The 57,671-nt window shown below is 68.6% G+C and carries 53 protein-coding genes (2 of these 53 only partly in view); 26 read left to right on the top strand and 27 right to left on the bottom strand.

The genetic code is table 11. The annotated features are described in order from the left end of the window. A protein-coding gene (locus C8D87_RS46045; RefSeq protein WP_170166520.1) for a DUF3592 domain-containing protein crosses the window boundary here: on the top strand, nt 1-209 show its 3' portion. Its footprint begins 208 nt before the window's first position; only the last 209 of its 417 coding nucleotides appear in the window; its start codon lies beyond the left edge, outside the window; its stop codon occupies nt 207-209. 1 nt (nt 210) lies between these two features. Here C8D87_RS46045 and C8D87_RS21320 read toward each other — a convergent pair whose 3' ends face one another. Both C8D87_RS21320 and C8D87_RS21315 read right to left on the bottom strand, forming a co-directional pair. Further along, nucleotides 211-1,071, bottom strand: coding sequence for a poly(ethylene terephthalate) hydrolase family protein (locus C8D87_RS21320; RefSeq protein ID WP_233442221.1), 861 nt, complete (start codon nt 1,069-1,071; stop codon nt 211-213). Nucleotides 1,072-1,115: 44 nt separating this feature from the next. After that, nucleotides 1,116-2,363 (bottom strand): ATP-grasp domain-containing protein, encoded by a 1,248-nt coding sequence (locus tag C8D87_RS21315; RefSeq protein ID WP_112228057.1) that lies wholly within the window; start codon nt 2,361-2,363, stop codon nt 1,116-1,118. 474 nt (nt 2,364-2,837) lie between these two features. Here C8D87_RS21315 and C8D87_RS21310 point away from each other — a divergent pair, with 474 nt between their 5' ends. Further along, nucleotides 2,838-5,141: a beta-L-arabinofuranosidase domain-containing protein gene (locus C8D87_RS21310; RefSeq protein WP_112228271.1), complete on the top strand. Its 2,304-nt coding sequence runs from the start codon at nt 2,838-2,840 to the stop codon at nt 5,139-5,141. Between the two features lie 61 nt (nt 5,142-5,202). Here C8D87_RS21310 and C8D87_RS46040 read toward each other — a convergent pair whose 3' ends face one another. Beyond that, nucleotides 5,203-5,346, bottom strand: a complete 144-nt coding sequence (locus C8D87_RS46040; protein WP_170166519.1) for a hypothetical protein — start codon at nt 5,344-5,346, stop codon at nt 5,203-5,205. Nucleotides 5,347-5,482: 136 nt separating this feature from the next. Continuing rightward, entirely contained in the window at nt 5,483-6,166 is a 684-nt protein-coding gene (locus C8D87_RS21305) for a TetR/AcrR family transcriptional regulator C-terminal domain-containing protein (RefSeq protein ID WP_170155054.1), read from the bottom strand. 94 nt (nt 6,167-6,260) lie between these two features. Between C8D87_RS21305 and C8D87_RS21300 the strand changes: the two genes are divergently transcribed. The 3 genes from C8D87_RS21300 to C8D87_RS47010 all read left to right on the top strand — a co-directional run bounded on the left by C8D87_RS21300 (nt 6,261) and on the right by C8D87_RS47010 (nt 8,053). Next, nucleotides 6,261-6,956 (top strand): DUF4386 domain-containing protein, encoded by a 696-nt coding sequence (locus tag C8D87_RS21300; protein WP_112228056.1) that lies wholly within the window; start codon nt 6,261-6,263, stop codon nt 6,954-6,956. A gap of 125 nt (nt 6,957-7,081) precedes the next feature. Beyond that, complete coding sequence (locus tag C8D87_RS21295) at nt 7,082-7,528, top strand: hypothetical protein (RefSeq protein WP_109638435.1); 447 nt, start codon at nt 7,082-7,084, stop codon at nt 7,526-7,528. A 339-nt stretch (nt 7,529-7,867) separates the two neighbouring features. Beyond that, complete coding sequence (locus C8D87_RS47010) at nt 7,868-8,053, top strand: hypothetical protein (protein ID WP_215732411.1); 186 nt, start codon at nt 7,868-7,870, stop codon at nt 8,051-8,053. 25 nt (nt 8,054-8,078) lie between these two features. Here the strand turns inward: C8D87_RS47010 and C8D87_RS21285 are convergent, their stop codons facing one another. Continuing rightward, nucleotides 8,079-9,455, bottom strand: coding sequence for an amino acid permease (locus C8D87_RS21285; RefSeq protein ID WP_109638434.1), 1,377 nt, complete (start codon nt 9,453-9,455; stop codon nt 8,079-8,081). A gap of 120 nt (nt 9,456-9,575) precedes the next feature. Next, the gene (locus C8D87_RS47005) at nt 9,576-10,388 is read right to left on the bottom strand and encodes a helix-turn-helix transcriptional regulator (protein WP_215732410.1); all 813 of its coding nucleotides are present in this window, start codon (nt 10,386-10,388) and stop codon (nt 9,576-9,578) included. Between the two features lie 114 nt (nt 10,389-10,502). Here C8D87_RS47005 and C8D87_RS21275 point away from each other — a divergent pair, with 114 nt between their 5' ends. Beyond that, nucleotides 10,503-11,063 carry a hypothetical protein gene (locus C8D87_RS21275; RefSeq protein ID WP_112228055.1) on the top strand — a complete coding sequence of 187 codons (561 nt, stop codon included), beginning with the start codon at nt 10,503-10,505 and terminating at the stop codon, nt 11,061-11,063. A 349-nt stretch (nt 11,064-11,412) separates the two neighbouring features. Beyond that, nucleotides 11,413-12,198 (top strand): ANTAR domain-containing response regulator, encoded by a 786-nt coding sequence (locus C8D87_RS21270; protein WP_112228054.1) that lies wholly within the window; start codon nt 11,413-11,415, stop codon nt 12,196-12,198. 49 nt (nt 12,199-12,247) lie between these two features. On the opposite strand, the gene ppk2 is transcribed toward C8D87_RS21270, so the two are convergent. Continuing rightward, nucleotides 12,248-13,207, bottom strand: coding sequence for a polyphosphate kinase 2 (gene ppk2, locus C8D87_RS21265; protein ID WP_233442220.1), 960 nt, complete (start codon nt 13,205-13,207; stop codon nt 12,248-12,250). A gap of 22 nt (nt 13,208-13,229) precedes the next feature. Then, a complete protein-coding gene (locus C8D87_RS21260) occupies nt 13,230-14,372 on the bottom strand; it encodes a carboxylate-amine ligase (protein WP_109638430.1) in 1,143 nt (380 codons plus the stop codon). Between the two features lie 244 nt (nt 14,373-14,616). Here C8D87_RS21260 and C8D87_RS21255 point away from each other — a divergent pair, with 244 nt between their 5' ends. From C8D87_RS21255 to C8D87_RS21240, 4 genes are all read left to right on the top strand, one after another. Continuing rightward, on the top strand, nt 14,617-15,378 hold the full coding sequence (locus C8D87_RS21255; RefSeq protein WP_109638429.1) for an alpha/beta fold hydrolase: 762 nt from the start codon (nt 14,617-14,619) through the stop codon (nt 15,376-15,378). Further along, a complete protein-coding gene (locus C8D87_RS21250) occupies nt 15,368-16,984 on the top strand; it encodes a RecQ family ATP-dependent DNA helicase (protein ID WP_112228052.1) in 1,617 nt (538 codons plus the stop codon). Before C8D87_RS21255 ends, C8D87_RS21250 begins: the two co-directional genes overlap by 11 nt. Before the next feature lie 82 nt (nt 16,985-17,066). Next, the gene (locus tag C8D87_RS21245; protein WP_109638427.1) at nt 17,067-17,966 is read left to right on the top strand and encodes an SDR family oxidoreductase; all 900 of its coding nucleotides are present in this window, start codon (nt 17,067-17,069) and stop codon (nt 17,964-17,966) included. A gap of 634 nt (nt 17,967-18,600) precedes the next feature. Further along, the gene (locus C8D87_RS21240) at nt 18,601-18,978 is read left to right on the top strand and encodes a helix-turn-helix domain-containing protein (protein ID WP_109638426.1); all 378 of its coding nucleotides are present in this window, start codon (nt 18,601-18,603) and stop codon (nt 18,976-18,978) included. Nucleotides 18,979-19,010: 32 nt separating this feature from the next. Here C8D87_RS21240 and C8D87_RS48635 read toward each other — a convergent pair whose 3' ends face one another. From C8D87_RS48635 to C8D87_RS21205, 8 genes are all read right to left on the bottom strand, one after another. Then, on the bottom strand, nt 19,011-19,145 hold the full coding sequence (locus tag C8D87_RS48635) for a hypothetical protein (protein ID WP_267899875.1): 135 nt from the start codon (nt 19,143-19,145) through the stop codon (nt 19,011-19,013). Nucleotides 19,146-19,414: 269 nt separating this feature from the next. Then, on the bottom strand, nt 19,415-20,227 hold the full coding sequence (locus C8D87_RS21235) for a carbohydrate ABC transporter permease (protein ID WP_211337457.1): 813 nt from the start codon (nt 20,225-20,227) through the stop codon (nt 19,415-19,417). Next, nucleotides 20,224-21,120: a carbohydrate ABC transporter permease gene (locus C8D87_RS21230; protein WP_109638425.1), complete on the bottom strand. Its 897-nt coding sequence runs from the start codon at nt 21,118-21,120 to the stop codon at nt 20,224-20,226. The genes C8D87_RS21235 and C8D87_RS21230 overlap by 4 nt, the downstream gene beginning before the upstream one ends. Then, nucleotides 21,117-22,412, bottom strand: coding sequence for an ABC transporter substrate-binding protein (locus C8D87_RS21225; protein ID WP_109638424.1), 1,296 nt, complete (start codon nt 22,410-22,412; stop codon nt 21,117-21,119). The genes C8D87_RS21230 and C8D87_RS21225 overlap by 4 nt, the downstream gene beginning before the upstream one ends. Before the next feature lie 111 nt (nt 22,413-22,523). Next, entirely contained in the window at nt 22,524-26,957 is a 4,434-nt protein-coding gene (locus C8D87_RS21220; protein ID WP_112228051.1) for a glycoside hydrolase family 3 protein, read from the bottom strand. A gap of 49 nt (nt 26,958-27,006) precedes the next feature. Further along, entirely contained in the window at nt 27,007-28,176 is a 1,170-nt protein-coding gene (locus C8D87_RS21215) for a family 16 glycosylhydrolase (protein ID WP_170155053.1), read from the bottom strand. Nucleotides 28,177-28,306: 130 nt separating this feature from the next. Continuing rightward, a complete protein-coding gene (locus C8D87_RS21210; RefSeq protein WP_170166518.1) occupies nt 28,307-29,602 on the bottom strand; it encodes an SGNH/GDSL hydrolase family protein in 1,296 nt (431 codons plus the stop codon). A 26-nt stretch (nt 29,603-29,628) separates the two neighbouring features. Further along, nucleotides 29,629-30,111 (bottom strand): hypothetical protein, encoded by a 483-nt coding sequence (locus tag C8D87_RS21205; RefSeq protein ID WP_109638420.1) that lies wholly within the window; start codon nt 30,109-30,111, stop codon nt 29,629-29,631. A gap of 1,161 nt (nt 30,112-31,272) precedes the next feature. On the opposite strand from C8D87_RS21205, the gene C8D87_RS46035 reads away from it, so the two are divergent. From C8D87_RS46035 to C8D87_RS21185, 4 genes are read left to right on the top strand one after another with little or no spacing between them, the layout of a single operon-like run. Then, nucleotides 31,273-31,419: a hypothetical protein gene (locus tag C8D87_RS46035; protein ID WP_170155051.1), complete on the top strand. Its 147-nt coding sequence runs from the start codon at nt 31,273-31,275 to the stop codon at nt 31,417-31,419. Then, nucleotides 31,416-31,628: a sigma factor-like helix-turn-helix DNA-binding protein gene (locus tag C8D87_RS21195; protein WP_109638419.1), complete on the top strand. Its 213-nt coding sequence runs from the start codon at nt 31,416-31,418 to the stop codon at nt 31,626-31,628. The genes C8D87_RS46035 and C8D87_RS21195 overlap by 4 nt, the downstream gene beginning before the upstream one ends. Nucleotides 31,629-31,671: 43 nt before the next feature. Further along, entirely contained in the window at nt 31,672-32,403 is a 732-nt protein-coding gene (locus tag C8D87_RS21190; RefSeq protein WP_170166517.1) for a GAF and ANTAR domain-containing protein, read from the top strand. Nucleotides 32,404-32,444: 41 nt separating this feature from the next. Beyond that, nucleotides 32,445-33,200, top strand: coding sequence for a GAF and ANTAR domain-containing protein (locus C8D87_RS21185; RefSeq protein ID WP_112228269.1), 756 nt, complete (start codon nt 32,445-32,447; stop codon nt 33,198-33,200). Here C8D87_RS21185 and C8D87_RS21180 read toward each other — a convergent pair. Further along, nucleotides 33,189-33,662, bottom strand: a complete 474-nt coding sequence (locus C8D87_RS21180) for a DUF5994 family protein (RefSeq protein ID WP_146771812.1) — start codon at nt 33,660-33,662, stop codon at nt 33,189-33,191. The two genes, C8D87_RS21185 and C8D87_RS21180, sit on opposite strands and share 12 nt — an antisense overlap. Nucleotides 33,663-34,088: 426 nt before the next feature. On the opposite strand from C8D87_RS21180, the gene C8D87_RS21175 reads away from it, so the two are divergent. Beyond that, nucleotides 34,089-34,472 (top strand): HPF/RaiA family ribosome-associated protein, encoded by a 384-nt coding sequence (locus C8D87_RS21175; RefSeq protein WP_109638415.1) that lies wholly within the window; start codon nt 34,089-34,091, stop codon nt 34,470-34,472. Between the two features lie 4 nt (nt 34,473-34,476). Further along, nucleotides 34,477-35,784 (top strand): GAF and ANTAR domain-containing protein, encoded by a 1,308-nt coding sequence (locus tag C8D87_RS47870; protein ID WP_233442219.1) that lies wholly within the window; start codon nt 34,477-34,479, stop codon nt 35,782-35,784. Here the strand turns inward: C8D87_RS47870 and C8D87_RS21165 are convergent. Next, entirely contained in the window at nt 35,731-36,189 is a 459-nt protein-coding gene (locus C8D87_RS21165; RefSeq protein ID WP_112228047.1) for an STAS domain-containing protein, read from the bottom strand. The genes C8D87_RS47870 and C8D87_RS21165 overlap by 54 nt on opposite strands. A 259-nt stretch (nt 36,190-36,448) precedes the next feature. Here C8D87_RS21165 and C8D87_RS21160 point away from each other — a divergent pair, with 259 nt between their 5' ends. Next, nucleotides 36,449-37,066, top strand: coding sequence for a hypothetical protein (locus C8D87_RS21160; protein WP_112228046.1), 618 nt, complete (start codon nt 36,449-36,451; stop codon nt 37,064-37,066). A gap of 73 nt (nt 37,067-37,139) precedes the next feature. Here the strand turns inward: C8D87_RS21160 and C8D87_RS21155 are convergent, their stop codons facing one another. Then, nucleotides 37,140-37,316 (bottom strand): CsbD family protein, encoded by a 177-nt coding sequence (locus tag C8D87_RS21155; protein ID WP_109638412.1) that lies wholly within the window; start codon nt 37,314-37,316, stop codon nt 37,140-37,142. A 276-nt stretch (nt 37,317-37,592) separates the two neighbouring features. Between C8D87_RS21155 and C8D87_RS21150 the strand changes: the two genes are divergently transcribed. The 3 genes from C8D87_RS21150 (at nt 37,593) to C8D87_RS48925 (ending at nt 40,682) form a co-directional block, all read left to right on the top strand. Beyond that, nucleotides 37,593-38,759 (top strand): AI-2E family transporter, encoded by a 1,167-nt coding sequence (locus C8D87_RS21150; protein ID WP_170166541.1) that lies wholly within the window; start codon nt 37,593-37,595, stop codon nt 38,757-38,759. Beyond that, nucleotides 38,756-39,796, top strand: coding sequence for a fatty acid desaturase family protein (locus C8D87_RS21145; RefSeq protein ID WP_109638410.1), 1,041 nt, complete (start codon nt 38,756-38,758; stop codon nt 39,794-39,796). The genes C8D87_RS21150 and C8D87_RS21145 overlap by 4 nt, the downstream gene beginning before the upstream one ends. Before the next feature lie 403 nt (nt 39,797-40,199). Then, nucleotides 40,200-40,682, top strand: coding sequence for an MFS transporter (locus tag C8D87_RS48925; RefSeq protein ID WP_325049696.1), 483 nt, complete (start codon nt 40,200-40,202; stop codon nt 40,680-40,682). Between the two features lie 6 nt (nt 40,683-40,688). Here the strand turns inward: C8D87_RS48925 and C8D87_RS21135 are convergent, their stop codons facing one another. From C8D87_RS21135 to C8D87_RS21105, 6 genes are all read right to left on the bottom strand, one after another. Next, the gene (locus C8D87_RS21135; protein ID WP_112228044.1) at nt 40,689-41,495 is read right to left on the bottom strand and encodes an SAM-dependent methyltransferase; all 807 of its coding nucleotides are present in this window, start codon (nt 41,493-41,495) and stop codon (nt 40,689-40,691) included. Between the two features lie 608 nt (nt 41,496-42,103). Then, complete coding sequence (locus C8D87_RS21125; RefSeq protein WP_112228043.1) at nt 42,104-44,254, bottom strand: xanthine dehydrogenase family protein molybdopterin-binding subunit; 2,151 nt, start codon at nt 44,252-44,254, stop codon at nt 42,104-42,106. Next, a complete protein-coding gene (locus C8D87_RS21120; RefSeq protein WP_112228042.1) occupies nt 44,251-45,219 on the bottom strand; it encodes an FAD binding domain-containing protein in 969 nt (322 codons plus the stop codon). Before C8D87_RS21120 ends, C8D87_RS21125 begins: the two co-directional genes overlap by 4 nt. Then, nucleotides 45,216-45,791 (bottom strand): (2Fe-2S)-binding protein, encoded by a 576-nt coding sequence (locus C8D87_RS21115; protein ID WP_112228041.1) that lies wholly within the window; start codon nt 45,789-45,791, stop codon nt 45,216-45,218. The genes C8D87_RS21120 and C8D87_RS21115 overlap by 4 nt, the downstream gene beginning before the upstream one ends. Nucleotides 45,792-45,812: 21 nt before the next feature. Beyond that, nucleotides 45,813-46,880, bottom strand: a complete 1,068-nt coding sequence (locus C8D87_RS21110; RefSeq protein WP_112228040.1) for a PQQ-dependent sugar dehydrogenase — start codon at nt 46,878-46,880, stop codon at nt 45,813-45,815. A 16-nt stretch (nt 46,881-46,896) separates the two neighbouring features. Next, entirely contained in the window at nt 46,897-47,736 is an 840-nt protein-coding gene (locus C8D87_RS21105; protein ID WP_109638682.1) for a helix-turn-helix transcriptional regulator, read from the bottom strand. Between the two features lie 182 nt (nt 47,737-47,918). Between C8D87_RS21105 and C8D87_RS21100 the strand changes: the two genes are divergently transcribed. Then, entirely contained in the window at nt 47,919-49,979 is a 2,061-nt protein-coding gene (locus C8D87_RS21100) for a HelD family protein (protein ID WP_233442218.1), read from the top strand. 91 nt (nt 49,980-50,070) lie between these two features. Beyond that, nucleotides 50,071-51,162 (top strand): pentapeptide repeat-containing protein, encoded by a 1,092-nt coding sequence (locus C8D87_RS21095; RefSeq protein ID WP_146771811.1) that lies wholly within the window; start codon nt 50,071-50,073, stop codon nt 51,160-51,162. A gap of 15 nt (nt 51,163-51,177) precedes the next feature. Here C8D87_RS21095 and C8D87_RS21090 read toward each other — a convergent pair whose 3' ends face one another. Continuing rightward, complete coding sequence (locus tag C8D87_RS21090; protein WP_233442238.1) at nt 51,178-51,636, bottom strand: inositol monophosphatase family protein; 459 nt, start codon at nt 51,634-51,636, stop codon at nt 51,178-51,180. A 483-nt stretch (nt 51,637-52,119) separates the two neighbouring features. On the opposite strand from C8D87_RS21090, the gene C8D87_RS21085 reads away from it, so the two are divergent. After that, the gene (locus C8D87_RS21085) at nt 52,120-54,921 is read left to right on the top strand and encodes an AfsR/SARP family transcriptional regulator (protein WP_112228036.1); all 2,802 of its coding nucleotides are present in this window, start codon (nt 52,120-52,122) and stop codon (nt 54,919-54,921) included. Here C8D87_RS21085 and C8D87_RS21080 read toward each other — a convergent pair. Further along, nucleotides 54,915-55,706 carry a reprolysin-like metallopeptidase gene (locus C8D87_RS21080; RefSeq protein WP_112228035.1) on the bottom strand — a complete coding sequence of 264 codons (792 nt, stop codon included), beginning with the start codon at nt 55,704-55,706 and terminating at the stop codon, nt 54,915-54,917. The two genes, C8D87_RS21085 and C8D87_RS21080, sit on opposite strands and share 7 nt — an antisense overlap. A 336-nt stretch (nt 55,707-56,042) precedes the next feature. Here C8D87_RS21080 and C8D87_RS49225 point away from each other — a divergent pair, with 336 nt between their 5' ends. Next, nucleotides 56,043-56,585 carry an alpha-L-fucosidase gene (locus C8D87_RS49225; RefSeq protein WP_215732409.1) on the top strand — a complete coding sequence of 181 codons (543 nt, stop codon included), beginning with the start codon at nt 56,043-56,045 and terminating at the stop codon, nt 56,583-56,585. 42 nt (nt 56,586-56,627) lie between these two features. Further along, nucleotides 56,628-57,671: the 5' portion of a hypothetical protein gene (locus tag C8D87_RS21070; protein ID WP_146771810.1), read on the top strand. It continues 225 nt past the right edge of the window; the window shows 1,044 of its 1,269 coding nt (coding positions 1-1,044); it begins with the start codon at nt 56,628-56,630; the stop codon falls past the right edge of the window.

The following is a 57,671-nucleotide window of genomic DNA, read 5'->3' as shown; positions in this document are numbered from 1 at the left end:
TGACGGTCCTGTCGGAGAACGGACCGGCCAGGCACCCCGGTGACCGCGTGACCGTCCGCTACGACCTGGAGAACGGCCGGGTCGTCGAGGCCGCCCTGGCCGACAACGACCAGGCGCACTGGGTGGCCGGCGGCATGCTGGGCTTCGTGATCCTCGGCGCGTTCTTCGCGAACCTCATCGCGTGGGCACCCAAACCGCGATCCGGGTGACTCACCGAACGCCCGGCACGGCCTGCGCCCTGGCGTTGCGTTCGAACCGGGACCATTCCGGTGCGGCACAAGAGGTGCAGTCCGGCCCGAAAAACACACCGCGAGCCTGTTCGTCGCCGAGCAGGTGGAACCGGAACCACGCGGTGACGGGCCCCCGGTAGCCGCCGCCGTGCCCGGTGGGCTCGGTGTGACCGGCTCCCGCGAGCTCCCCGTAGACGGCCGGCACGTGGCTCGTCTCCCGGTACCGCGGGTGAACCAGCAGCAGTGGCGATACGACCAGGTCCAGCTGACCGGCCAGGTAGAACGCCGGCCCGTGCAGCAGCCGGTGGTCGCCGAACGGCCCTGGCTGGATCGGCACGACGGTGTCCACCCTGGGATCGGCGCCCGTGACGATGGCGCCGGCACCGCCCTGGGAGTGGCCGGTGCCGCCGACCCGGTCGAGAGCGACCCTGCCGCGGAAGACGCCGCCGGGCCGGTGGTGCTCGGCGGTGACGTGGTCCAGCCCGGCGAGCATCTCCCTGCCGGACCCGGCGGCGCCCGTGTCGGCGGCGACCACGATGAAGCCGTGGGAGGCGAGATGCCGCAGAAGCCCGGCGTACGTCTCCGGCGTGGACCCGCTGCCGTTGCCCCACAACAAGACTGGATGCGTGCGGCAGCCCCCGAGCCGGGCCGGGTGGAAGAGCGTGTGCCCGGCCCCGCTCGGCGTCTCGGCCACCGCGAACGGACCGGGCGCTGCCCAGGCCTTTCCGACGGACGGGCAGCCGGGCGAGGCGGAGGTGTCCACTTCGGACAGAGCCAGCAACAGAGCCACCGCCGCGCCCAGCGCGAGAGCACGGGCTACCAGGCCCTTCCAGTGGTCCACGATCTTCGCACCCCTCCTCGCGGAACTGCTCGTACACTGCGAGGTTAGCGGGCTGCGCTACCCCTTACAGGCGAACGCAGTAGGCCGTTCAGGGGTGATCGTGCTCCGTCCTGAGCGAACCAGGTCAGCTCACAAGCGCGTGCAACGTCCTCGGCGAGTTGTGCCGGATCCCGGTGCCACAGCAGCACCGACGCGCCGATCACCCCGCTCTCGCCCTGGTTTCCCTCCCGGCCGGCTTTGCGGACGTGGACCTCGTGCTCACTTGTAAGACCGCTCAGATCAGGGCCCGGTTCGTGAAACCTCTTGCCCGGCATGACCGGCGGCCACAGCCAAGCTGCTTGAAGGTCCTGCTGAACCGGCTCCGGCACCGGCGATCCCGCCTGCATCCTGAGGCTCACGACCTCCAGGTTCACCCCGGCGTGCAGCCGTGCCAGCTCCGGCACCAGCGCGCCCGGTGCCCGGCCGGCGACCTCCAGCACCACCAGCTCACCGTCCGGGTTCACGGCGAACTCGGTGTGCACGACGAAACTCCCCCGGCTGCCCAACGCGCGCACGACACGCTCGTTCAGCTCGTGCGCGGCAGCGGTGAACGGCGACTCCTGTTCGGTGACACCGCCGAGGATGCGCCCGGCGTCGAGTCCTAGCAGCGGCCCCAGGTACCGGCCCACCAGCACCGGGGTGATCTCACCGTCCCGCACGACCGCGTTGACGTGGTGCAGGGTGCCGTCGACGAACTCGTCGGCCTGCCACCCGGTCTCACCGTCGTGCGCGGCCAGCCAGTCGTGCACGTCCTGCGGGGTGCGCAGGATCGTGATGCCGCGCGAGTTGGCCTCCTGCCGCGGTTTCGCGACCGCGGGCAGCCCGATCTCCTCGACCAGCACCTCGGCCGCCTGCGTGGTGACAACGGGTTCGAATGCGTGAAACCGCGGCACCCGCACGCCACCGGCCGCGAGCAGTCGTTTCATCAAGACCTTGTCCCGATACGCGGCCGGCTGTTCGGGATGCCGGGCCGCGAGGCCCAGTTCCGCCCGCAGCCGCGCGCACTCCGCCAGGCAGTACTCGTCGTTCGTCACGACCTCGACCGGCCCCTCGAACCCGAGGAGGTGCTCCAGCCACTTCCCCCTGTCCAGCACGGTGATCTCGGGCGCGGGACCGGTGACGTCCTCACGCAGCACCGCGTCCGCCGGGCCGTCGGTCAGCACGACGACGTCGAACTCCCCGGAAGGAAACGCCACGGCCGGCGCGACGGTGAACGGCTGCTTCGACTGCAGCGCAACGATCTTCGTTCTCATCAGTGCCCCCCGCGCTTCTCGCCGATCCACTGGAGTCAAGACTCCCGAACCGCGGAGCTGCCAGGGCACGCTCGTGACTGGTGCCACGGTCGGATCGGCGCACGCGAGTGGTTATGTTAGCGTTAACAAGTATTGTTCTCATGCGGCACCGCCACCCGCGCAAAACCCACTCCGAACAGCAATCCGACTTCCGCTCAACTTTTCACAGTGCCGTTAGCGCTAACATAGGGCGTTGACCGCCTTGCGGAGACGTGACTACATTCCGTCGCAGGGCCGCCACCACGCGGAACCCGCCCCGGACTGCCCGGGCCATCCCCCGGACCGTCCGTCAACGACGACGTCAGGGGTCTCGATGCGGTCATCCCGGCTCTGCCCAGATTCCCGGCGCCGAGGGCGAAGTCACGCCCCCACCTCCTCCGGATGCGCAACACCTCACTGAACCGCACCGTTTCGCCGAGCAACTGGAGCATCCTCATGTCCTCATCGTTGAGTCGACGCAGGCTCTTCCAAGCCGCGGGTGTGGCGGCCGTCGCGCCGTCGCTGGCGGCAGGTTCGGCGCAGGCGGCCACGGTGCCCCCCGCACGCGGCGACGCGGGGGTGTCGGCCTACGCGTTCGACCTGTCCGAGGTCCGGCTGACGCAGGGCCGGTGGCTGGACAACCAGAACAGAACGCTGTCCTACCTGCGGTTCGTCGACGTCGATCGGCTGCTCTACAACTTCCGCGCCAACCATCGCCTGTCCACCAACGGCGCCGCACCGCTGGGCGGCTGGGAGGCGCCGGACTTCCCGTTCCGCACGCACAGCCAGGGGCACTTCCTCACGGCCTGGGCGCAGGCGTGGGCGGTCCTGGGCGACACGACGTGCCGTGACAAGGCGAACCGCATGGTGGCCGAGCTGGCCAAGTGCCAGGCGAACAACGCGGCGGCCGGGTTCAACACCGGTTACCTGTCGGGCTTTCCGGAGTCGGACTTCGACGCGATGGAAGCCGGTTCACCCAAGTCCGTGTCGTACTACTCCCTGCACAAGACCCTCGCCGGGCTGCTGGACGCGTGGCGCTACCTGGGCAACAACCAGGCGCGGGACGTGTTGCTGCGCCTCGCCGGATGGGTGGACCGGCGCACGGCCCGCCTGTCCTACAGCGTGATGCAGAGGGTTCTGGGCACGGAGTTCGGCGGCATGAACGCGGTGCTCGCCGACCTGTACCAGCAGACGGGCGACTCCCGCTGGCTGACGGCGGCCCAGCGGTTCGACCACGCCGCGGTGTTCGACCCGCTCGCCGCCAACCAGGACCGGCTGAACGGCCTGCACGCCAACACCCAGGTGCCGAAGTGGATCGGCGCCGCCCGCGAGTACAAGGCGACCGGCACCACCCACTACCGCGACATCGCCCTCAACGCCTGGAACATCACCGTCGGCGCCCACACCTACGTCATCGGCGGCAACAGCCAGGCCGAGCACTTCCGCGCGCCCAACGCCATCGCGGCCTACCTCAACACCGACGCGTGCGAAGCCTGCAACACCTACAACATGCTCAGGCTGACCCGCGAGCTGTGGCTGACCGACCCCGGCAGGGCGGCCTACTTCGACTACTACGAGCGCGCCCTGATCAACCACCTGATCGGCCAGCAGAACCCGGCCGACCCGCACGGCCACATCTGCTACTTCACCGGCCTCAACCCCGGCCACCGCCGCGGCAACACCGGCCCGGCGTGGGGCGGCGGCAACTGGAGCACGGACTACGGCACGTTCTGGTGCTGCCAGGGCACCGGCCTGGAAACCAACACGAAGCTCGCCGACTCCATCTACTTCTTCAACGGCACCACGCTCACCGTGAACCTGTACGCGCCCTCGGTGCTGACGTGGTCGTCCCGCAACATCACGGTCACCCAGACCACGACCTACCCGGCGAGCGACACCACGACGCTGACCGTCACCGGCAACGCGGGCGGAAGCTGGACGATGCGGTTCCGCATCCCCGCCTGGACCTCGGGCGCGGTCATCAGCGTCAACGGCGTCGCGCAGAACGTGACCACCACCCCCGGCACCTACGCCTCCCTGACGCGGTCGTGGACGTCCGGCGACGTGGTGACCCTGCGCCTCCCGATGCGCGTGATCGTCCAGCCCTCCAACGACAACGCCAACGTCGTGGCGCTGACCTACGGCCCGGCCGTGCTGGCGGGCAACTACGGCAACACCACCCTGCCGGCGTTGCCCTCGCTGGACGTCAACTCCGTCACCCGCACCAGCACCTCGTCACTCGCGTTCACCGCGAAGGCGAACGGCACGCAGGTGAACCTCGGCCCCTTCCACGACGCGCACGGCTTCAACTACACCGTCTACTGGAGCACCACCAGCGGCGGCACGACCCACCGGCTCGTCAACGCCGGCACCGGCCTGGTGCTGGGCATCCAGAACATGTCCACCGCGGACGGCGGCCTCGCCGTGCAGTGGCACGACAGCGGCACAGCCGACCACAACTGGCAGCTGATCACCGACGGCTCCGACGTGAGGTTCCGCAACGCCAACAGCGGCAAGGTGCTCGGCGTGGAGAACATGTCCACCGCCGACAACGCCCGCGTGCTGCAATGGTCCGACAACGGCACCGCCGACCACAGGTGGACCCTGATCGCCAACGGCGACGGCACCTACAAGATCCGCAACGCCAACAGCGGCAAGCTGCTCGGCATCCTCAACGGCTCCACCGCCGCGGGCGCGCAGGTCGTGCAGGACTCCGACAACGGCAGCGCGGACAACCGCTGGCGCCTGATCGCCAACTGACCACAGTGGACAGCGGGCGAGAGGACACCCTCTCGCCCGCACGCACACGGGTGACGCACCCTCAGTGACCGCCGACCACCTTGACCACGATGACGACACCACCGATCAGCAGGTTGACGAGTCCGCTGAGGACCGACATGAGCACGCTCGCCTTCATGTGCCGCCCCGCCGTGCAGCCCCAGACGAACATCGTCGCGGTGTCCACGGCGACCGACCCGTACAACGCGGCGGTGAGCGAGAAGGACCCGAACGCGGAGGCTGGCGGAGTTCGACCCGGACACGGTCTCGCTGGACCAGGTGCGAGGCGTGCTCCGGGACGGACCGGCAGTGCCCTGAACGCTTCAGGCGCGGAGGCGTTCGAGCCCGTCGAGGAGCAGGTCGAGGGTGAACTCGAACTCGACCTGGCCGTCGCACCACCCCAGCGTGGGATCGGCGCTGTCGTGCATCTCGGCCGCCATCATGGCCGCGAGATGCGGCATCTGCTGCGCGAGCGCGGCAAGCTCCGCCTCTGAGGCGCCGTCCTCCGCCCCGCCGTCGGCCGCTCCGGGGCTGAAGATCTCCTGCACGAACCCGAGCGGCATGCTGCCGAACGCGTGCAGCGCGCGGTGCGCGAGCCGGTACGAGAACCCGGCGTCGATCATGACGCCCAGAATGCCGTCGTAGTACGCGAACACGCGCGGCGGAATCGTCCGGCGCGTGCTCAGCAGCCCCGGCATCCACGGATGGCGCAGCATGACCTGGCGCGCCGCGAGGAACTGCCGCCGAATTCGCGCACGCCAGTCGTCGCCGTTCGCCGGGGAGCCGGCGGTCGCGGCGTCGATCTCCGCGAGCACCGTCTCGACGACGCCGTCGAGCAGGGCTTCCTTGGCGGGCAGGTGGTAGTAGAGCGACATCGCCTCGACCCCGAGGTCGGCCGCGAGGCGGCGCATCGTCAGCGCCTGGATTCCTTCGGAGTCCACCAGGGCGACGGCCGCCGCCAGCACTCGCTCGCGGCTGAGCGGCGTCCGTGATGCCTTGGCTGTCACCTGTCTCCTCACTCTTGCCCCCACCTTACATCGTAAGTTACCTTACGACGTAAGGTGCCTTACGTCGTAAGGTTCGGCCCTCGAAGGAGCCAAGATGCACGCGCTTGTCCGCACCGCCCGCACGACAGGCCTGCTCTACCTCGGCCTGGCCTTCGCCGGCGCCCTCGGTTTCCTGCTCATCCGGTCACAGCTCTTCGTGGCGAACGACCCCGCCGCGACGCTCGCCAACCTCGTCGAGCACAAGACGCTCGCCCGTGCCGATGTCGCGTTCGAACTGCTCGTCGTCCTCACGCAGGCGCTCGCCGCCGTGTGGTTCTACCGGCTGTTCCGCACCGCGGACTCGTTCGCCGCCGCCGGCATCGCCGCCTTCGGCCTCGTCAACGCGGTCGCGATTCTCGCCAGCGCGGCGATGCTCGGCACCGCGCTCCAGGTCGCGCAGACGCCGGCGGGCGACGCGGCCGCCACCGTCCAGCTGCTCTACCTGATCAGCGCGAACCTGTGGGGCGTCGGGGCGTTGTTCTTCGGCCTGTGGCTGATCCCGATGGGCTGGTGCGTGCTCCGGTCCGGATGGATGCCGCGCGCGCTCGGCTGGGTGCTCATCGCCGGCGGCGTCGCCTACGTGCTCAACGCGTTCGTGCGCTACCTCGTCCCCGGCGCGGACGCCTTCGTCGACGCGCTCGCCCTCCCCGCGACCGTGGGAGAGTTCTGGATGATCGGCTACCTGCTCGTGCGCGGCGTGGGCGGTCGCGCCCGCGAGGAAACGCCGGCAGCTGCGCCGGCCGCGGTCTGACCGGTCGACGTCCGGGGCGTCGCGGCCCCGGACGTCAGCTCGTTGCGGCCGAGCAACCACACCGCCGTGTCGTAGCGGCAAGGTGCGCCGGTCCGGGAGCGCTTGGCAATACGATCTGACTCATCATGTGCGAGCGCGCGGACGATCCCACGGCCAAAGGCGACGGCTCCATCAACGACCCACTGCTCTCCACCCCCGTGGCCAGACTGCTGGCACTGGCGATGGGCACCGGCATCCGCGTGTTCGACGTGCCCGCGGCACACAGCGTCGGACTCGCGGGCCTGGTCGGTGTCAGCTCCGGCGACGACGGCGAGCCGCAGTGCTCGATCGGACTCACCGACGACCTCGACGACGACCTGCGCGCCGACGTGCTGGCGTTCGGCCTGGCGGTGCTCGTCGGCACGCCCGAGATCCTCGACGAGAGCCCGGACGGCGTCCTCGGCATCAGCAGGCAGCGACTCCCGCAGGCCGGCAACGGCCCCGGCAACCTGGCCTGGCACATGTTGCAGACGTGCGGCCGCGAGTCACCGTCGACGACGTTCCGGCTGATGGTCATCCAGTCCGACGAGTAGGCCAGTCGCAGGAGGACCGGCCAGTCGAGGGCGACGTCGGCGAGGATGGCGGAACATCTGCTGAGCGCGCTGGCGGACGACCTCGCCCACAGGTGAGAAAGCCGGCTGTCAACGGCACCGGGGTGTACTGCCGGTCGCGACCGGCGGCCTGACCAGTACCGCACAAGACTTCCGACGCTTGCTCACCGATCCGGTGTTCCCCGGCGCCGTACTCGTCACGGGCTTCGTCAACGCCGCCCTGTTCGCCTGCCTCAGCGGCGCGACCTATGTCCTGCAAGGCATCTACGGACTCCCGCCGCAGGGCTACTCCTACGCGTTCGGGCTGAACTCGCTGGGTTCATGGTCTTCGGGTTCGCCGCCACCACCCCGCCCGCGACCTCGCTGGCCCTCGCGCACTACCCCGGCATCGCCGGCACCGCCTCCGCGCTGCCCGGGACGGCGAGGTTCGCGTTCGGTGGTCCAGCCGCGCCCCTGGTCGGCCTCGCGCTCGCGTCCACGGTGCTCGCCACGGCCGCCTTTTGGTGACCGCGCGGCACCGGGACGCCGGCCGTCACCTTGTTTCCGCTACTTCCGCAGCCCGTGGTGCGCCACGCCGACCGCGTACGACGCCGACCGCCACCACGACCGCCGCGACCAGCAGACTCAGCAGCAGCTGGGAACGGGCATCGGCGTCGAACAGCATGCCCACCAGCAGGGCCACCATGCCGACGATCGCCGCCCACGTCAGGTACGGGTAGCCCCACATGCGCAAGGTGAGCTGCTCGGGGGTCCGCTCTTCCAGGTGCTTCCGCATCCGCAGCTGGGACACCGCGATGGCCAGCCACACGAACACCGCCACCGCACCGGAAGAGTTGACCAGGAAGAGGAACACCGTGTCCGGCGAGAGGTAGTTCAGCGCCACCGTGGCGAATCCGACGACGGTGGAGGCCAGCACCGCGGCCGTCGGCACTCCTCGCCGGGAGACCCTGCCCATCACCGCGGGAGCCTCACCGCGCCGGGAGAGCGAGAAGACCATCCGGGAAGCGGTGAACAGACCTGAGTTCAGGCAGGACAGCACCGACGTGAGCACCACGACGTCCATGACCACCGCGGCCGCGGGCAGACCGAGCGTGTCCAGCACCGCTACGTAAGGACTCTTGGCGACATCGGCGTCATCCCACGGCAGCAGAGTGACGACGACGGCGATCGAACCGATGTAGAAGACGAGGATGCGCCACACCACCGATTTCACCGCGGCGCGCACCGCCTGCACGGGGTTGGCCGACTCCCCCGCGGCGACGGTGGCGATCTCCGCGCCGAAGAACGAGAAGACCACGACGAGCATCGCGGCGAAGACCGGACCCGTGCCCTGGGGGAAGAAGCCGCCGTGGCCGGTGAGGTTGGTGAGGCCCGGAGAGTCGAAGCCCGGCAGCAGGCCTCCGATCGCCAGCACTCCCACCGCGAGGAACACGGTGATCGCCGCGACCTTGATGCCGGCGAACCAGAACTCGAACTCGCCGAACGACCGGACCGAGTACAGGTTCGTCAGCGTCAGCACGATCGTCAGCAGGAGCGCCCACGTCCACTGCGGCACGGCCGGGACCCAGCGGTGCACGATCGCGGCCCCGGCGGTGGCCTCGATGCCGACCACGACGACCCAGAACCACCAGTACAGCCACCCGATCGCGAAGCCGGCCCACGGGCCGATCGCGCGTTCGGCGTAGGCGGAGAAGCTGCCGGTGTCGGGATTGGCCGAGGACATCTCGCCCAGCATCCGCATCACGAGCACGACGAGCAGACCGGCCGCGGCGTACGAGAGGAGCACGCCAGGCCCTGCCTTGCCGATCGCCGCACCACTGCCGACGAACAACCCGGCGCCGATGACCCCGGCAATTGCGATCATGCTGAGGTGCCGCTTGCGCAACGAGGGTTGCAGGTCCTGCGACATCGGCCCTCCTTCCCTCGACGAGAACGATCGACTGTTTCCGATCAGTCTGCGAGTGCCGCCCTGCGAGGGACAGTCGACAAATCGTCGAAGGTGCGCTGCCGCGTTGTCCAAATCCGACAGTCAGTCCGGCTGCGGTGACAACGATGTTTCCGGCACGTCAACGCTGGTCGAGTTGATCAGCACAGCGAGGCCGGCGCGGTTGGTGAGGCCGAGCTTGCGGTAGATCTGCTCGAGGTGCTTGTGCACGGTCCGCGGGCTGATGCCGAGGTTGCGGGCGATCTCCCGGTCGGTCGAGCCGTCGGCCACGTGCACGGCGACGTGCCGTTCCCGCGGTGTGAGCTCGGGCAGCCGGGCGAACGAGCGTGTGGCCTGTTCGGACACCAGCGTCGCGTGCCGGGCGGCCGCGACCAGCGCGGCCAGCCGCTCACGCCGGACCAGCGCCTGGGACAGGTGGGGCGCCAGCAGGTCGACGACCGCCCGGTCGCGCCGGGAGAAGCTGGGCCGGGAGCGGTTGAACACCACCACGCTGCCCCGGCGCCCGTTCAGCCGCACGACCCGCAGCAGCTGGTCGACCGTCCCCTCTGGACGGTAGAAGTCGGCGTAGAGCGGTAGCCGCAACAGGCTTCGCCGGTCCTCCAGGTCGGTCAGCGCGACCGAGGACGTGGGCGACAACCGGCCGGAGCGGTACGCCGTGAACGCGGGATGGTGTGCCACCGCGGCGACGAAACCGGGACGGCCCAGCAGGTTTCGTTCGGGGCGGGTGATGTGAACGCTCGTCAGCCGTCGTGCGACGTGGTCGCTGCCGATGATTCCCGCCGTGTCGCAGCCGACGAGGCGCCCCAGCCCGTCGAGGGTTGGAAGCGTGTCGTCGTCGTTCCACTCGTGCACCAGGTCGAGAGCGCGGCGCAGGTCGCGTGCGGTCAGATCTGCCACAGAACGAAAGAGCCCCAGCAGCACCCGCAGATACGACTACGCAGAAGTACGTATGGAGGCGAACACCCCGTGGTTGGTGGCATGGAAGCCCCAACCCAACCACGGGAGATTCGAATGATCGCAACGAAGCGGATCGCCGCGGTGGCCGGACTGACCGCCGCGGCCGTGCTGAGCCTCGCGAACACCGCGTCGGCGGCGCCGGCGCAGTACACCGAGACCAGTCTCAACCTCAACAGCAGCCTCGCCTCGAACCTGTCCGGGTTCGTGGTGGCGGCACCACCCAACGCGGCCGACAGCCTGCAGCGATGGCACGCGACGGAGCGCACCATCGCGTTGCCGGGCGGGGGAAGCGCGTCCGGGTGGCAGCTGAAGAACGTCGCCACCCAGAAGTGCATCTCCGACGCCGGCGCCAACGCACAGGTCAGGGAGGTCACCTGCGAGACGGCACCGGGTTCGGCCACCAAGCAGGTGTGGCAGACCACGGGCCTCAAGCACGTCAACGGCAAGCTCTACTGGTTCTGGGAGAACGCCACGACGCACCGCAAGCTCAAGAACAGCGGTGAGGTGACGGACGGGAAGTTCCCCACGTTCAAGGTGATCGCGTCCACGGACGCGCTCAGCCCGGGGTCGGCGCGGGAAGCGCTGCACCTGTGGAACGAGATCCGCGTGGCCTGACGGCAGGGGCACGGGCTCGCCCGTGCCCCTTGTCACACGACATGCCCACCTTCGGTGGTCCTGAAAGCCGCGATGAGCCCGTCAGCTGAATCAGTGGCATGGTGCTGGAGTCACTTGGATCGAATCGGGGTACAAGACCGATACCGTGCACGCGCGCGTTCTGCACGGCAGGCCACCTCGCGTGGCCGGACGGAACCGGTGCGGGCCTGTTGAGCAATCCAGCACCCGCACCGGTTCGGTTTCCCTCACCCGGAGTGGTGCAGCCATCGAAGCTCCGACGCCGTACCATTCGCTGCGAGCGTTGAGCCTCCAGCGCCGCGAACTCGCTCTCAGCGAAAGGCGATGCGGCATGGACGACCTGGTTACCACGCCTGTGCGGGCGGACGCGCAGTCCGCGGACGCGGACAGGCAAGACCCGGTGGAGCGGCTGGACGAGGCGACCGCGGCACTGGCGATGCTGAGGGACGGGTTCTCCGCCGAGGAGCCCCTCGACGAGGTCCTGCAGCGGCTCGCCGAAACCGCGACGAGAGCCATCCAGGACGCCGATGCCGTCACCATCACCGTCGGGCCTCAGCAACCGAGAACCGCCGCGGCCAGCGACAGCACACTCATCGAGATCGACGAGAAGCAGTACGGCGCCAACCGCGGTCCCTGCCTGGAGGCCGCCCGCACACTCCACGCCGTCCGCGCGGTCGTCGGTCAGAACAACGACACCTGGCCGGAGTTCGAGGCTGCTGCGGACGAACACGGCGTGCGCGCCTATCTGTCCGTACCGGTCGTGCTCCCGGCCTCGAACCACAACGACGCCATGCACGTGGGATCGCTCAACATCTACAGCTACACCGCGACGGCCTTCGATCCGTTCGATGAAAGCGTCATGCGGCTGTTCACCACCGCCGCCAGCGCGGCGATCGCCAACGCCCACCAGTGGCAACGGTCCCGCGAGCACATCAAGCAGCTCGAGACCGCACTGGTCTCGCGAGCGGTGATCGAACAGGCCAAGGGCGTGCTCATCGCGGTGCACTCCTGCACAGCGGACGAGGCCTTCACCATGCTCGTCCAACGCTCCCAGCACGAGAACGTCAAGCTCCGCGACGTCGCGCAGAACCTGCTCGACAGCGTCAGTCAGCGCTGAGCCGCCGCGAAAGTCGCAGAAACGTCGCGGCGTGCTGTCATGGGTGCGTTCAGGGATGCAGACCGGGGCCCGGCTCCGTGCCGGGAGCGATTGGAGTCGGACTGAGCGCGGTGTCGTCCTCGCCCTCTTCGAGGAGCGTGGCTGCGGCGCCGACGACGCGGACGTCCGGGGTGCCGACCACCTCGAGGTCCCTGTCGGCGTAGTCGAAGCGAGCCAGGACGCTGCGCATGGCCTCGATGCGAGCCCGTTTCTTGTCGTTGCTCTTGACCACTGTCCACGGTGCGATCTCGGTGTCCGTGACGCGCAGCATGGCGACCTTCGCCTCGGTGTAGTCGTCCCAGAGGTCCAGGGACTTGATGTCGTTGGGGCTGAGCTTCCACTGGCGCACCGGGTCGATCTGCCGGATGACGAACCGGGTCCGCTGTTCCTTGCGGGACACGGAGAACCAGAACTTCACCAGCAGCACTCCATCGTCGACGAGCATCCGTTCGAACACCGGCGCCTGCCGCATGAACAGCTCGTACTCCGCCTGGGTGCAGTACCCCATGACGTGCTCGACCACGGCGCGGTTGTACCAGGACCGGTCGAACAGCACGATCTCTCCCGCGGTCGGCAACTCGCGGACGTAGCGCTGGAAGTACCACTCGCCCCGTTCGCGCTCGCTCGGCTTGCCCAGGGCGACGGTCCGTGCGCCGCGTGGGTCGAGATGTTCGGTGAACCGCTTGATCGTGCCACCCTTGCCGGCGGCGTCACGGCCCTCGAAGAGGATGACGAGACGTTGCCCGGTCTCCCTGACCCAGTGCTGGAGCTTCAGCAGCTCGATCTGCAACAGCCGCTTGAGCCGTTCGTACTCGGGACGGGGCATCCGTTCGGTGAACGGGTAGTTCTCCCGCCAGGTGAGCACCTCCCGGCCGTTCGCGTCGCGCAGCACCGGTTCGTCGGCGTCCCGGAAGTCAGCGGTGTAGCCCTCGACCACGAGGTCGTGCGAGCCGACAGTCAGGTCGGTCACGAAAACCTCCGTACGTCTCACGTCAGCAAGCGGTGGTTCCACGGGCCTCGCTCCGGTCCGCGCTGTCGACGTCGAGCAGGCTCAGCAGCGGTTCGACCTGTCCTGCGCGGAACGCACGGCGCTGGCGGTCCGCGCCGCCTCCGTCACCGTCCAGCAAGCGCAAACCTCGTTGCACCGCAGTCAGATCACCGTTGGCCTCGAACACGGGGGTGAGTCGCCGAACCAGATCGCTCAGCTGTTGCCGGACCGGCCGCGACTCGCCGGACGACACGTCCAAAGTGCTGCCTCGCAGGCCTTCGTTCGCCGCACCCCAGCAAGCCTGCCGCAAGGTCTCCTGTGGAATCGGCTCCGCCGGTACGCCGCCTTCGACGTCGACAACCGCCTTCGCGACGAGTGCGCGCACAAGCGCCGCGAGCAAGGCCGCATCGTCCACGGTCACGGCGACATCCGCGATCCGCACCTCCACGGTCGGCAGCTCGGTGGCGGGCCGCACGTCCCAGTAGACCATCGCCCGGTCCAGTGCCGTCCCCGCAACGATCAGGGTGTCGCAAACCTCCTCATAGTGCCGCCACGACCTGAAAAACGGCGGCGGGCCGGACACCGGCCAACGCGACCACACCGTCGAGCGCCAGCTCGCGAAACCGGTGTCCTTCCCGTCCGAGAAGGGTGAGTTCGCGGTCACCGCGGCCAGCACGGGCAGCCATGGCCGCACGTGGTTGCACACCTGCACCGCGGTCTCCCGATCGGGTACGGCGACGTGGACGTGGCATCCGCAGATCAGCTGCTGCTCGGCGAGCGCACCGAACTCGCGGGCGATTCGGCGATAACGCAAGCTGTCCGTTATCTCCCCGGTGGCATGGCCCAGCGGAGGCGCCCCCACGGCGATGGCCCGGCACCCGGCCGACCGCGCGGCCTGCGCGACCGCGCGACGCGTCTCGCACAACTCACTGCGAACTTGCTCCACATCACGGCACACCGACGTGTTGATCTCCACCTGCGCCCCGGTCAGCTCGTGTTCCAGCTCGAGGCCGAACTGCTCACGCGCAACGGCGAGAACATCGTCCGCCCGGTTCACCGGGACGCCGGTCACCGGATCCACCAGGAGGAATTCCTCCTCCACACCGACCGTCGGGCACCACACGCGCTTCGCTGACGCCTGCTCCACGTTTCACCGTCCTGCTCATGGCACCGATACGCGCTGCCGGGGAACTGGCGGATACCCCTTGCGCGGCGAACGCACTCAACCTGCGCTCCGGTGAATTCAGTGCGTTCGACCGAGCTGGTGCTCACACGACCTCAGCTGGAACTACCGCCATCGTGGCGACCGGAAACGTGACGCTGCTCGGTGTTTGCCCGGGCTCTGCCGGGCTAATTCCTCCGCACCAGGACGAACTGAGCGGAGAACGAGAATGAGTGCTGCTGGAGCACTGCGATCGCTGGCACGTGAGCACGTCGCCGTCGCCGCGCTCACGATCCCCCGTCTGCTGCGGCATCGGGTGTGGCGTGACGCGAATCCCCACGAGGGTGCCGGCCTCGGCGTGGTCCTGGTGCCGGGTTTCGGTGCGGGCGACTTCAGCCTCACGTTCGCCACCACGTGGTTGCGCGACCGCGGCTACGTGCCGGTGGGCGCGGGTGTCGGGTTCAACGTGGGCTGCACGGCGGAGCTGGTGGACCGCGTCGAACGACGTCTGGAGGAGCATGCCGAGGCCACCGGCGGCCCGGTGGTGCTGCTGGGGCAGAGCCGCGGTGGCGCGCTGGCCCGCCTGGCCGCCGTGCGCCGCCCGGACCTGGTGTGCGGCCTGGTCATGCTGGGCAGCCCGGTGATCGACCCGATGGGCGCCCATCCTCACGTGCTGCTCGCCGCGAAGGCACTGGCCCGGCTGTCCGCGATCGGCGTGCCGGGGCTGATGAACACCGACTGCCTCTCCGGCACCTGCTTCGAGGACAACGTCAAGGCGATCAGCGCTCCCCTGGACGTGCCCGCGGTGTCGATCTATTCCCGATCCGATGGAATCGTGCCGTGGCGGCTGAGCCTCGACCCGGCCGCCGAGTGCGTCGAGGTGCACAGCACCCACACCGGCATGGGCCTCGATCCCGACGTCTACCTCGCCCTGCGACCACGTCTCGCCACGTGGGCCGCCCAGCGGTACGACCTGCGCGATGCCGGGTGACGAACAACTGCTGCGAACAGCAGAAGAGATCTTCGGCTGGACCGAGCTGCGGCCCGAGCAGCTGCTCGGTATGCGGCACCTCGTCGACGGCCAGGACGTGCTGGTCGTCATGCCGACCGGTGCCGGAAAGTCCGCCATCTACCAGGTGCCCGCGATCCTGCTCGACGGCCCGACCGTGGTGGTGTCACCGCTGATCGCCTTGCAACGAGATCAAGTCAGGGCGCTGCGAGCCAGCGACGCGCCCGCGGCGGCCGCGGTGAACTCGGCGCAGACCGCGGCGGCCAGCGAGCAGACCTGGCAGGCGTTCACCGCTGCCAGGACGGAGTACCTCTTCCTCTCACCCGAACAACTCGCGAACGCCGACACGCTCCAGCGGCTGCACCAGGCGAAGCCTTCGTTGTTCGTCGTGGACGAGGCACACTGCGTGTCGGCGTGGGGACACGACTTCCGGCCCGACTACCTGCGACTGCGCCACGTGATCGAGCGGCTGGGCCATCCGCCGGTGCTCGCGCTGACCGCCACCGCGAGCGGCCCGGTCCGCGCTGACATCGCCGAGCACCTCGGCCTGCGCGACGCGGTGGTGATCGTCGCCGGGTTCGACCGGCCCAACCTGCACCTGAGCGCCCGGTTCTGCACCGACGAGGACGATCGCGGACGGGCGGTGACCGACTGGGTGACGGGCCGCGCCGGACCCGGCCTGCTGTACGTGGCCACCCGCAGGGACGCCGAGCGGTACGCCGCCGATCTGGCCGGCGGGAACCTCGCCGTGGCGGCCTTCCACGCCGGTATGAAGGCCGCTGACCGGCGGCAGGTGCAGGACGGTTTCATGCGCGGTGATCTCGATGTCGTGGTGGCCACGTCGGCGTTCGGCATGGGCATCGACAAGCCGGACGTGAGATTCGTGGCGCACGCCGCGACACCCGGCTCGCTCGACGCCTACTACCAGGAGATCGGCCGGGCGGGACGCGACGGCGAGGCCGCGGAGGTCATCCTCTTCCACCGTCCGGAAGACCAAGGCCTGCAACGGTTCCTCGCCACCCGGCAGCTCGACCGCGACTGCGTTCGCCAGGTCGCCGCCGCGGTTCGCCGCCTTCGCCTTGGTATCGCGATCACCGAACTGGCGCGGCGGCTGGACTGCTCCCGGCGGAAGGTCACCGGTGTCGTGAACCTGTTGGAGGACGCGGAAATCGTGCGGACCGAGCAGGACCGGGTGCGGTACGCCGAAGGCGCTCCCCCACCGGCGAAAGCCGTCGCAGCCGTCGCCAAGGAGGCCGAGCGACGAGCGAGACGAGACCAGTCACGGGTGGAGGTCATGCGCGAGTACGCCGAGACGCGCGGCTGCCGCAGGCGGTTCCTGCTCGGCTACTTCGGTCAGGAGCTCGACGAGCCGTGCGGCAACTGCGACACCTGCGACGAGGGCGTGGTGGCCGACGACTCGGGCTCTGCCGAGTACCCGCCCAACTCCGTCGTGCGCCACGAACAGTGGGGCCGAGGCACGGTCGTGCGGCGCGAAGCCGACCGGTTGATGGTGTTGTTCGACGACGTCGGCTACAAGACGCTCTCACTCGCCGCCATCGGCAGCACCGGGGTGCTCGAACGGGGGTGACGGTCGGCATTCTCGCGGTTGAACACCGTCCGCACGGGAACACCTGCGGTTCCGAGATCTCATCGTCGCGAGGTGGCCGCTCATGTCCGAAGACCAGTACACCCGCCAGGACCCGAGGACCCAGTATCCGCGCCCAGGTGACCAGGAGGGCCAGGAACAGCCGCATCCCGGCACAGACCGGCGGATGGGGCCGGAGCCCGACCACGGCGAGCGCACCTACCGGGGCAGCAACCGCCTGCTCGACACCAAAGCCGTGATCACCGGCGGCGACTCGGGCATCGGCCGTGCCGCGGCTCTCGCGTTCGCCCGCGAAGGCGCCGATGTGCTGCTGTCCTACCTCGAGGAAGAGCAGGCCGACGCCGAGCGCACCGCCGAGCTCGTCCGGGACGCCGGTCGGCAGGCCGTGCTGGTGCCCGGCGACCTGCGCACCGAGGAAGCGTGCCGCGAGGTGGCCAAGCGCGCCGAAGAGGAGTTCGGGCGCATCGACGTCCTGGTCAACAACGCCGCCTACCAGATGGCGCAGAGCGAAGGCCTGCTCGGCATCAGCAGCGACCAGTTCGACCGGGTGTTCAAGACCAACGTGTACGCGATGTTCTGGCTCTGCAAGGCCGCGGTGCCGCTCATGCGTCCCGGCGCCGCCATCATCAACACCTCGTCGATCCAGGCGTTCATGCCCTCTCCCCCGCTCATGGACTACGCCGCCACCAAAGCCGCCATCGTCAACTTCACCAAAGCCCTTTCGGCCGACCTCATCGGCAAGGGCATCAGGGTCAACTCGGTGGCTCCCGGCCCGGTCTGGACACCACTGATCCCCGCCACGATGCCCGCCGAGAAGGTCGACGACTTCGGCGCACAGACGCCGATGGGCCGCGCCGCACAACCCGCCGAACTGGCACCGGTCTTCGTCTTCCTCGCATCGCAGGAGTCGAGCTACGTCACCGGAGAGGTGCTCGGCGTCACCGGCGGCCAGCTGCTCACCTGACGCGAGCGGCGCACAGCACGCCTATGTCACCTGGTCGAGCAAATCTCCAGTGGCTGGCGTAGACATCCGTGCCTGACCGCGTGTAGCCTTCTACAAGTAGCGAGAGAGAGAACGTCATATCGGCACGGGAGATGACGAACTACCCGTGAAGTGAGACAGAACAGTCGGCAGGCAAGACCGGAAGCACGACCGCAGTACGCACGACCCCCGGAGCCGACAGTCGCACGACAGAGCAAGTGCAAGACCGCAGTACGAAGCAAGTGCAAGACGGTCGTCCGCCGGAGCCGACCAGCAGTACGAGCTCCGGCAGACGACCGAGACCAGTCGGTGCAGCAGGACCGGCACCGGCGATCACGCGAGAACAGAAAGTCAGTACCAGAGGAGAAGGGAAGGGTTGCACACCATCGGATCGCCCGCCTCCGGCTGAACACCGCCGAGCGGGTACCGCAGTTCCATCAGATTGGCAGGTGGTCTTCGGTTAAGCACAAGCAACGATCCCCGCAGCTCCCGCCTCTGACGCGGGATCCGCGGACACAGGAACCCGATCTCACGATCGGTTGATGGAAGTGAAACCCAAAAACCCTCGGGGCCCCGGTGCTACGCGCATCGGGGCCCCTCGTGATGCGGAGGCGCGATGACCCCTGAGACCCCCCGGCCGGAATCCGGCGAGCCGCACACCGCGGCCGAGAACCTCGACGACGACCACTACCCCGCGTACACCATGGGCCGTGCCGCGGAGATGCTCAACACCAGCGCCGCCTTCCTGCGCAGCCTCGACGAGGCGAAACTCATCGAGCCGCAACGCTCCGCCGGCGGCCACCGCCGCTACTCCCGCCAGCAACTGCGCCTCGCCGCCCGCGTCCGCGCGCTGCTCGACGAGGGCATCGGGCTGGACGCGGCCTGCCGCATCGTCACCCTCGAGGACCAGCTCGAGGAAGCCCGAAACCTCAACACCCGGACTTCACCGCCGCACACCCCCGACGAGCCGTACCCGCCCCTGCGAGGCGTCTGATCATCTACCGCCGTCGTCAGCCAGGGACGGGATCACCGCGGTCCGCTGGGGCGGGAGTCCTCACCGGCCCCTGATGCCCGTCGGGCGAGGACGCCGGCGGTGAGGTCGTCGAGGTTGTCGAGGACGAGCCGGGCGAGGTCGGACCGGGCGTCCCCCGCCACCCACATGTCGAGCCCGACCCGGAAAGCCGCGGTCGCGGCGACGAGCCGGAGCCGGGTCAGCTCCCGTTCCGGCTCGGCGGCGTAGTCCGCGACCGCCTGGCTCTGATCTGGGCCACGATCGAAGCCAGGGCGCTCGAGCGGTTCCTCGGCGAGGGGTACGAGCAGGCCCGGCTGGAGGACACCTGCGCCGACGCCGTGGTGTCGCTGACGGCTGGCGGATCACGCGGGCCCGTCTCGAAGGCGTTTCCTCCAAGGCGCTCCCCTGGGCTTCGACATCACTTGACCGCTCCCGCGGTGATGCCCCGCGTGAGGGTGCGCTGGAAGATCAGGAAGAACGCGATGGCGGGGATCACGCCGAGCAACGCCGAGGCACTGGTCATCGTCGCGTCCATCAGCCGCTGGCCCTGCAGCACACCCAACGCTACCGGCACGGTCTGGGTGTCGTTGGAGATGAGCAGGACCAGCGGCAGGAAGAACTCGTTCCACGTCCAGATGAACGAGAAGACGAACAGCACACCCAGGGTCGGCCTGCTGATCGGCACCACGATCCGGACCAGGGTCTGCCACTTGTTCGCGCCGTCGATCCGAGCCGCCTCGAGCAGCTCGTGCGGGAACCCGGCGTAGGTCGAGGACAACAGGTAGGTGCCGAACGCGGCCTGGATGATCGTGAAGATGATGATCACGCTGAGCTGCGTGTCGTACAGCCCGGTTTCCTTGGCCAGGAAGTACAACGGGTACACCATCGCTTCCTGCGGCAGCGTGTTCGCCACCAGGAAGGCGATCAGAATCCACGATCTGCCGCGGATCCGGCCGATGCCCAGCGCGTAGGCGTTCAGCACCGACACGACGACCGCCAGCACCGCGACCGAACCGCTGATGATGAAGCTGTTCAACAGCTTCTGGCCGAACCCGACCCGGTCCCAGAAGTCGATGACGCCCTGGAAGGTGATGTCGCTGGGCAACGCCAGCGGCCCGTCGGACGCGTACTGCGCCGGAGTCTTGAGCGCGTTCAGGGCCACGATCACGAACGGTGCCAGCATCACGACCGCGAGCACGATCAGCGACCAGAGCACGGCATGGCGTTTCACGCGCGCTCACCCCGGTTCTGCACCTTCAGGAACACCGTGGTGAGGATGAGGATCAGCACGGTGAGGACGGTCGCGATCGCCGCGCCGTAGCCGACCTGGGTCTTCTCGAAGAAGTTCTGGAACGAGAAGTAGGACGGGACGTTCGTCGCCCCGCCAGGACCGCCCCTGGTCAGCACGTAGATCGGCCCGAACACCTTCAGCGCGGCGATCGTGCACGTCAGCAGCACCACGAAGACCTCTGGCCGGATCTGCGGCACGGTCACGTGCCAGAACCGGCCCCACCACGACGCGCCGTCCAGCTCGGCGGCCTCGTACAGCGACGGGTCCGCCCGCTGCAGGCCCGCCATGAAGATCACCACCGGATACCCGATCTGGATCCACAGCAGCACACCCATCACGCTCCACAGCGCGACTTCCGGGTCGCCCAGCCAGTTCTGCCCCAGCGAGCCCAGCCCGACCACGCCGAGGAACTCGTTGAGCGCGCCCTGCGGAGCCAGGATCCAGCTCCACACGATGCCCGCCACCGCGATCGGCAGCACCTGCGGCAGGTAGACGCACGCACGCAGCACGCTCGCCGCCCGCTGCCCGAACCTCTTGCCGATCACGTCGAACAACGCCGCCGCGATCACCAGCCCGATGGCTGTCGGCAGGATCGCCATCGCCACCACGAGCGCGAGGTTGTGCTGGAACGACGACCAGAACGTGCCGTCGCCGAGCAGCCGCGTGTAGTTGTCCAGCCCGGTCCACTTCGGATCGCCGACGCCCTGCCACCGGGTGAAGCTGATGCCGATGTTCATCGCGAACGGCACCAGGATCACCGCGACCAGCAACAGCGCGCCGGGGATCAGGAACAGCAGGTACGAGCCGCGGTCCCGCAACGTCTTCGCGATCATTTGCCGACGTTCGCCAGGTTCTCCTGGTACGGCTTGGCCAGCTCGTCCAGCGCCTGCCGCGGCGTGGCCGTGCCGGTGATCAGCTTCTGCACCGCGGAGACCTGCACGTCGTAGTAGCCGGGTGCGGGCCAGTCCGGGTAGAAGGCCAGGCGGTCGCCCCCGCTCAGGGTCTTGAAGTTCTCGGTGAGCTCCTTGATCTGCGGCGACGCGGCGGGCGAACCGCTGTCCGCGACGGGCACACCGCCCGCGTCCCTGAGCTTGTCCTGGATCTGCGGCGACATGGTGATCGCGATGAAGTCGTAGGCCAGGTCCTTGTTCTTCGAGCCCTGCGGCACCACCCACATGTTGCCCGCGGACCCGGCGGTCAGCCCCGGCCACAGGAACGACCCCCACTGGAAGTCCTTGATCCCGGCGGCCAGCCGGCCGTACCACCACGTGCCCGTGATCATGATCGGGTGCTTGCCCTGCATGAACGACACACCCATGTCCTCGGCCTTCACCCCGGCCGAGTCCTTGCTGACGTAGCCCTTCTTCACCCAGTCGGCGAACGTCTCCGCGCCGTACGTCCAGGCCGGGTCGTGGAAGTCCACGGAGCCGGTGTACCGCTGGAACCGGTCCACCCAGCCCTTGTCCGCCTTGGAAAGCGCGAGCTGGTACATGATCTGGTGCGCCGGGTACTCGGCGCCACCGACGGCGAGCGGCGTGATGCCGGCCGCGACGAACTTGTCCATCGCCGCCGTCAGCTCCGCGATCGTCGTCGGCACCGCGATCCCCTGCTTCGCGAACATGTCCTTGTTGTAGAAGGCCATCACGTACTCGGCGTAGTTCGGCACACCGAACCACTTGCCCGACCCCATCACGCCCCGCTCGTCGTAGCGGGCGGTGGTCTGGATGTTCTGGCTCAGCTGCTTGTCCCAGCCGCGCTTCGTCACCTCGTCGGTGATGTCGGTCAGCAGCCCCTGCCTCGACAGCAGGCCCGCGGTCGCGTTGCCCTTGTTGTACTCCAGGACATCCGGCGCGTCCTTGGAGTTGAGCACCATCGGTGCCGTCTTCTGGATCTGCTCGAAGCCCTTCTCCTCGAACTCCACCTTCACACCGGGGTGGGTCGACTCGAACTGCTTGATCGCCTCGGCCCACGCCACCCCCATCGCGCTGTCCGGGCCTTCGTAGTGCCAGAGTTTCAGCGTCCTCGGCCCGTCGTCACCGGATCCCGACCCGCACCCGGCGATCACCAGCGCGGCGGCCAGCATGGCTGCGAGAGCCCGCTTGGACAGCCCCTTCACCCCAGTCATCGACCCCTCCTCGCATTGCGAACGAACTAATTGTCGAATTCGAATCGAAACGCTTCGATCAGACTCGCCTGGACCGTAGCGGCGATGTCGCCACAATGGAACGCCCTCTGATCAGCAGCCGATCCTGAACCAGTTGATGCCGAGGTCGAGCCAGCCGGCGACGGCGCCGTAGGTGTTCGAGATATCGGTGTCGGGGATGGCGGGCGAGATGCCGAACACGAAGTACAGGTCGTGAACACCGGGCAGGGCGGTGATCGGCACGGTTGTCCGCCGCCAGTGGTAGAGCGGGTTGCGGTGGTCGGCCACCGAGTTGAGGTCGTGGTCTCCGGTGACAGTCACGCTGCCGAGCACGGCCCCGTTGACCGGATCGTCTGCCTTGATGGTGATCAGGGCCGGCTCGGTCGACACCTTGACGTAGTTGATCGTCAGGCTGGCTCTGGTGACGTCCCGAAAGTCGATCTTGTGATAGGCCGCCCAGTCACCGTTGCGGATCCTGTTCAGCTGCAGGCCGACATCATCACCGTGGACGTTGTCCGCGCGCAGGTTCGACGGGGCGCCGCTGATGTTTCCGGAGGCGTCGAACAGTTGCGCCTCGTGCCGGACGGCGAAGGCGTTCTTGTTCGTCTGCCCCTGGATCACGACCCGGGTCGTGCAGGACAGCCCGTTGCCCGTGGTCGCCTTGAGGTGGACGTGGCCGTCACCGGCGCCCGTCGCGCGGATCGTGCAGTTCCACGCCCGGTTGTGGTTGCCGGAGGTCTGGCCCTCGATGAAACCCGCCGCAGACGCGGTGATCTCCGCGAGGGCGGTGGGACGGCCCTTCTCGTCGGTGAGCTCGAAGGTGACGGGCCGAGCCTCCGACGGGAACGGGTAGGTGACCGCCGACAGCACCAGCGAGCCTCGATGCTGGTCGATCGCCCCGAACCGGGAGAACTGGTTGGGCCCCCAGGAAATGTCGCGCGGACGCGAGTCGTGGCCGCTGCGAATGATGATCGCCTCGGGTTCGGTGCCCGCGGGTACGGCCTGGTTCTTGAGGGTCACCGGGAGCCCGGCGGCGGCCGTCCCGTTCGAGGTGGCATAGGTCGCGGTGACGCGGACGGTCCCGTCGCCTGCGCCGGTGGCGGTCAGCTGGCCGGAACTGTTGATCGTCGCGAGTGTCGTGGGGCCGCCGTCGGGCGCGGTCACCGCCCAGGTCGGCGGACCGGTGACGACTCCGGTCCCGCGCAACTGTGCTTCCAGGAGCAGGCTCGCGGACTGCTGCTCGATCGTGGCGGGGACCCGGACGCGAGCACGGCCCAGGGACGTGGCCGCACTGGAGCCGAAGAGGTTCGAGGTGATCGAGACGTCCGCGCTCGTCGCCGGTGCCACCGCTCCCAGCCTGAGCCATTTGACGCTCACGCCGGCGTCGGGGAAGACGAGGTACAGGTCGGCGGTGCGGCCGCTGGGCCTCGTCAGCCCGGCACCCGCGTTGACGAACGTCTGGGCGTTGCCGGTGGGCGCGACGGTGATCGTCCCGATCCGCGTTCCGCCCTGGTCCGCGCTCGGCCCACCGCTCCACACCGCGACGTTCGACGCTGAGGGGTTCGGGTTGGACGCGCGGACCGTGATTCCCGTCGACCGGCGTCCGAAGCTGACGTCGGCGTACTTCACCCACGCTCCTGCCGTCCTGGCCAGGATGCCGTAGGTGTTGTCCTCGCTGACCGACGTCGGCACGACGTCGGCCTGCAGACCGGTCGATGTCCGGCTCGTGAACGAGTGGTCGTCGAAGTCGCAGGCCGGCGTGACGCGAGTCAGGTCCCGGGCCGGGATCGGATCACCGGTCACGGTCAGGGTGCGTGACACCAACTGGTCCGCGTCGGAGGACGAGCGGCCGGCGCTGATCGTGTAGCGGCCGGGCTCCACGAAGAAGCGGCTGCGTGACACGTCCCAGATCGCGAGGTCGGACAGCTTGGCGCTGATGGTGACGCGCCGGGACCGGCCTGGGGCGAGATGGACGCGCTGGAAGCCGATCAGTTGCTTCTTCGGGTGTTCGACGCGCGACTCGGCGCTGTGGCGGTAACTCGCGTACACCTGCACGACGTCATCGCTGGCCACAGCGCCGGTGTTGGTCACGGTGAGACCCACCGCGACGTCCGGATCACGGGTGTTGCGCGCCGAGGCCGGGTTCACGGTGAGATTGCTGTAGCGGAACGACGTGTACGTCAGTCCGTACCCGAAGGGGTAGAGGACGTCGCCGTCGTAGTACTCGTAGGTGCGCTTGCCCTTGATGATGTCGTAGTCGGAGATCGTCGGCAGCGCGTCGAGGCCGGGGTACCAGGTCTGGTTGAGCCGCCCCGCCGGGGCGTGGTCGCCGAAGAGCACGTCGGCGACCGCCGAGCCGAGCTCCTGGCCGGCATGGCTGGTGTAGACGATTGCCTTCACGTTCGGGTTCGCGGCGATGGCGCGCAGGTCGAACGGGTAGCTGCCGACGACCACCACGACCGTGTTCGGGTTGGCGGCGGCAACCGCGTCGACGAGCTGCTGCTGGTGGGGCGGCAGCTTGATGTCGGGCAGAGTGGTGAGCCGGTCCTGCGTCTCACGCGAGGTCAGGTGCGGCTGGTCGCCGACGACCACCACCGCTACCGGGGCCGAGGACGCCTTGGCGACCGCGTCGGCGATGCCGTCCTTGACGGTGACGAGCTGGAACTGCCGGTTGGGGCTGGACGCCGAGCCGTCGTGCCGCACGGCGTAAGGCGCGCTGGTGTCCACCTGCACGTTGGGGTTCGCCGTCGGGCTGACGATGCCGGTGCTCTTCGCGAAGCGCAGCGACACCGTGGTTCCGGACCGGCTGACGATCCCGAGGTTCTGGTCGGTCGTCCACTGCTGGCTGGAGCGGTGAGGGCTCTGGTAGCCGGGCGGGTCGGCATCGGCCATCACCGTGTTGCCGGCGCCGCGGGCCGCGAGGTAGCGGTCGTGGGCGACCGAACGCAGCAGATGGTTGTTGTATCCGTAGTCGTAGTCGTAGAACTGGGCCAGCGGATCCTCAGCGGAGGTGGCCGACCCGGTGAGAGACGCGTCCGCGGTGCCGCCCGCGGTCAGGAACTTGCCGTCGGGCGTGCCGGTGCCGTTGACGACCCGCAGGCCGATCACGTTGAGCCCACGGGTGAAGGCGAGGGAGTTCGCGCCTCCCTTCAGTTTCGCCGCGACCTCGTCCTTGATGTAGGTCGTGTACGGATAGGTGCCGGCGTAGAAGTCGGTGGAGTTCTCGTCGGCGAGCGGGCCGACGAGGGCCAGCCGCGAAAGCGACTTGTCCAGCGGCAGCACGTGGTCGGTGTTCTTCAGCAGCACGACCTGTTCCCGTGCGGCCTGGGCCGCGACGGCGTTGTGCGCGGGCGTGGTCAAGGCGTTGCGCTTGTTCAGCCGCTTGTACGGGTTGGCCGGCTCGGTGTCGAGGTCACCGGCGTGCAGGCGCACCATCAGGATGCCGTGGACCGCTTTGTCGATGTCCGCGCCGGTCAGCATGCCGCGGGCCAGCGCCTCGTAGATCGGGCGGCGCGTGCTGGGCGTGTCCGTGTCGCCCGGCGTCATGACGGCGACGCCGTTCTTGATCGAGTCGGCCATCGCGGCGGCCTGCCCCACCGAGTTGTTCGGGTAGTAGCCGTTGGAGCCGGTCAGGTTGCCCGGTGACCCGGCGTCGGTGACGTTGAAGTAGGCGCAGTTCCCGTAACCGCCCGCAACCCAGTCCTCGTAGACGGTGGACATCATCTCCGGGAAGACCATCGTGGGCTTGCCGTTGACGAGGTTGTAGGAGGTCATCATCCCGTTCGCCGCGCCTGACTCGATCCCCTTCCGGAAGACGCGCAAGTAGTACTCGTGCAGGTTCCGCGGCGTCGCGTTGGCGGAGTACGAGGTGCGCGAAGCCTCCTGTCCGTAGGCCGCGACGTGCTTGAGCGTCGGGATGCTCTGGTAGTAGAAGGGATCGTTCCCCTTCATCCCCCGTGCCATCGCCGTCGACATGATTGCGGCCAGCGTGACGTCCTCCCCCATGCTCTCCGAGGCGCGGCCGCTGCGCGGATCACGCGCGAGGTCGACGACCGGACCCCAGAGGTCGATGCCGTTGAAGCGGGCGTCGACGCTGTTGTAGGCGCGCGTCTCCTGCCCGATGACGTTGCCCACCTTCGACATGAGCGCCGGGTTCCAGGTCATCGCCAGGCCGGTGTTCTGAGGGAAGACGGTGGCGTGGCCCAGCCAGGACAACCCGTGCAGACACTCGGTCCCGGTGCGGAACTGCGGAATTCCGAGGCGGATGACGGCGACGCTGAACTGGTGCAGCAGACCCACCTTCTCGTCCAGCGTGAGCGCGGCGATCAGGTCCCGGACCCGCGCGTCCGGTCTCAGCGCCGCCGCGCTCAGCTGGACCGGTACCTCGGCGGCGGCCAGGCGTGCGAGCGGTAGCTGCGTCGCCACCAGCCCCGCGCCGACCACCGCACCGCCCAGGAACCGGCGCCGGTTCAGCTCAGCGGACCAGACCGTGCCCGCACCGGTTTCCGTTTCGTCGTGCGCCGCCATGCCGATCTCCTCCGCTGCCAGTCAGGTCCAAGCACGAAGCCGGTGTTCCCTACCGTCGTTCGAACGACCAGACCGTCGTGTTGTCGGTGGAGCCGGTGTTCCACTTCACCTCACCGGCCGCGGTCGTGTACAGGTGGTCCCTGCCGGAGGTGCTGTTGTTCAGACGCCATCCCCCACCGGCCGGCTCGAGGCTCCACAACGAGTCCGTGCTGACTTCGCCGGAGTTCCACACCACCCTGTTACCGGTGGTGTCGGTGTCCAGGTAGAACCGCCCGCTCCTGGCGTTGCGAACGGTCCACGCGCCGGAGGAGTGCTGGGTGACGACCCAGTTCTGGTCGTCGTACGAGGTGCCGGACGCGACGGTGAGTCCGCCGTTGTTCTCCGAGTCCAGGTACCTGCCCGTGGCCACATTTTTGATCTTGTAGGTGGCGCCGCTGACGATCCCGCCGGGGTCGGCCTTCTTGTAGGCGCGGAAGTAGTCGACGACGAACTCCTTCGGCTCCGGGTCGCTGGGGTTCACCGTCCCGTTCCATCCCGCGTTCTCGTAGATCCCGAGCAGGAACGCCGAGGCGTACGCGGGAGAGGCGTTGATCGTGTTCTTCAGGACGTTGTCGACGTACAGCTTGATCTGCGTGGGCGTCCACTCGAGAGCGTAGATGTGGAAGTCCGAGGTCACGTCGAACCCGGCCTGAAGCGTTTGTCCGACCTCCGGGAGGTTCGGATCCGACCACTTGTGCAGGCTGTAGTAGAAGCTGCCGAGGCCGTGCTTTCCCTTCCCGTGCTCGAAAACGTCGATCTCGGCTCGCTGCTCGTACGTGTCCTGCTTGCCGACCGTCCAGAACGCCGTGTGCATCCCGTGTCGTGCGCTGGACTTGGCGCGGATCTCGAAGTACCCGTACTGCGGTGCGTACTTCATGACGGTCGGGATCTCGTGGTCGAAGGGCGACGTCTGGTGCAGACCGACTCTCTGCCCGGTCTGGATGCTGGAGACCTTCATCGGGTTGCCGCCCGCGTAGTAGGTCGGCTGGTCGTCGTCGATGCGCAGCACGAGGGCGTTGTCCCTGAAGTGGTAGCGCGCCCGCGATCTCCATTCCGGCGTTCGCGACTCGAGGTAGTTCGTGATCCACAGGCTGCTGTCGAGGCTTCCGTTGAACTCGTCGTGCCGGTCGAGGGTCCAGCCCGGCTTCTCGATCGGGTTCGGTGGAACGCCGGCCGCCATGGCCGGTTGAGGTGAGCTGACGGAGACGATGGTTGCGGCGGCCAGGAGCGGCAAGACTGCAGCTGCCCGGAAGAATCGCCGGAGACTCGGTCGTGCGGTTCTCATTAGCTGTTGTCCCCAAAAGATGTCGTCAGATCAGTGCGGCAGTGAGCGCCGGAACGTAGAAGGAGGTGATCCCGGCGAGGTTCGGGTGCGTGCCGGTACCGCCGGTTCCGGGATAGCCGTTCACGAGACCGTTGAAGGTGTACGCCACCCGGTGGCTGTCGATGCGGGTGTCCAAAGTGGTGCCGTTGAAGACGTCCGCCACCGTGACGCCGTACTTGGCGCAGACCTGCAGCGTCACGTCGCGGATCGCGAGCTGGGTGTTCCAGTCGCGGGAGCCGAGCTTGTGCACGGCGACGTAGACGATGCGGGCGTTCGGCCACTTCGCCCGCATGGTGCGGACAGTGGTGTCGAACGCACTCGTGAACGCGGACCTGTTGAAGGTGGCCGGGTAGGCGTCATTGGTGCCACCGTCGAACACCACGTAGTCGGGTGACTGCGCAGAGGCGTTCTGCACCTGTGTGACGATCTGGTTGCCACCGGCGCCGATGGTCGCGCCGTTGATGGCGTATTTGGTCAACGTCATGAGCTCGCGTTCGGCCGTGAGGTGCGTGAAGCCGCGCGAGTAGTTGTGGCCGGCGACGATGCTGTCGCCGAACGCGTACATCGTCTTGCCCCTCAGGCTCCCGTTCGCGGCATTCGCCGGTGCGGTGAGGCGGAAGTTGTCGATGGACTGCACGCCGGAGCCGTAGTAGTTGCAGGCAACCAGCTTCGCGAGGTTCTTACCGGTCACGGTCGCCGTGCCCGAGGCCATCACCCGCGCGGCGGTTTCCTTGGTGGAGATCAGGTACTGCACACGCTGCAGCGCGAAGTCGAGATGCAGGTTGATCGTGTACCACTTGGTGCGGTCGTAGGCGGTCCTCGTCCAGGCCGGGTTGAGCGAATCGGGGGCGGACGTCGAGTCGGAAACGGGGCCGGTGAGGCCGTAGCGGAGTTCGGTGGTGGTGCCGGCGAGCGAGAACACGAGGTTGCCCTCGCTGTCGCGCAGTTCGATGCCCGTCTTGTTCCCGCTGGTCGCGATCGCCGTCTTCCAGTCGAAGGTCAGATCGAGAGTCCGTTCCCGCACAACAGGTGCGTCGAACGTCTTGGCCGAGGTGGTGTAGTTGCCCATCCCTCTGGTCACGTTCAGGACCCCGCCGGTCACCGCGGCGCCGGAGGGGAAACCGAAGTTGGCCGGACTCGTCTGGGAGCTGAACGTCTCGTCGATCAGCACGCCGGCCGCGGCCGCGGTGGGGGCGACGACGGTGACCGCCGCCGCCACGAGGACGGCGACGACGGCCGTGGGCCGGAGAAACCGGCGGGATCGCCGTTGGTCTGCATGCACGTGGAGTCCCCTGCGCATCTCTTTGCTCACTTGGGTTCGAAGGTCCAGACCGTTGCGGCGTCGGTGGAGCCGGTGTTCCACCTCACCTCGCCGGCCGAGGTCGCGTACGGGTATTCGCTCCCGGCGTTCTGGTTGTTGAGGCGGTAACCACCGGTGGAGACCGGTTCCAGCGCCCACAAGGCATCCGCGCCCGATCCGCCGGAGCCGTCCTGGGCGACCACGCCCAGCAGCGACTTGAGCTGGGTGTCGTTCCAGCCGTAGCTGTACCGCCGCTTCTCGTACCGGTACTGGATCCCGTTGTGGAAGAACGGCTTTCCATCGACCATCAGGACCATCTTGTCGTGAGCGGATCGTGCCGTGTCCAGATAGGACACCATCGTTGCCGTCGGACCGGCCGCACCGGCCGCACGCTGGTCACCGAACACGCTCAGGCCCAGCCCGCCGAGCGCTGCCGCTCCCGCGGTGGTGAGGAACCTGCGCCGCGGCCACGTGTTGGTCTTCGGCTCCATTGCCCTCTCGATGCTTCTACGCGCTGATGACTTCGAGGTGGTCGACGTTCGGCAGCCCGGCCGAGGTCGCGGGACTGACCGGATCGTGTTGCTGCCGGCGTTCAGCGAGACCGTGAAGGTCTTGACAGCCCAGGCGTTCCAGGCGCCCGTACCCTCGAACGACGGCGTCTGGACGGCCGATCCGTTGACGATCAGCGAAGCCGGTCGCGCGGATGTGGTGCCGTTGGCGAACCTGTCGCCACGCCGGCGAGAACCACCAAGCCGATCACGGACGCGAACCACCGCAGCATCCGGCTCGGCGACCGGGATGTCCTCCGCCCGGCACGCGCTTCGACACGGCACATGAAGCTCAACCTCCAGATGCTCGACTTCCACCGGCACTGCAGCACTGTCGTGCCGGTCTCGACGAGACCGGCTGTACGACGCGACTTCTTCTGGCAACAGATCACCGTGGCAGCGGTGGAGAAGAACTTCCGGAAAGCGCTTTCCCTAGAAACACCATAAGACCGAGCCAGAACGGCCGTCAAGGGTCATCCATTGCTTCGATGACGAAGCTCGGACGTTCCGCCACCTCACCGAGAGCGGGCGATTGAACCGGCCGGGAAATCGTTTACACCATGGAGTGTCGAACGCCGACGGCCTACTGCACCGCGCAGACATCCGAGGTTCCAGAGAACCATCCAAGCGGCTTAAGACCAGGTCAGGAGCGTCATCACGACAGCCCGCGAGCCGCACGGGACCGTCGACCTGAGACTCGTATCCGTCGAAAACGATATCGTTATCGTTATTCCCGGCCCCCGGCGCGTTGATTCGGCCCACCCTCAATGTGCAATCAACCTTGGAGCCCGCACTATTCTCATCGAATCGACAGTCGAATACGTTGCACGAAAGCCGGCGACGCCGTGGTGGTGACACACCCGCGCGGTCAGGCCCGGCGGTTTCGCCACCACCGAGCCACGGGTACCCGGCACGTGCCGACACCCGGCGAGCAGGCGGGCGTTGGCGTTTTCTGACCGACACACCGATCGCCCGAGACCCCGGCGGCGGCGCAGAAGAGCAGCGGCACGCGACGGCGCTCCGCAGTAGGATCGGTATCGATCCGACCGCCCCGGTCCCCGGCGGTGCCGCTCACCACCGAACTCCGGCCGGGTGGTGCCTGCCATGATCGGTCTTTCCGACGTCGTCCGCCTGGAAGAAGACATCCAGGCCGGCGTGGACACCGGGCTGCGCGCGCTGGCGACGTCGGGAACCATCGGCTCGGCTCTTGTGCGCGATCGTTTCCATCCACTCGCGTCCCACGCGCCATGAGCAGCTCAACCCTGCCCGGGTCGTGGCCTCTGGTGGTGCTCACCGACGAGCAACACGAGGTGCTGAGGCTGCGTGTCGTTCACGGTCTGTCCGCCGAGCAGGCGGCACTGGTGCTGGGCTCCACGCCGGCGGAGGTGCGACTCGTGCAGCACCAGGCGCTCGAGGCGCTGCGCGCGGTGATCACGGGATCGTGGCCTCTTCCGCCGTGAGCCGCTCCACGTGGGATGCTCTTCACAACGGAAGGCGGAGTCGGTGAGCGGTGAGCGACTGGCCAAGGCGCTGGCGCACCTCGCCGGCGACGCGGCGGCCCGCGGCATCACGACCTCCAGCGAGTCGGCTTGCGAAGCGTGCGTTGTGCTGATCGGGGTGAGCGGCGCGCAGCTGACCCTCATGAACGGGACGGGCCGGGGTGAGTCCCGGTACTCCACGAACGAGATCGGCACCCAGCTCGAGAACCTGCGGTTCACCCTGGGTGAAGGGCCGTGCGAGGACGCGGTCCGATCAGGTGTGCCCGTGCTGGTGGAAGAGCTGGACTCCTGGGAGAACCGCCAGAGGTGGCCGCTTTTCGTGCCTGCGGCAAGTGCCGCCGGCGCACGAGCGGCGTTCGCGTTCCCGTTGCGCAGCGGTGCGATCCGGATCGGTGCGCTCGTGCTGCACCGGACGAGCCCAGGACCGCTGACTCCGGATCAGGTCTACGACGCACACATCGTGGCCGACATCATCCTGTCGTTGCTGCTGGACGAACTGACTCGCCGGCATCTCGACTCCGAGGTTCCTCCAGCCGACGGAGTTTCGCTGAGCCGTGCCGAGGTGCACCAAGCCACCGGGATGCTGTCCGTCCAGATGGGGGTGAGCATGGATGAGGCACTGGTGCGACTGCGCGCCCACGCGTTCGCTCATGACCAGTCGGTCGTCGATGTCTCCCGCGACATCATCGGCCGGCGCCTGCGACTGAGTCCGGACGGCCGGTCTGATCTCAGATGATCACTCCTCCGTCCGGCGATCGATCAACAGAGGTGGCTCCCATGACCATGGAGAATCTGGCGGAGACGTTCGTCGAGCTGGCCGACACCCTGGTGGCCGACTTCGACCCGGTCGAGTTCATGCACCTCCTCACCGACCGCTGCGTCACCACGCTGGAGGTGGACGCCGCCGGCATCCTGCTCGTCGACCACCACGGTGAGCTGCAGGTCGTCGGTGCCTCCACCGACCGCGCCCGGCTGCTCGAACTCTTCGAGCTCCAGCATCACCAGGGTCCGTGCATGGAGTGCTACCTCACGAGCGCGCCGGTGACGGTCGCCAGCTTCACCGAGCCGCCGCAACGATGGCCCCAGTTCTCCTCGGTGGCGAGGGATGCGGGGTTCGGTGCGCTGCACGCACTGCCGATGCGGTTGCGTGAGCAGACCATCGGCGCGTTGAACCTGTTCTCCATCGCTGAGGGAGCCCTGAGCGAACGCACGCTCAGGGTCGCGCAGGCCATGGCGGATGTCGCCACCATCGGCCTGCTCCAGGCCCAGGTCATCAGCCGTCGTGAGTTGCTCGCCGTGCAGCTGCAGAACGCGTTGCAGAGCAGGGTGCTCATCGAACAGGCGAAGGGCGTTCTCGCGGAGCGGCTGCAGCTCGACATGAGCCGGGCGTTCGAGACCATGCGCCGTTACTCGAGGAGCCACAACCTGTACCTCAGCAAGGTGGCGGAAGGCGTCATCGCCGGCGAGGTCGACCTGACGGCGCTGGCGGCGAGAGAGGCAGCTGATCCGCCCGCGCGGCGCTCACCTTCGTAGTTCACGTCCTCGCGTGGTCTGCGAGGGTATCTGGCCGCCTTCGGTCTCCCTCACGTCTGTTGTGGACTCCGGGGCGTCCCCGACGTCCACGCGGAGCAGATCCTCGACGGTGTCCGTGTTTCCGCGCAGGACGGCACGCATCATGGTGTGGTGGGCGGCGGACGGTTCGGTGTCCGGTGGAACGAGGAGCAGCGTGAGGCGGTGCCGGTCGCCCGCGATGAGGTCCACGGTGTGCGGCGGCCTGGACCAGAACCCGCTGAGCCGGACGCGGACACCGTCGGGCGAGATCTGCGCCGGCGTTGTGTCCCACTCGGTCAGGTTGTAGCTCACGCGAGGGATCTCACCCAGCCGAACCGCCAGCACCGCGAGCAGCGCGGGCAGTTCGGCGGCGAGGTCCCGGGAACGTGGCCACCAAGCACCGTCGACATACCCCGTGGTGAGCGCCTTCGGCCGCAACCGCAATCGCAGCGGATACCGAGGCTGCTCATCGGCTGTGACAACCGGTGAGGTCGTGAAAAGGTGAGGGGCCGATGTCATGCCGGAACTCCCGTCTCCGGCCGAAAAAACGGACCGGTTCAGGTTTCGCCGAGATGTTCTCGACAAAATCGACACTACACCCCTTCAGACTTGATCGCCTGAAATGACGGCGAATGTTTTCACCCCGCCAACAGCTGCTACCTGCGACGTTGCCACAGGTCTGCCCTGACTCCGCCGTTCGGGTGCCACATTTCGGCCCGGCTTCCACAGATGAGCGGCACAGGTGGCAGGAAATGAGCAGAAAATGTTTGACCTCGGCCACACCAGGGCTATCCTGGGAAAAACCGCCCAGACCCCGCGGTCGCTCTGGTCTTGTGAGGAGATTCCATTGAGCACCGTGTGCGGTAACGCATGAACGCAGTCCCGGCAGACGCGTCGGTGATCGCCCAGCGCCTGCACCTCGCCACCGGTTTCCACGCGTCCGAACGCGACTGGGTCGTGGAGCGACTGGCCGCGCTCGGTTCTCGCCTGCGGTCGTACCGCGACGACCAGGTGGACCTGGAGATAGCTCTGAAGGACCGCGAGGGCATCGGCCAGCGGGTCATCCTGCAGTGCTGGATCAGCAGTGCGCATCGCCTGCACCTGGTCGCCTCCTCGTCCGAGCAGCGGTTGTCCTCCGCGCTCAACGAGGTCCGCGACGAGCTGATCCGTCAGGTGGACGAGGCCAAGACGCGCACCGAGCCGCGCAGCAACCGGTCCCTGCGGTCCATCCCGCCGGCACCGGAGATCGGCTAGCGACATGGGCACCGGTCAGCGCTACCGCGTGCCCGATGTGGTGGCGGACGAGTACGAGAACCAGCGAACCGCTGTGCGCCACGCCTGCATCGCTTGCGGAATCAGGACGAACGCGGTCGGCACGGCGATCTACCTGTGGACGGGTGGAGGCGCCGTCCGCACGTTCGAGACCACCGGTTTCTGCGGTGAGGAGATCGCGGAACTCCAGACGGTGTTCGGGGAGGGGCCTGCCTCCGCAGCGACGCGGCAGAACTGGCCGGTGCTCGTGCCTGACCTCGCGGACTCCGCGAGCGCGGCGCGCTGGCCGCACTTCGCCCCCGCCGCGGTCGCGGCCGGGGTGGCCGCGGTGTTCGCGTTCCCGTTGACATTGGGCGCGTTGTCGCTCGGCGTGCTGGAGATCCACCGCGACACGGACGGCGCACTGACGCCGGACGAGATCGCCGATGTGGTCCAGTTGGCCGACGCGGTGATGACGCTGCTGCTGGACCGGTCGGCGCGGGTCGTGGGCTGGAGCGACGTGGTCGAGCACGGAGTGCTGTTCACCAACAGCGACAAGGAAGTGGTGGCGCAGGTGTCGGATCAACGAGTGGCACAGACCTTCGTCGAGCTGGCGGACACGCTCGTGGAGCGGTTCGACAGCATCGAGTTCCTGCACGTGCTGGCCGAGCGTTGCGTCGAGTTGCTGGTGGTGGACGCGGCCGGAATCCTGCTGGCCGACGAAGGGGGTTCGCTCAAGCTGATGGCCTCCTCCAGCGACCTGTTGCGTCCTCTGGAGCACTTCCTGCTCCAGAGCGAAGAAGCCCCGTCCACCGAATGCTTCAACTCCGGCCGGAGCGTGCGGTGTCACGACCTTCGCGCGGAACCACAACGATGGCCGCGGTTCAGCGTCGCGGCGGTGCAACTCGGGTTCACCGCAGTCGACGTGGTGCCGATGTGGTTGCGGGACGAGGTCATCGGCACGCTGAACCTGTTCCGCACCACGCCAGGAGCGCTCCCGCCCGCAACGGCGGCACTGGCGCAGTCGTTCGCGAACGTCGCGACGCTCAGCCTTCTCCAGGTGCGGGCGATCCGGCACAACGAGCTGCTCGCCGAGCAGCTGCAGTCCGCACTGACGAGCCGGACAGCGATCGAGCAGGCGAAGGGCGTGCTGACCGAACGCCTGCAGATCGACGTCGCGGATGCCTTCTCCCTCATGCGGAACTACGCCCGCAACACCAACCAGCTGCTGTCCGACGTCGCCGGGCAGGTCAACGCCCGGTCACCGGAGATCGCCGGGCTGACGAGGATCAACCAGCCGCGCTCCCGCTGGTAGGTCAGGGCACACCAGCGCCTCGGTGACATCGGTGTGGAGATCGAGCACGTCGACCAGCCCGGTGATCATCAGAGACAGCCGCACCGGCCGGGTGCGTGCGACCACGCACAGGCGGCAATCCGCGAGCAGCGCCGCCTCCCTCACGACGACCAGAACGGTGAGGCCGGCCGCGCCGAAGAAGCTCACGCCAGCGAGGTCGAGGATCAGGTGGCGGGTGGATCGCACGTGCGCGATCAGACGCTCGTGCAACAACGGACAGGTTGTCGCGTCCATCTCGCCGTGCACGGCCACCACGAGCGCACTGGAAGGGGCCACCCGCGAGGTGACGGGCATGAGCTCACCGGGGGCCGGGGCGATCGGTGCGGGCCGCGCGGCGACGGTCGTGGTCACATCAACAGATGCCATGAGACCTCCTCGGTCGGCTTTCGCCGCGCCTGGGTCCGGGGCACTTGACTCAGACACTACACCTCATGCACCGAACAAAACGGATTCGCCGAGCAGCCTCACCCAGAGTCACTCCACAATAGACATTCCTCGCTCGAACGCCCCCTCCGGACGACGAGTTCAGGCGTAGCGTTGAGTCATCGACGAATCAGCGAACAGCGAACGACCCCAGGCCGGCTCGACCGGGGTCACCGGAAGGATCCGGGCGGGCGCCGCCGTGATGGCGGGCGTTCTCCTGCTTCTCGCGGCCGCTCTGGTGATGCTGCTCGGCGTCTCGGAGGCGGGCGCGGCGCTGCTCGGCGTGCTGGGCTGGACGGTCGCACTGGCGGCACGCCTGCCGGTGCTGGCGTCGGCGGGCAGACTGCACGCGGTCAGGCAGCGCGACACCATCCTCGGCGTGGCGTCGGGAGTCACCGACGAAGTGGTCCGGCTGGGGCTCGTGCTGATCGTCGTCAGCGGGATCGGATCGGCGCTCTGGACGGGCTTCGGCTGGGCGCTGGCCGGGCTCGTGTTCGTCGCCGCCACCCAGCTGACGCAGTTCAGCTGGCCCATCGGACGCCAGGCGGCTGAGCAACTGAGGTCGCAGGGCGGGTTCATCAGCACGCATCCCGTGCACGGCGGGGTTCGCGGCATCACCGCGACCTCGTTCCACCTCGGTGCGACCCTGCTCGTGGCCTCCTGGCCGTGGTGGGTGCTCGTCACCGCGTCCGCGCACGCCTTGGTGAACGTCGCGTTCGCCCGATGGGCTCGGCGACGACTGGTACCGGTCGAACTGCTCGGCGCCGTCGTGAGCGCCGCCCTACTCCTGGGAGGGCTGCTGACGTTCGTCTGGCGATGAAGGCATCATGTGGTGAACGCCCGCAGGAGCGTGCACGGAACGGTGCACGCTCCTGCGGAGGGCGATGAGCGAGTCAGTCCTTCTTGAAGGCGTCCTTGACCTTCTCGGCCGACTCCTTGAGGTGACCCTTCGCCTGGTCGACCTTGCCCTCGGTCTGCAGACCCTGGTCGTCGGTGGCGTCGCCGACGCCTTCCTTGACCTTGCCCTTGAGCTCGTCGCCCTTGGCGTCGAGCTTGTCGTCGGTACCCATGTGGTCCGTCCTTCCCCGACACCCGAATCTCAGGTGCGACGTCCACCCCCGGATGCCCGCCCAGCCGAACCTCAACCCTCGGACGCGCAACGGGTTTGCCACCGCGGTGGAGGGGAATTCCAGCCACAGGCGTTGCGAACACCGCCGCACCACCGATGACCCCAGACCCCGGCGTCGGAGATCGACACCGGAGGTACGGACATTGTGAGCACGACGGCGGATCGACTCCGCTCGTCTCTTCCCGCGGCGCGTGCGAACAGCGGCGACGCCACATCGATTCCCGCTGCGTTGCGCTTCAGTGCGGCGCTGGGTTGGCGCTTTCTGGTCGTGGTCGCGGCGCTGTACGTCGTGGGTGTCATCTTCAGCAGGCTGGCGGCACTCGTCGTACCGCTCGCGATCGCGTTGTTGCTGGCCGCGTTGCTCGCGCCGGCCGTCGGTTTTCTGATGGCGCGTCGGGTTCCGCGAGGTCTGGCCACCGCGCTGGTGCTGGTCGGAGGACTGGTCGTGCTCGGCGGGCTGCTCACGTTCGTCGTGGTGACCTTCGTCAACGGCTTGCCGGACCTGGCGGCGCAACTGGCCCGCAGCGTCGACACGGTGTCCGGCTGGCTCGTCAGCGGCCCGTTGCAGCTGAGCGAGACACAGCTGCGGGACTTCGCGGACCGGATCGTGAAAACCTTGCAGGACAACCAGTCCAGCATCACGTCGAGCGCCATCACCACCGCCGCGACGGTCGGCGAGACCTTCGCGGAGATGCTGCTGGTGCTGTTCTCGCTCACGTTCTTCCTCTACGACGGTCTGCGGATCTGGCAGTTCCTCCTCCGCGTCGTCCCCGTCGCACCCCGCAGGCGCGTCGACGTCGCCGGCAGGCGCAGTCTGGCCGCATTGGTCAGCTACGTCCGTGCGACAGGAGCGGTCGCCGTGGTGGACGCGCTGGGCATCGGGATCGGGCTTGCGGTGTTGCGTGTGCCGCTGGCGGTTCCGTTGGCGGCGCTGGTGTTCATCGCGGCGTTCGTCCCCATCTTCGGTGCGGTGGTGGCAGGTGGCGTGGCGGTTCTCATCGCGCTCGTCGCGAACGGTCCCGTCACCGCGTTGATCGTCCTGATCATCGTCATCGCGGTGAACCAGCTGGAAAGCCACATCCTGCAACCGTTCCTGCTCGGACGAGCGGTGAAGCTGCACCCGCTCGCAGTGGTGATGGCCATCGCGGCCGGCCTGCTCGTCGCGGGCATCGCGGGTGCGTTGCTCGCCGTTCCACTGCTGGCGGTGCTCAACTCCGCAGTGCGCTCGCTGCTCAGCGAAGCTGACGAACACGTGCTGCCCTCCGACGTGCACACCAGCCAACCGGAGGAGTCCGGACCGGACGAGCCCGGGCTGGACATCGAAGCCGGCAAGCAGACCTCGACGACGGCTCCCCACAGCCACCTATCCGGAGCAGGTACATGACCTCAACGCACGACGTCCGCACCGACACGGCCGAACGCCCGCGCGGCAGCGACTTCGCCCGCCTGACCAAAGAACTGAAGGCCGCGGGGCTGCTGAACCGCCGACGCGGCTACTACCTGCTGCGAATGACGGTCAACGCGCTGTTGCTCGGCGCCATCGCCGTCGCTTTCGTCGTGCTGGGCGACTCCTGGTGGCAGCTCGTGACAGCAGGAGTCCTGGCCGTGGCGTCGACACAGCTGGCGTTCATCGGACACGACGCCGGGCATCGCCAGATCTTCCGCAGCCACCGCAACAACAACGTCGTCGGGCACCTGCACGGCAGCCTCACCGGCATCAGCTACCAGTGGTGGGTCGCCAAGCACAACCGGCACCACGCCAACCCCAACCACGAGGACCACGATCCGGACATCGAGATCCACGCCCTCGCGTTCAGCCGCGCGCAGGCCCTCCAGAAACGCGGCTTGTACAGCTGGATCACCAAGAACCAGGCGTTCCTGTTCTTCCCCCTGCTGCTGGCCGAGGCGGCCGTGCTGCGGATCTCCGGCCTGGTCGCGTTGTGCCGCAACGAACTGCGCAACCCGTGGCGCGAGGCGACGCTCCAGATCCTGCCGCTGGCCGCGTATCTCGCGGCGGCGTTCCTCGTGCTGTCACCCGTGAAGGCAGTCGTGTTCATCGCTGTGCACCAAGGCCTGATGGGCGTCTACCTGGGATGCTCGTTCGCGCCGAACCACAAGGGAATGCCGATCATCGCCGAGGGCCAGCGTCTGGACCATCTCCACAAGCAGGTGCTCACCTCGCGCAACGTCACCGGCGGCCGGTGGGTCGACGCTCTGCTCGGTGGCCTCAACCACCAGATCGAACACCACCTCTACCCGCACATGCCTCGCCCCAACCTGCGGCGCGCACAGCCCGTCGTCGAGGACTTCTGCCTGCGGCACGGCATCCCGTACAGCAAGACCACCCTGCGCGACTCGTACGCGCAGGTCCTGCGCCACCTGCACGACTCAGGAGCGCCCCTGCGCCACCCGGCGCGGTGAACCTCCGGGGCGACGTGCGGGAGGGAAGGCCACCGGTCGAGATCCGGTGGCCTTCCCTCGGCTCCGAACCGGCGTGACAGCTCGTCACGCTTCTTGACGACTTTCTCTCCGCAGCATCCCGACATCTTCAATGAGCAGTTGAGCATTGCGTGACGGCTCCGCCGTCCGAGCACAGAACCCGAGCAGCACTCCGTGCGCGAGTCATGGAGTGAACGTTCGACGCGGAACCTGAGGTCGTCCTCGGAACCCTGTACCCGTTGTCACCATTGATCAACGACGCTCATCGGGACGTTACAACCACAGAGGTGAACGTTCTCACGTGGGAGCGCGGGCAGCCGCACGTGGGCTTGCCGCCGTCCGGGCCACGAGGTGTCTGGCCCACCCCCGTTTGAGGAGTTGCACCGTGCGGCGAACCATGCCGCCGATGTTCCGCGCGCTGCGCCATCGGAACTACCGCCTGTGGGCCACCGCGGACCTGATCTCCGTGACGGGCTCGTGGATGCAGGTCATCGGCCTCAACTGGGTGGTGCTCGAACGCACCGGATCCGCGACCTCGGTCGGTTTCTCGGTACTGCTCAGCACGCTGCCCGCCGTCCTTCTCGGCCCGTGGGCCGGTGCGCTCGCCGACCGGTTGCCGGTGCGCCGAATCGTGCTCGTCTGCCAGACACTGCACGCCGTGCTGGCGGGGGCACTCGCGGTGGCCATCTGGTCGGATCTGCCGATGGCGGCGGTCTACGCACCACAACGACGGACAGCGCTCGCACACCGCGTGCTGGGCCGGCACCGCAGTGCCCCGCACCCCGCCGGGCACCCGCATCAGCCCACGCCGCTCACCCGCCCCCGCCGCCGTGCTCGGGTGCGAGCCGCGACGAGAACCACGGTCTGAGCAGCGTCAGCGCTTGCGGCCGACCACGGCGAGCCCGGTGAACCGCTCCGGCTGGTCGTCGACGTCGTCGAGCGACACGGGCCGCCACAGCGGCAGGAACACCACTCCGGGCTCGACCAGGTCGAAGCCATCCATCAGAGCGATGACCTGCGACTTGGAACGCATCGTCATCGGGGTCGCCGTGCGGCGGCGATAGAGGTCCTCGTGCGAGCCGGCCTTCTCCGGCTGGCCGTCCTGGCTGGCGTGCGAGACGACCAGGAAGCTGCCGGGAGCCATCGCTTCGCGGTAGCCGGCGATGACGGCGGCCGGGTCGTCGGCGTCGGGCACGAAGTGCAGCACCGCGACCATCATGACCGCGATCGGCTCGTCGAAGTTCAGCAGCGAGCGCACCTCAGGACTGTCGAGCACCTGCTCCGGGCGGCGCAGGTCGGCCTGCACCACCGCGGTACGCGGGTCGTCGCCGAGGATGGTGCGGCTGTAGGCGACGGCGATGGGGTCGCTGTCGACGTAGACGACCCGCGTGCCGGGCGCCGCGTCCTGCGCGACCTGGTGCACGTTACCTGCGGTCGGGATGCCCGAGCCGAGGTCGAGGAACTGCCGCACCCCGGCGTCGACGCAGAACCGCACGGCGCGGCGCAGGAACGCCCGGTTGGCCTGCATGATCAGCGGGAGGTCCGGCCACATCTCGATCGCCTGCTGGGCCATCTCGCGGTCCACCGCGAAGTTGTGGGCACCACCCAGGTAGTAGTCGTACACCCTGGCCACGCTGGGCCTGGTCAGGTCGATCTCCCCCGGCACCGGTTCGCTCGCCACGCTCGCCTCACTCCGACAGGTCTGGCCGGCTGCTGCGCCGGACTCCGCCTCGGATGACGCTACCGCCCTCTCCTGTTGGTCAAGGTGAAGGCGCGCCTCAAGGCCTGCCGACGGCTGGCGGTGCCAGTCAGAAGGGTCCGAGAGCAATGGCCGACAACGGTGCGCGCGCCACAGAGGTACAGCATGAATCGCAGTTCGTTGCACGCGTAGACGCCTTCGCCCCGGACACCACCCAAACCTGGACCACGTGCGCCTGGCTTCGTCGTCGTGGAGTTCCTTCCAGTCCTACAACCACCCCGATCGCTACATCCGCACTACGCCTACGAGTTGAGGCTCGCCCCGATCACCACCGCGGTCAGCCGCAGCGACGCCACGTTCCGCGTCACCAGCTGACCCCCGGCGCGGCAGGAGGCTGGACGTCGACAGCGGCGACGTAGCGCTGTCCGCGCGGATCTGCGACCGTTGCGGGAGAAGGCGGGCAGCCCCAGCTACTGCCTCCCACGCGGCTGAAACTCACCGCGACCGCGCACGCGGGTCCGCTGGTCGCATCGCCGTATCCGGGACTGGCGGCGTTCATCCACCCCACGATGATCAACCTGATGGCCAGATCACTGCGTCAGGAGTTCTCGCAGCAGTTTGTCCTGGGTGAACGGGAGGTCACGGATCCGGCGGCCGGTGGCGTGGAAGATCGCGTTGCCGATCGCGGCGGGCACGCCGGTGATCGGTGTTTCGCCGAAGCCCCTGGCCCCGAGGGCCGTGCTGACCGGATCCGGCTTGTCCACGAAGATCGCCTGGATGTCCGGCACATCCGCGTTCACGGCAAGCAGATACGTCGACAGGTTCGGGTTGACCACCCGCGCGGTCCGGCGGTCGAGCACGGTGTGTTCCATCAACGCATTGCCGATGCCCCAGGTGAATCCGCCGATCATCTGGCTGCGTGCGGTCTTGCGGTTCATCACGCGGCCGGCGTCGTATGCGCCGACTCCGCGGGTCACGCGCACTCGGCCGTAGCGCGGATCAACCCGGACTTCGACGAAGACCGCCCCGGTGGAGTAGCCCCTGGCGTTGGTCATGGTGCTGGTGTTCTGCACCGGCGAGCCATGCCGTGCCATGACGGCTCGATAGCTTTCGCGGCGGGAACGGTCCGGCGAGAACAGGTACCCGTGCTGCGTGATGATCTGCTCGGCAGGCAGGCCGTGCAGCGGTGACGCGGGATTCGACACGGCGAGCTGGACGACGGCGGTCCGCACGGCCGACGCGGCCGCGTTGACGGCGCCGGTGACGCTGGCGATCGTCCCGGACCCCGCCGACAACGCCGCCGCTGGGAAGTTGGTGTCCGCGAGCTCGACCTTGACCTGGTTCAGCGGCACGCCGAGGGCTTCGGCGACGACCTGGGTGAACACCGTGTACGTGCCCGTTCCGATGTCCTGCGTGGCTGTCTGGCTCAGCACGGTGCCGTCCGCCGCCATCCTGACCATTGCCGAAGACGGGCTGGCGCTGTGGTCGTGCGCTTCGGTCGCCATGCCCCAGCCGACGAACTCATGACCGTCCTTTGTGGAACCCGGCTTCGGGTTGCGGCGTGACCAGCCGAAAGCGTCGGCGCCGAGGTTGTAGCACTCCAGCAGGAACCTGCTCGAGAAGCGCTCCCCCGTGGTCGGGTTCACGTCGGTGTAGTTGCGCCTGCGCAGCTCGACCGGGTCGACACCGAGCTCGTAGCTCAGCTCGTCCAGCGCGGTTTCCAGTCCGAAGTGGGAGGCCATCTGCGGTGAGCGCATGAACCGCGACGTCGGAACGTCGAGGCGGACTCCTTGTTGCCGGGTGTGGATGTTCGGGCAGGCGTAGAGCATCCTGCTGGAAATGCTGTGGCTGTACATGTTCTCGCTGGTCCGCGACAGCTGCTGGGTGCTGACGTGCACCAGCGCGGTGAGGGTGCCGTCCCGTTTGGCGCCCAGGGTGAGCTGTTGCCAGAACTCGGCGCGGTGGCTGACGATCGAATACATCTGGGACCGCGCCAGCACCATCTTGGCGGGCCGACCGAGCTGCCGGGCGATCGCGGCGTTGAGCAGCGAGTGCGGCCACACCGGTGACTTGCAGCCGAACCCGCCGCCCAGGTACGGCGCCAGCACCCGCACGTTGGTCTGCGGGATGGCGAAAGCGGTGGCGAAGGTGCGTTGCGCGTTGACGACGCCCTGGGTCGTCTCGTGCACGGTCAGGCGATCGCCGTCCCACTGCGCGACTGTCGCATGGGGCTCTATCGGGTTGTGGTGGTGTGGCGGGCTCGAGTAGTTCTGCTTGACCGTGACTTCGGCCGCGGCCAGGCCCGCGGCCGGATCGCCGACGATCACTTCCTGGTTCGCGGGCAGGTAGACCTCGGCCAACGCGTCGGCGATCACCGCTTTCGGGGTTTCCGGAGCGTAGGTGACGCGCACGAGCTCGGCGGCTTCCTGCGCCTGCTCAAGTGTAGTGGCGACCGTGATGGCCACGATCTGCCCGTTGTAGTGGATCTGGTTTCCCTGCAACGGCATGAAGTGCTGCTCGCTGGTCAGCCGAGGCGCGTTCTCGTGCGTGAACACCTCGACGACTCCGGGGACCGCACGGGCAGCGGTGGTGTCCACGGCGGTGACCCGGCCGCGAGCGATCGTGCCCATCACCAGGTGGCAGTACAGCATTCCGGGCAGCGTGCGGTCGGCGGCGTATCGGGCGGCGCCGGTGACCTTGGCACGTCCGTCGACGCGTTCGACAGGCTGTCCGACAGTCATCGCGCACCTCCCAGATCTCGCAGCAAGCCATCGAGCGCGCGTTGGACGAGGTCCACCTTGAACGCGTTGTGGTCACGGGTGACGGCACCGCGGACCAACGCACGCCCGGCTTCGGTGATTGTCGTCGTGGTGAGCGGTTTCCCGCGCAAAGCGTCTTCGGCTTCCGGCGAACGCCAAGGTTTTGTGGCCACACCACCAAATGTCAGCCGGACGTCTCGCACGGTGTTGCCGCGCATGGCCAAAGCCGCGGCGACGGACACGACCGCGAACTCGAACGTCGCGCGGTCACGCAGTTTCAGGTACCTCGACCTGGCCGCGAGCGGGGTCACCGGGATCTCGAACCCGGTGATCAGCTCACCGTGCCCGAGCACGGTCTCCTGATCCGGGGTCGTGCCGGGAACGACGTGGAGATCGGCGAACGGGAACCGCCTGCGGTCGGTCAGCACGACGGCGTCAACTGCCAGCAGGGCCACCGCCAGGTCCGACGGGTGCACGGCGAGGCAGTGATCGCTGCCGCCGAGGATCGCGTGGCCGCGGTTCTCACCTTCGAGCGCGGGGCATCCGGTGCCGGGAGTCTTCTTGTTGCACGTGGTCCCGCTGTCGCGGAAGTACCCGCATCGGGTCCGCTGCAGGACGTTGCCACCGACCGCGGCCATGTTCCGGACCTGCGGGGACGCGGAGTTCAGCAATGCCTCCGACACGACGGGCAGGGATCTGCGGACAGCAGGATGCGCGGCCACGTCGCTCATCCGGGCCAGCGCGCCGATCCGGATCACACCGTTGCGCTGCACGATGTCGCCCAGCGCCAGACCGTTGATGTCGATGATCGCGCCGTGGCTCTGGGCGCCGTCCCTCATCAGGTTCAGCAGGTCCGTTCCGCCCGCGATGAACCGTGCGCCGGGTTGCCCGGCCAGCCGCACCGCCTCGGCGACGTTGCGAGGCGCGGCGTACGTGAAGTTCCTCATTTCGCCGCGTCCTGGATGGCGGCGACGATGTTCGGATAGCACGCGCACCGGCACAGGTTCCCGCTCATCCACTCGCGGATCTCGTCCGCCGAACGGGTGTGCCCCTCGGAGATGCAGGCGACACCGGACATGATCTGACCGGGTGTGCATCCTCCACATTGGAGCGCATCACGCCGGATGAACGCCTCCTGCAGCGGGTGCAGCCGGTCACCCCGTGCCAGGCCTTCGATCGTGGTGATCTCGGTGTTCTGGCGCATCACCGCGAGCGTCAGGCAGGACTTGATCCGGCGCCCGTCGGCCAGCACCGTGCAGGCGCCGCACTCACCGCGGTCGCAGCCCTTCTTGGTGCCGGTGAGGTCAAGACGCTCTCGCAAAGCGTCCAGCAACGTCACGCGGGGTTCGACCGCCAACCGGTGGTCGTGTCCGTTGACGCGCAACGTTATGTCCACAGAGGACTCTGTCTGCGCTGCCGCGGCGGGCGTTGCTGTGCGCGTTGCCACGAAGGTCGCGGTGACGGCGGTACTTCCCGCCTTCAGCACGGTTCGCCGCTTGAACTCCGAATCAGCTGTCACGACAGGTCTCCTGGGATTTTGTCAGCGTGTCGGGTACCGCAGAACGCGATCGTCACCCTCACGCGGCTGACGCGGGTGGTTGGACGTGGTGAGCCAGAGCGCGCCGTCGGGGGCGATCTCCACGGTCCGCAAGCGACCGTGAACGCCGGGGAAGTACGCCTTCGGCTCACCGATGCGGTCTTTGACGAGCGGCATGGTGTACAGCCGTTGGCCGGTCAGGCAGGCCATGTAGAGCGTGTTGCCGGAGATGGCCATGCCCGAAGGGCCGGCTTCGGCGGTGGGAAAGGTGATCAGCGGGTTGGTGAGACGGCCGTTGTCGGTGTCCCCCATGCCTTCCACCATCGGCCAGCCGTAGTTGCGGCCGGGCCGGATCAGGTTGATCTCGTCGACGGCGTCCTCGCCGAACTCGGAGGAGTACATCCGGCCCCGGGCGTCCCAGGCGAGGCCTTCCGGGTTGCGGTGGCCGTAGCTCCAGATCGGCGAGTGGGGAAACGGGTTGCCCGGCGCCGGGCGGCCGTCCGGCGTGACCCGCAGGATCTTGCCGTTGAGGTTGGTCAGATCCTGCGCGTTTCCGGGGTTGCGGCCATCACCGACGGTGGCGTACAGCATGCCGTCCGGGCCGAACTTGAGGCGCCCGCCACTGTGGTTCTCCCCGCGGGTGAAGGCCAGGACGACCTCGAGCGGTTCGTCGGTGCCGAGCGTGAACCGGGCGATCCGTGACTCGCCGCCGACGGCGGTGTAGTACACGTACACCCGTTTGTCCCAGGCAAAACGGGGCGAGAGATCCAGGCCGAGCAGCCCGCCGTCACCACCCGGGAGGTACACGTCGGGAATCGTGCGGACGAGCTCGGGTTCGCGACCCGGCCCGATGCGCAGAACGCGGCTCGTCTGCCGTTCGGTGATCAGCGCGTCGCCGCCGGGCAGAAAAGCCATGCCCCACGGCATCTGGATGTCGGTGGCGATCACGGCGGGGGCGGCGCCGAGGTCTGGCGTGCGCGAGCTGGACGACGCCTCGGCGGTCAGGCCGGTGAGAGACAGGGCGATCAGGGCGGCAGCGGTCCACCGCAGAGTTGGCGCGTACGTGGTCATGGGGTCTCCTGGAGATTTACCGCAACGCCTGGGATCCCACGACGGCCAGCATCTCGAGTTTGGCGACCGAGTCGGTGCCGACCGCCGGTGTGAACCACAGCAACCGCTGCTTGCCGTCCTCGCTGAGCAGATTGAGGCAGTTCACCTCCAGCAGACCGAGTTCGGGATGCACCAAACGCTTGCGGTCGTTGCGGCGGAACGCGACATCGTGGCGCTTCCAGTGCTCCGTGAACTCCGGGCTGCGTGCGGTCAGATCCGCGATCAGCGCGGTCACCTCGGAGTCGTCGCCACCACGGCGGGCCATCGCCGCGCGGAGGTCGGCGACGAACGAGCGCGCGTAGTAGTCGTGGTCCTCGACGGGGTAGATCGCCCGCGACGCCGGGTCGGTGAACCACCGGTGCACGAAGCTCGCCGTCCACCCGGTCGGCGGCGGTGCCGGGCCGACCAGCGCGGCCGCCAACCGGTTCTGCACCAACGTCACGCGCAGATCCGTGACCACCTGAGCCGGCGTGCCGTCCAGCCGGTGCAGCAGGTCGAGCATGCTGGGATGGACGTGGTCGGCAGGGCCGCCGTGCGCGGGCACCGCGCGGCCTGCCAGGTAGAAGAGGTGGTCGCGCTCGTCACGGCTGAGCCGCAGCGCTCGGGCGAGCGCCGCCAGCATCTGCTCGGACGGCTGGGCACCGGCACCGCGCTCGAGCTCTGTGTAGTAGTCGACCGAGGCGCCGGCCAACTGCGCCACCTCGTCACGACGCAGTCCTGACACCCGGCGCCGCGGACCAGCGGGCAAGCCGACATCGGCAGGCCGGATCCGGTCCCGGCGCGACTTGAGGAACGCTCCCAGTTCGACGAGGTTCACCCCACCAATGTGCGTGATCACAGGTCGGGCAGCCAGGGGTTGTCGGCACCTGGATGAGCAAACGCTCAAGTGGTCGCGGCGCCCTGGGCGGCTGAGGCGGTGGAAAAGAACAAGACTGTTTTCCGCGGATGTCGCTGTGCACTCTCGATGGCACTGATCGCCGACCCAGGGGGCGTGCGGGTGTGACCGGCAACGACATCGACCGCGAGATCGACATCGAGCAGAAGTACGTGGCGGGCCTGTACGCCCGTGTGGATGCGCTGCGCGAGGCGGCGGCCGCGCGACTGGTGGCCGCGCGGCGTGCCGGGGATCGGGAGGCGGTGGCCGTCTGGCAGGCGGAGGTGGCCCGGCTGGAGGCGGTGGAGCACGGGTTGTGCTTCGGGCGGCTGGACATGCACGACGGTCGGCGCGTCTACATCGGCAGGCTGGGCCTGTTCCGGGACGAGGGCGGAGAGCCGTTGCTGGTGGACTGGCGCGTACCGGTGGCGCGGGTGTTCTACACCGCGACGGCGACCGATCCGCACGGCGTACGACGGCGGCGGCGCATCACCACGCGAGGCCGGACGGTCATCGCTCTGAACGACGAGCTGCTGGACGCGGACGGTGCCGGCATCAGCGGTCTGGTCGGCGAGGCGGCGTTGCTGGCCGCGGTGACCACGGAGCGAACCGGGCGGATGCAGGACATCGTGACCACCCTCCAAGCCGAACAGGACCGCATCATCCGGCACGAGTCCAACGGGGTGCTGGTGGTGGAGGGCGGTCCCGGCACGGGCAAGACAGCCGTCGCGCTGCACCGCGTCGCGTACCTGCTGTACACCCGTCCGCACCTGCGCACCCGCGGTGTCCTGGTCGTGGGCCCCAGCCGGATCTTCCTCGACTACATCGGCCAGGTCCTGCCGGGTCTCGGCGAGAACAGCGTGGTGACGGCGACCATCGCCGACCTGTGGCCGGGCGTCGAGGGCAGCCGGGCGGACCCGCCGGAAACCGCCGAGCTCAAGGGCCGGTCGATCATGGCCGAACGGCTGGCGGCCGCGGTGCGGTCGAAGGTGCAGATACCGGACACCCCGGTCGAGATCGAGTTCGAGCAGGAGGTGCTGCGGCTCCACCCAGACACCTGCGGCCGTGCCGTGCAGAAGGCCAGGCGGACCGGCCTCCCGCACAACCAGGCCAGGCTGGTCTTCCAGCGGGAGATCGTGGACGTGCTCGCGCGGCGCCTGGTCGAGGGCATGGAGGCGGTCGTGCTCACCGACACCGGCGAGGCGATCGACGGCGGCAGCCCGGACGGCCGTCTCGGCGAGGCCGACCTGCGCGCGCTGGCCGCCGCGGGTGTCGTGCTCGGTCAGGACGACGGCGGACCGAGAACCCTGCTGGACGAGACCGACCGGGCCGGTCTGCGGTGCTCATTGCTCGCCGACACCGGCGTCCAGGCCGCCCTCGACGGGCTGTGGCCGCCACTGACCCCGGAGCGCGTGGTGTCGGACCTCCTCGGAGAGCCGGCCGACGGCTGGAGCGCCGCGGACATCCCGTTGCTGGACGAGGCGGCCACCCTGATCGGCCACGGCAACGACCGCGCGACGTTCGGGCACGTGGTCGTCGACGAGGCACAGGAACTGTCCGAAATGGCCTGGCGGATGTTGATGCGCCGGTGCCCCGCCAAGTCGATGACCATCGTCGGGGACCTCGCCCAGACCGGAAACCCGGCCGGCACCTCCTCGTGGGACCGCGTGCTGCTGCCACACGTGCGCGACCGCAGGCAACTCACCCGGCTCACCGTCAACTACCGCACACCGGCGGAGATCATGGCCGCCACCGCCGACCTGCTCGCCGCCCACCATCCCGCAACGCCGCCACCCCGGTCGGTCCGTTCGGCCGGCGAGACACCGTGGCGTGCCCGCACCACCCGTGCCGACCTGCCCACGGTCATCGCCGGCCTCGCCTCAACACACACCGACGGCCAGCTCGCGATCATCACCCCGGCCATCCACATCGGACCGCTGGCCGCCGCGCTGTCCCTCGCCACGCCACCGGACCTGACCGGCAAGGTCGTGCTGCTCACCCCCGAGCAGGCCAAGGGCCTGGAGTTCGACTCGGTGCTGATCGCCGACCCGGCCACGATTCTCACCACGCCACTCGGCCACAACGACCTGTACGTCGCCATGACCAGAGCCACCCGACGACTGGGAATCGTGCACCCCGGCCCACCACCGGCCGAGCTGTCCGCCATGCGGGAACTCCAGCCCTGACGACGCCCGCATCCCCATCGGCAGGCGCTCAACCCCGGCCCGGGTCAGGACCACTGCTCTGCGTCCGCGAAGGTTCGAGTTACATGACCGAGTGCCGCGACGACACGAGGGTGTGGACGAAGAACTGCTCCGCCGGGCGTACCGGACCCACGATCGCACCCGCCGAGCCCGCCTGGTCGCGCTGCTGCTGGTCGGGCTCGCCGTCGCGGCGGCCGTGTGGCAGTTGATCCGCCTGCACCTCGTGCCGTCGTGGGACTACCTGCAGCGGTGGTGGCCAGCGCTGGCCGCCGTTGCCGCACTGGTGGTCGCCGCGGTGCTGTGGTGGCGCACCCGGCCGTCCGGTTCTCCCAGCTCACCCGGCTCGTCCAGCTCGTCCCGGGAGAGCCGGTGGGCCCGGATCAGCGGTATCGTCACCGCGATCACGGCGGTACTCGCGCTGCTGTTCACCGCGTTGTCCCTGGCGGCCACCCGCGACCAGATCGAAGTGGCGCGGCAGGGCCAGATCAACGACCGTTACACGCGTGCGGTCGACCAGGTCGGTGCGCAGGGGCCGGAGAACCTGCATCGCCGGATCGGCGGCATCTACGCGTTGGAGCGTATCGCGGCCGACTCGCCGCACGACCACCAGTCGACCGTGGTCGAGGTGCTGTCGGCGCTCATCCGCTCGACCAGCCCGCGCCCGAAGAACGGCACCTGCGGGGAGACTCCGGTGGACGTGCTGGCCGCGTTCACCGTGCTGGCCCGCCGGAACGTCACTCTCGACCCGAAGCCGATGGTGATCGACCTCAGGGACACGTGCCTGCGGGCCGCGCGGGCGCCGCAGGGCAACCTGACCGGGATGTCGTTCGTCGGCGCGGACCTCACCGGGGCGAACCTCAACGCTGCCCGCCTCGGTCTGACGTCGTTCTCGAAGGCCACGATGGTCGAGGTGCGTCTCGACACGGCGGACATGACCGACGGCTTCGTGTTCTGCGAAGACGCGGACTTCACGCGGGCCACGTTCGCGTGGGCGAAGTTCGGCAGTGCGGACTTCTCCGGCTCGACGTTCACCGACGCCACCTTCGACCACACCGACCTCGGCCACACCGACTTCTCCGGCGCCCGCCTCACCGGCGCGAAGCACACCGACACGAAGAGCGGCAACGCGAAGAAGGACGCGGCCACGATCGACGCCTGGTGGTGAGGCGCGGTCAGAACCTCACGACGAACGTGCGGCGGAGAGTGCTTCCAGCAGCACCGGCGCCAGCTCCGGCCGGCACACCAGCAGATCCGGGACGCACGCGGTGAGTCCGCCGTAGACCAGCGGCGCTCCGTCGATCCGCGACGCATGTGCGCCGGCGGCCTCGGCCACGGCGACAGGTGCGGCGCTGTCCCACTCGTGCTGGACCCCGTCGTGGAAGTACGCGTCGGCGGCACCCGTGCAGACCTCGACGGTTTTGACACCGGCCGAGCCGAGGGGAACCAGATCGACGTCCAGCACCGCGGCCAGTGCATCGGCCAAGGGCGGACGGTGACTGCGACTCACCACGACACGGAGCCGAGTCCGCTGCTGGGCAACGGGTAGCGGTGCCGGTGTGAGAGTGCTGTGCGTGCGGCCCGCAGCCGGCGTGACAGCTCCCGCGACAAGAACACCGTTCTCGGCGAGGGCGACGTGCACGGCCCAGTCGTCGCGTCCCGCGGGTCGCGCACGAGCAGCCACACACCCCCGAACGCCGCCTCCGAGAAAACGACCGGCACGTGGTGGGTCTTGACCAGCCGCGGCCACAGCCGTGCGGGACGCGCCTCGCCGCCGGTGTCCTTGTCGTGCGACGACGCGAAGTGCGTGCGGTAAGGCTCATCCCGGCCTGCGGGGGTCCAAACCGCAGGTGAGACACGCGCTCGTATTCCAATCGGCATGTACGAAATTTCGACTGTTCGGCGAAAAGTTCAATTGGCAGGTGAACACGTCTGCGCCCGGCCGGAATGCGAGAGGCGCGCGCACTGCGGCTCAATCAGCGCATGACACCGTCCATTTCGGATCCTTTTATGCTTGGCGCTCTCGACCGTTGCGGGGGAATTCACCAGTGATGCGTTGCCCGAGAACCACGGCTGATCGAGCCGACGGTGCGCTACCTTTACCCGTCTAGGGAAGCGGGGAACGGTGCGGTTCGAGGCGTTGGGCGCCGTCGGCCTGGTGCGGGACGACGGGGAGCGGGTCGAGTTGCCGTCGCGAAAACGGCGGCTGGTTTTGGCCCTGCTCCTGTTGCACGCCAACGAGTGGGTGCGGACCGACCGGATCGCCGACGTGCTGTGGGGTGGCGTACCACCACGTTCCAGCGCTGCCAACGTCAAGACCTACGTCTCGAACCTGCGCCGGCTCGCGGCGGGTGGCGCGGCGCGGATCGTCAACGGCGCCAACGGCTACCGGCTCGGCGTGACGCGGAACGAGTTCGACGTGCTGCTGTTCGAGGACGGGGTCGCGCAGGGGCGTGCTGCCTGGAACGAAGGGCGCATGCGGGACGCGGTGGACGTGTTGCGCGGTGCACTGGACCTGTGGCGCGGTGAGCCGTTCGCGGAGCTGACCGGCGCGGAGGCCGAGGCGGCCCGATCGCGGCTGGGCGACCATCGGCTCGCGGCGCACGAGCACCTGGCGCAGGCGCTGATGTCCTTGCGGCGTCACGACGAGGCCGTGGCCGTCCTGCGGCGGGTCGTGGCGGAGAACCCGTTCATGGAGCACCCGCGCGGTCTGCTGATGACGGCCCTGCACCAGACGGGGCGGTCGGCCGAGGCGCTGGAGATCTACGACGACGCGCGGCGGGTGCTCGACCGGGAACTGGGCTTGCGGCCGGGCGCCGAACTGCGGCGCCTCCAGTCCGCGATCCTCACCCACGACCCCGGCCTGGACCTGACGCGGACGCCGTCCCGGCCGGGCGTCGCACAGCTCCCTGCCGCGCCCGACGTGTTCGCGGGCCGGGAACGGGAGCTGGACGTGCTGACCGCCGCGGTCGAGTCCAGCGCGCGAGCCGGTGGCACGGTGGTGATCTCGGCCATCCGCGGCGCGGGCGGTATGGGCAAGACGTGGCTCGCCCTGCGCTGGGCGTACCGCAACCTGGATCGCTTCCCGGACGGCCAGCTGTTCGTCGACCTGCGCGGGTTCAGCCCGGACGGTCCGCCGATGGACCCGGCCGTGGCCGTGCGGGGGTTCCTCGACGCGCTCGGGGTCGAAGCCGGCCGCGTTCCGGTCGAACCGCACGCGCAGGCCGCGCTGTTCCGCAGCCTGGTGGCGCACAAGCGGCTGCTGGTGGTGCTCGACAACGCCGCCGACACCGCGCAGGTCGTGCCGCTGCTGCCGGGCGGTGACGCGTGCACCGTGCTCGTCACCAGCCGCGACCGGATGCCCGGCCTGATCACGGGGCACGGCGCGCAGCACCTCGCTCTGGACCCGCTGAGCCACGCCGAAGCCCGTGCCCTGCTCACCGGCAGGCTCGGAGCGGAGCGGGTCGCGGCGGAGGAAGCCGCCATCGAGGACCTCGTGCGGCTGTGCGGCGGGTATCCCCTGGCGTTGAGCATCATTGCCGCCCGTGCCCGTCTCGAGCCTGGGACACCGCTCGCCGCCATCGCCGCCGAGGTGCGCGACAGCGGGCTCGACGCGCTGGACGAGGGTGACCCGGCGGCCAGCCTGCCCGCCGTGCTCTCGTGGTCGTACCGGGCGCTCACCGCCGAGCAGGCCACGGTGTTCGGACTGCTCGGCCAGGCGCCGGGGCCGGACATCGGACCGGGCGCGGCGGTCGCGCTCACCGGTCTGTCCCGGACCCGGACCGAGCAGGTGCTGGACGCCCTCGAGGACGCCTCGCTGATCAGCCGCGAGGCCGGCGGCCGCTACCGCATGCACGACCTGATCCGCCGCTACGCCGCCGACACCGCGCGCGGTTCGCGGGAAGCGGCGGAGGCGCATCGCCGGGTCGTGGACCACTACCTGCACACCACGTACGCCACCGTCGCGCTGCTGGACCCGCATCGCCCGGCCGTCCCGCTGGCTCCCGCCGCACCGGGCGCCGCCGTGGCACCACTGCCCGACCTCACGGCCGCCCTGAGCTGGCTGGACGAGGAACACGAGTGCCTGCTCGCCGCCCAGCGGGTCGCCGCCGACGAGCACGATCACCGGACCGCGTGGCTGTTCGCCTGGTCGCTGTTCACCTACCACAACCGGCGCGGGCACCGGCACGACCAGCTCACCGCGTGCCGCGCGGGCCTGGCCGCCACCGGACACCTGAACGACCCCGCGGCACAGCTTCTCGCGAACCGGCTCGTCGGCGACGCGCACTGCGACCTGGGGCAGCGCGACGAGGCGGTCGAGCACCTGCACCGTGCCCTGGACCTGGCGGTACGGCTCGGCGACCACGCCGAGGCCGCCCACACCCATCGGACGCTGGCGTGGTCGTGGGAGCAGTGGGGCGACCATCAGCGGGCACATGACCACGCGGTGGAGGCTCTGGCCGCGTATCGGAGGGCCGGCCACGCGGTCGGCGAGGCGCTCGCACTCAACGCGGTCGGGTGGTGTTCGGCACTGCTCGGCAACTACGACCGGGCGCGCGAGCACTGCTCCGCCGCGCTCGAACGGTTCCGTCACAACGGCAGTCGTACCGGTGAGGCCGACACCCTGGACAGCCTGGGGTTCATCGACCACCACAGCGGGCGGTACGCCGACGCCGTCCAGCACTACGAGCAGGCCCTGTCCGTGCTGCGCGACATCGCCAACACGTACGAGGAGGCCAACACCCTGAACAACCTCGGTCACCCGCTCACCGCGCTCGGCCACCTCGACCGCGCTCGCGCGGTGTGGTCCACGGCGTGGGAGCTGTACCGGTCGCAGGACCGCGAGCAGGAGGCCGACGAGGTGCGCCAACGGCTGGATGCCCTCGACGCGCTGGGCGTCGAGGGCATCCGTTCGCCGGCTCAGTAGTAGGTCTCCAGCAGGGTGAAGTCGTTGGCGTTCGGATACCGCTGCGACGTCCTCGAGTAGTACATGCAGCTGGCCGTCGACGTGTTGTGGTCAAGGCCGAGCACGTGCCCGATCTCGTGGCACGCCGTGTTCCAGCGCTGAGCTTCCGTGCCGCCGTAGGACTCGTTCAGCGCGATGTACGCGCCCGTGGTGTAGGTCTGCGCGGCGTTCAGGGTGCGTTTCGTCATGCCGACCACCCCGTCCCACTCGCCGGTCTTGCCGTACGCGGCGTTGTAGACGATCACGCAGTGCACCGTGCTGCTGGGGCAGCCCGCGCTGAACGTGCGGTAGTGAGAGTCGATGCCCGACGTCTCGTTCCACTTCGTCACCGCACGCCCGACCGGCCACAGGCTGTTGGAGCGGTCGCGGAAGTACATCTGCGGCCGCGCCCACCCGTTGTAGGACCACCGGGAGAAACACGTCGTGCCGGTCGGCCACGTGCGCGCCGTTCCGTAGGAGCAGGCCGCGACCTGCGCGGACACGTCACCCGCCCCGTTCACCAGCGCGACCCCCTGCACGCCGTTCGCGGTCAGCTTCCGCGCCAGGTCGGCCGGACGGACGCCCTCGGCGGGCGTGTACGTCGTCTGCGTGACCGTCCCGTCCGCGTTCCGCTGAGTCGACATCACCGAAGCCGTGACCTGCTCCGACTCCGACTCGCCGGGCGCCGCCCCCGCCGTCCCGACACTGAGCCCGATCGGCACCACTGCGCCGATCACGACCACCAGGGCCGCAAGTCTGTTGCGCATCGTTGTCTCCTCCCCTGTCCACAGGCACCTGAACCGTTCGCGGCGCCCCACCCCTCGTCCGGGGCGCCGCTGGTGCCCGACAGGCAGGAGCTTCCGGCGCTGCGGTACACGGGCGGTACACGCAGCGGGGCACAAGGACCTGCGCAGGTGTGCAGCCTTGTCCCGCCGGGTGAGCCCTCAGCCGTTGCTGCAGGTTCTGCCGCTCGTCCTCGGTCAGCAGGTAGCCGGCGAGCAGGGCACGCAGTGCCTCGATGAGGTCGTCGGGGCTGGGAGGGGAGTCCGGTGTCGCGAGATGCTGCAGCATGAAGCCTCGCCCGCCGGCGGCGCGGCGAGTGGGTGCGCACCGCAGAAAATCTGTCCGATGTGGACTATCAGCGGTACTTCGACCGGTTCGATCCCGATCTGTGCGACCCGGCCGAACGGGCTGCCGACGCCCGCGCCGCAGGCGCCCGGTACGTGGTGATCACCGCCCAACACCACGACGGCGATGTCGCCCTTGGTCTCCAGAGACAGCATCTGCACGTTGTCCGGGATGACGATGCGGCCGACCGGGGATCCGGCGGTGACCACGTACGTCACGTCGTACACGCCCGAGACGAGGTCGTTGGCGGACTGAGCGGCGATGATTGCCGATCTGGCTGTGGCCGACCAGCATCACCGGGACACCGCTGTCCTGCGCACCGGCCTCATGCGGCGCCTTCTCGACGAGCTGCTGCAACCTCACATGCCCGTGTCAGTTCAGGACCTTGTCGTTCGCTTCACAACGGCCCTGGCCCAGGACTGTCCGCAATGGACGAAAAGGTTTGCGGCCGGGCCGGACGACGAGTCTCTCGTCTTGAGGTCAATTGGCGCATCCCCCTACCCTCGAGCGAAACATGAGTTCGTACCGTGCCCGCCCGGTAGTTGTGCGGAGAGGATCCCATGAAGGACGCCACCCCGTCGGAGAGTGCCGCGAGTGGAAGCGGACAGCGACTCTCGCGACGGCGAGCGATGGAGCTGGCGGGCGCGCTGGGGATCACGGCCTGGAGCGTCACCGGCTCCGCCGCGGCGGACGTCGGTGCACCGTCCGACACCTCCGCGGCGCCCTCTCACCTGGAGGCCCGATCGGCCCGCGTGATCGCACCTCCGCCGAAGAACGTGCTCGGCGCGAATTTCAACGGCGCCAAGGACTGGTCCGACTTCGGCCAACTGCGGGACGTGTCGGCCACCTGGCTGCGGGGCTTCTTCCCCGTGCCGGATGCCGACAACGGAGTGGTCGCCGACCAGCCCGTGGTGCGCACCGTGCTTTCTGCCGCCCAGCAGGGATACGGCACAGTCCTGTCGCTGAAGTTCCCGTACCACGAGCAACCCATCCCGGTACCGGGCAGCGCGGCCATGGCCACCGCGTTGACACGACTGGACAAGGTGCTTCCCGCCGTGATGGGCAAGGTGGACGTCCTGGTCGTCGGCAACGAGCCGTTCATCGAGTGCAGGCAGGAGGACCGGGACACACCGGCGCTCAACGTCTTCTACGAGGCGATCGCGCGCCGCGTCATCGCGTACCGCGGCCAGCACGGCGGCGCGTCCAACAAAACCAAGCTCTACATGGGCGCACTCAACCGCCTGAACGATCCCACCTGGCGGACTGCGGCGACGAATCGCTGGATGTCCTTCACCCGCGACACGGTCGCGCTCGACGGGGTGGACATCCACCCCCACGTGGCGAATCTCGAGGAGGCACAGGCGTTCCTGGACTACGTCCTGCCCCGGCTGCGCGACGACCAGACCTTCCTGGCCCTGGAGTTCTCCCTGGTACACCACTGGAAAGCGCACCTGAGCGACCCGATATCCGGAGCTTTCGCGGCCAGGTACGGCATCCCGGCCACCACTCAGGTCTGGGAGGTGATCGCGGACACGATCCGGCGACCGTTCACGCAGCAGAAGTGGAACGACTTCCTGGCGCTGTCCCCGTGGTTCGCCAACCGC

The sequence above is a fragment of the Lentzea atacamensis genome (genome assembly GCF_003269295.1).
Lineage (GTDB): Bacteria > Actinomycetota > Actinomycetes > Mycobacteriales > Pseudonocardiaceae > Lentzea > Lentzea atacamensis.
Note: the sequence above shows the minus strand (reverse complement) of the source record. Positions and strands in the feature narration are given on the sequence as shown.

Excerpts from the sequence above, each read along its gene's own strand:
- C8D87_RS21080 (WP_112228035.1), bottom strand. The coding sequence starts at position 55,706 with ATGCGCAACAGACTTGCGGCCCTGGTGGTCGTGATCGGCGCAGTGGTG.
- C8D87_RS21285 (WP_109638434.1), bottom strand. The coding sequence starts at position 9,455 with ATGTCGCAGGACCTGCAACCCTCGTTGCGCAAGCGGCACCTCAGCATG.
- C8D87_RS21295 (WP_109638435.1), top strand. The coding sequence starts at position 7,082 with ATGTGCGAGCGCGCGGACGATCCCACGGCCAAAGGCGACGGCTCCATC.
- C8D87_RS21160 (WP_112228046.1), top strand. The coding sequence starts at position 36,449 with ATGGCGGGCGTTCTCCTGCTTCTCGCGGCCGCTCTGGTGATGCTGCTC.
- C8D87_RS48635 (WP_267899875.1), bottom strand. The coding sequence starts at position 19,145 with ATGTGGGTGGCGGGGGACGCCCGGTCCGACCTCGCCCGGCTCGTCCTC.
- C8D87_RS21315 (WP_112228057.1), bottom strand. The coding sequence starts at position 2,363 with ATGAGAACGAAGATCGTTGCGCTGCAGTCGAAGCAGCCGTTCACCGTC.
- C8D87_RS21110 (WP_112228040.1), bottom strand. The coding sequence starts at position 46,880 with ATGACCACGTACGCGCCAACTCTGCGGTGGACCGCTGCCGCCCTGATC.
- C8D87_RS21275 (WP_112228055.1), top strand. The coding sequence starts at position 10,503 with ATGATCGCAACGAAGCGGATCGCCGCGGTGGCCGGACTGACCGCCGCG.
- C8D87_RS21245 (WP_109638427.1), top strand. The coding sequence starts at position 17,067 with ATGTCCGAAGACCAGTACACCCGCCAGGACCCGAGGACCCAGTATCCG.
- C8D87_RS21120 (WP_112228042.1), bottom strand. The coding sequence starts at position 45,219 with ATGAGGAACTTCACGTACGCCGCGCCTCGCAACGTCGCCGAGGCGGTG.
- C8D87_RS21165 (WP_112228047.1), bottom strand. The coding sequence starts at position 36,189 with ATGGCATCTGTTGATGTGACCACGACCGTCGCCGCGCGGCCCGCACCG.
- C8D87_RS47870 (WP_233442219.1), top strand. The coding sequence starts at position 34,477 with ATGGGCACCGGTCAGCGCTACCGCGTGCCCGATGTGGTGGCGGACGAG.
- C8D87_RS21225 (WP_109638424.1), bottom strand. The coding sequence starts at position 22,412 with ATGACTGGGGTGAAGGGGCTGTCCAAGCGGGCTCTCGCAGCCATGCTG.
- C8D87_RS21270 (WP_112228054.1), top strand. The coding sequence starts at position 11,413 with ATGGACGACCTGGTTACCACGCCTGTGCGGGCGGACGCGCAGTCCGCG.
- C8D87_RS21125 (WP_112228043.1), bottom strand. The coding sequence starts at position 44,254 with ATGACTGTCGGACAGCCTGTCGAACGCGTCGACGGACGTGCCAAGGTC.
- C8D87_RS47010 (WP_215732411.1), top strand. The coding sequence starts at position 7,868 with ATGGTCTTCGGGTTCGCCGCCACCACCCCGCCCGCGACCTCGCTGGCC.
- C8D87_RS21155 (WP_109638412.1), bottom strand. The coding sequence starts at position 37,316 with ATGGGTACCGACGACAAGCTCGACGCCAAGGGCGACGAGCTCAAGGGC.
- C8D87_RS21310 (WP_112228271.1), top strand. The coding sequence starts at position 2,838 with ATGTCCTCATCGTTGAGTCGACGCAGGCTCTTCCAAGCCGCGGGTGTG.
- C8D87_RS21240 (WP_109638426.1), top strand. The coding sequence starts at position 18,601 with ATGACCCCTGAGACCCCCCGGCCGGAATCCGGCGAGCCGCACACCGCG.
- C8D87_RS21195 (WP_109638419.1), top strand. The coding sequence starts at position 31,416 with ATGAGCAGCTCAACCCTGCCCGGGTCGTGGCCTCTGGTGGTGCTCACC.
- C8D87_RS21175 (WP_109638415.1), top strand. The coding sequence starts at position 34,089 with ATGAACGCAGTCCCGGCAGACGCGTCGGTGATCGCCCAGCGCCTGCAC.
- C8D87_RS21250 (WP_112228052.1), top strand. The coding sequence starts at position 15,368 with ATGCCGGGTGACGAACAACTGCTGCGAACAGCAGAAGAGATCTTCGGC.
- C8D87_RS21255 (WP_109638429.1), top strand. The coding sequence starts at position 14,617 with ATGAGTGCTGCTGGAGCACTGCGATCGCTGGCACGTGAGCACGTCGCC.
- C8D87_RS21220 (WP_112228051.1), bottom strand. The coding sequence starts at position 26,957 with ATGGCGGCGCACGACGAAACGGAAACCGGTGCGGGCACGGTCTGGTCC.
- C8D87_RS46035 (WP_170155051.1), top strand. The coding sequence starts at position 31,273 with ATGATCGGTCTTTCCGACGTCGTCCGCCTGGAAGAAGACATCCAGGCC.
- C8D87_RS21145 (WP_109638410.1), top strand. The coding sequence starts at position 38,756 with ATGACCTCAACGCACGACGTCCGCACCGACACGGCCGAACGCCCGCGC.
- C8D87_RS21185 (WP_112228269.1), top strand. The coding sequence starts at position 32,445 with ATGACCATGGAGAATCTGGCGGAGACGTTCGTCGAGCTGGCCGACACC.
- C8D87_RS21205 (WP_109638420.1), bottom strand. The coding sequence starts at position 30,111 with ATGGAGCCGAAGACCAACACGTGGCCGCGGCGCAGGTTCCTCACCACC.
- C8D87_RS21300 (WP_112228056.1), top strand. The coding sequence starts at position 6,261 with ATGCACGCGCTTGTCCGCACCGCCCGCACGACAGGCCTGCTCTACCTC.
- C8D87_RS21215 (WP_170155053.1), bottom strand. The coding sequence starts at position 28,176 with ATGGCGGCCGGCGTTCCACCGAACCCGATCGAGAAGCCGGGCTGGACC.
- C8D87_RS21230 (WP_109638425.1), bottom strand. The coding sequence starts at position 21,120 with ATGATCGCGAAGACGTTGCGGGACCGCGGCTCGTACCTGCTGTTCCTG.